This is a genomic window from Clavibacter nebraskensis NCPPB 2581 (assembly GCF_000355695.1).
Lineage (GTDB): Bacteria > Actinomycetota > Actinomycetes > Actinomycetales > Microbacteriaceae > Clavibacter > Clavibacter nebraskensis.
Window position 1 is genome coordinate 2,996,845 of record NC_020891.1, and the last position, 53,766, is coordinate 3,050,610.

The 53,766-nt window shown below is 73.0% G+C and carries 62 protein-coding genes and 1 pseudogene (1 of these 63 only partly in view); 25 read left to right on the top strand and 38 right to left on the bottom strand.

Translation table 11 applies throughout. The features are described 5' to 3' along the window. Positions 1-69: 69 nt before the first annotated feature. Positions 70-315: a hypothetical protein gene (locus tag CMN_RS14155; protein ID WP_015491462.1), complete on the bottom strand. Its 246-nt coding sequence runs from the start codon at positions 313-315 to the stop codon at positions 70-72. Between the two features lie 158 nt (positions 316-473). On the opposite strand from CMN_RS14155, the gene CMN_RS14160 reads away from it, so the two are divergent. Further along, a complete protein-coding gene (locus CMN_RS14160) occupies positions 474-851 on the top strand; it encodes a DUF6355 family natural product biosynthesis protein (protein ID WP_015491463.1) in 378 nt (125 codons plus the stop codon). 14 nt (positions 852-865) lie between these two features. Beyond that, on the top strand, positions 866-1,177 hold the full coding sequence (locus CMN_RS14165; RefSeq protein ID WP_131666520.1) for a DUF6355 family natural product biosynthesis protein: 312 nt from the start codon (positions 866-868) through the stop codon (positions 1,175-1,177). Between the two features lie 74 nt (positions 1,178-1,251). Here CMN_RS14165 and CMN_RS14170 read toward each other — a convergent pair whose 3' ends face one another. Next, a complete protein-coding gene (locus CMN_RS14170) occupies positions 1,252-2,082 on the bottom strand; it encodes an Fpg/Nei family DNA glycosylase (protein WP_015491465.1) in 831 nt (276 codons plus the stop codon). Positions 2,083-2,115: 33 nt separating this feature from the next. Further along, positions 2,116-3,234 (bottom strand): hypothetical protein, encoded by a 1,119-nt coding sequence (locus CMN_RS14175; RefSeq protein WP_041465329.1) that lies wholly within the window; start codon positions 3,232-3,234, stop codon positions 2,116-2,118. 198 nt (positions 3,235-3,432) lie between these two features. Here CMN_RS14175 and CMN_RS14180 point away from each other — a divergent pair, with 198 nt between their 5' ends. From CMN_RS14180 to CMN_RS14190, 3 genes are all read left to right on the top strand, one after another. Next, positions 3,433-4,179, top strand: a complete 747-nt coding sequence (locus CMN_RS14180) for an SDR family oxidoreductase (RefSeq protein WP_015491467.1) — start codon at positions 3,433-3,435, stop codon at positions 4,177-4,179. A 77-nt stretch (positions 4,180-4,256) separates the two neighbouring features. After that, positions 4,257-5,273: a Gfo/Idh/MocA family protein gene (locus tag CMN_RS14185; protein WP_015491468.1), complete on the top strand. Its 1,017-nt coding sequence runs from the start codon at positions 4,257-4,259 to the stop codon at positions 5,271-5,273. Positions 5,274-5,402: 129 nt separating this feature from the next. Then, on the top strand, positions 5,403-5,954 hold the full coding sequence (locus CMN_RS14190; RefSeq protein WP_015491469.1) for an NAD(P)H-dependent oxidoreductase: 552 nt from the start codon (positions 5,403-5,405) through the stop codon (positions 5,952-5,954). 87 nt (positions 5,955-6,041) lie between these two features. Here CMN_RS14190 and CMN_RS14195 read toward each other — a convergent pair whose 3' ends face one another. From CMN_RS14195 to CMN_RS14205, 3 genes are all read right to left on the bottom strand, one after another. Continuing rightward, positions 6,042-7,217 carry a zinc-dependent alcohol dehydrogenase gene (locus CMN_RS14195; RefSeq protein WP_015491470.1) on the bottom strand — a complete coding sequence of 392 codons (1,176 nt, stop codon included), beginning with the start codon at positions 7,215-7,217 and terminating at the stop codon, positions 6,042-6,044. Between the two features lie 378 nt (positions 7,218-7,595). Further along, on the bottom strand, positions 7,596-7,922 hold the full coding sequence (locus tag CMN_RS14200; protein WP_015491471.1) for a hypothetical protein: 327 nt from the start codon (positions 7,920-7,922) through the stop codon (positions 7,596-7,598). Positions 7,923-8,063: 141 nt separating this feature from the next. Further along, positions 8,064-8,387, bottom strand: coding sequence for a DUF7882 family protein (locus CMN_RS14205; protein WP_015491472.1), 324 nt, complete (start codon positions 8,385-8,387; stop codon positions 8,064-8,066). A gap of 326 nt (positions 8,388-8,713) precedes the next feature. On the opposite strand from CMN_RS14205, the gene CMN_RS14210 reads away from it, so the two are divergent. Both CMN_RS14210 and CMN_RS14215 read left to right on the top strand, forming a co-directional pair. Then, positions 8,714-9,598: a manganese catalase gene (locus tag CMN_RS14210; protein WP_015491473.1), complete on the top strand. Its 885-nt coding sequence runs from the start codon at positions 8,714-8,716 to the stop codon at positions 9,596-9,598. Between the two features lie 138 nt (positions 9,599-9,736). Next, positions 9,737-9,940: a hypothetical protein gene (locus CMN_RS14215; protein ID WP_015491474.1), complete on the top strand. Its 204-nt coding sequence runs from the start codon at positions 9,737-9,739 to the stop codon at positions 9,938-9,940. 22 nt (positions 9,941-9,962) lie between these two features. On the opposite strand, the gene CMN_RS14220 is transcribed toward CMN_RS14215, so the two are convergent. Further along, on the bottom strand, positions 9,963-10,181 hold the full coding sequence (locus CMN_RS14220; RefSeq protein WP_015491475.1) for a hypothetical protein: 219 nt from the start codon (positions 10,179-10,181) through the stop codon (positions 9,963-9,965). A 107-nt stretch (positions 10,182-10,288) separates the two neighbouring features. On the opposite strand from CMN_RS14220, the gene deoC reads away from it, so the two are divergent. Continuing rightward, positions 10,289-11,011, top strand: coding sequence for a deoxyribose-phosphate aldolase (deoC, locus tag CMN_RS14225; RefSeq protein WP_015491476.1), 723 nt, complete (start codon positions 10,289-10,291; stop codon positions 11,009-11,011). Then, positions 11,011-12,306 (top strand): M18 family aminopeptidase, encoded by a 1,296-nt coding sequence (locus tag CMN_RS14230; protein WP_015491477.1) that lies wholly within the window; start codon positions 11,011-11,013, stop codon positions 12,304-12,306. The genes deoC and CMN_RS14230 overlap by 1 nt, the downstream gene beginning before the upstream one ends. An 83-nt stretch (positions 12,307-12,389) precedes the next feature. Here the strand turns inward: CMN_RS14230 and CMN_RS14235 are convergent, their stop codons facing one another. Beyond that, a complete protein-coding gene (locus CMN_RS14235; RefSeq protein WP_015491478.1) occupies positions 12,390-13,103 on the bottom strand; it encodes a DUF305 domain-containing protein in 714 nt (237 codons plus the stop codon). 55 nt (positions 13,104-13,158) lie between these two features. On the opposite strand from CMN_RS14235, the gene CMN_RS14240 reads away from it, so the two are divergent. The 3 genes from CMN_RS14240 (at position 13,159) to CMN_RS14250 (ending at position 15,093) form a co-directional block, all read left to right on the top strand. Then, on the top strand, positions 13,159-13,809 hold the full coding sequence (locus CMN_RS14240; protein ID WP_015491479.1) for a dienelactone hydrolase family protein: 651 nt from the start codon (positions 13,159-13,161) through the stop codon (positions 13,807-13,809). A 100-nt stretch (positions 13,810-13,909) separates the two neighbouring features. Then, positions 13,910-14,329 carry a DUF4383 domain-containing protein gene (locus CMN_RS14245; RefSeq protein ID WP_015491480.1) on the top strand — a complete coding sequence of 140 codons (420 nt, stop codon included), beginning with the start codon at positions 13,910-13,912 and terminating at the stop codon, positions 14,327-14,329. 71 nt (positions 14,330-14,400) lie between these two features. Further along, complete coding sequence (locus tag CMN_RS14250) at positions 14,401-15,093, top strand: hypothetical protein (protein WP_015491481.1); 693 nt, start codon at positions 14,401-14,403, stop codon at positions 15,091-15,093. 29 nt (positions 15,094-15,122) lie between these two features. Here the strand turns inward: CMN_RS14250 and CMN_RS14255 are convergent, their stop codons facing one another. After that, entirely contained in the window at positions 15,123-16,424 is a 1,302-nt protein-coding gene (locus CMN_RS14255; protein WP_015491482.1) for an ATP-dependent DNA helicase, read from the bottom strand. 131 nt (positions 16,425-16,555) lie between these two features. On the opposite strand from CMN_RS14255, the gene CMN_RS14260 reads away from it, so the two are divergent. Beyond that, positions 16,556-17,575: a hypothetical protein gene (locus CMN_RS14260; protein ID WP_015491483.1), complete on the top strand. Its 1,020-nt coding sequence runs from the start codon at positions 16,556-16,558 to the stop codon at positions 17,573-17,575. A gap of 115 nt (positions 17,576-17,690) precedes the next feature. Continuing rightward, positions 17,691-18,113, top strand: coding sequence for a VOC family protein (locus CMN_RS14265; protein ID WP_015491484.1), 423 nt, complete (start codon positions 17,691-17,693; stop codon positions 18,111-18,113). A gap of 23 nt (positions 18,114-18,136) precedes the next feature. Here the strand turns inward: CMN_RS14265 and CMN_RS14270 are convergent, their stop codons facing one another. Genes CMN_RS14270 through CMN_RS14280 form a run of 3 tightly spaced genes read right to left on the bottom strand, consistent with a single transcriptional unit; the run spans position 18,137 to position 21,136 of the window. Continuing rightward, positions 18,137-18,973 (bottom strand): ABC transporter ATP-binding protein, encoded by an 837-nt coding sequence (locus CMN_RS14270; RefSeq protein WP_041465330.1) that lies wholly within the window; start codon positions 18,971-18,973, stop codon positions 18,137-18,139. Between the two features lie 16 nt (positions 18,974-18,989). Next, positions 18,990-20,081, bottom strand: a complete 1,092-nt coding sequence (locus CMN_RS14275) for a FecCD family ABC transporter permease (RefSeq protein WP_015491486.1) — start codon at positions 20,079-20,081, stop codon at positions 18,990-18,992. After that, complete coding sequence (locus tag CMN_RS14280) at positions 20,078-21,136, bottom strand: FecCD family ABC transporter permease (RefSeq protein ID WP_015491487.1); 1,059 nt, start codon at positions 21,134-21,136, stop codon at positions 20,078-20,080. Before CMN_RS14280 ends, CMN_RS14275 begins: the two co-directional genes overlap by 4 nt. 94 nt (positions 21,137-21,230) lie before the next feature. Between CMN_RS14280 and CMN_RS14285 the strand changes: the two genes are divergently transcribed. Then, entirely contained in the window at positions 21,231-22,235 is a 1,005-nt protein-coding gene (locus CMN_RS14285; RefSeq protein ID WP_015491488.1) for an iron-siderophore ABC transporter substrate-binding protein, read from the top strand. Between the two features lie 106 nt (positions 22,236-22,341). On the opposite strand, the gene CMN_RS14290 is transcribed toward CMN_RS14285, so the two are convergent. After that, entirely contained in the window at positions 22,342-22,632 is a 291-nt protein-coding gene (locus tag CMN_RS14290; protein ID WP_015491489.1) for a transcriptional regulator, read from the bottom strand. Beyond that, positions 22,625-23,314, bottom strand: a complete 690-nt coding sequence (locus CMN_RS14295; RefSeq protein WP_015491490.1) for a hypothetical protein — start codon at positions 23,312-23,314, stop codon at positions 22,625-22,627. The genes CMN_RS14290 and CMN_RS14295 overlap by 8 nt, the downstream gene beginning before the upstream one ends. 159 nt (positions 23,315-23,473) lie before the next feature. Here CMN_RS14295 and CMN_RS14300 point away from each other — a divergent pair, with 159 nt between their 5' ends. Beyond that, positions 23,474-24,151: a DUF998 domain-containing protein gene (locus CMN_RS14300; protein WP_015491491.1), complete on the top strand. Its 678-nt coding sequence runs from the start codon at positions 23,474-23,476 to the stop codon at positions 24,149-24,151. A 40-nt stretch (positions 24,152-24,191) separates the two neighbouring features. Here CMN_RS14300 and CMN_RS14305 read toward each other — a convergent pair whose 3' ends face one another. From CMN_RS14305 to CMN_RS14365, 13 genes are all read right to left on the bottom strand, one after another. Then, positions 24,192-26,171 (bottom strand): bifunctional copper resistance protein CopD/cytochrome c oxidase assembly protein, encoded by a 1,980-nt coding sequence (locus tag CMN_RS14305; RefSeq protein WP_015491492.1) that lies wholly within the window; start codon positions 26,169-26,171, stop codon positions 24,192-24,194. Between the two features lie 122 nt (positions 26,172-26,293). Beyond that, a complete protein-coding gene (locus CMN_RS14310) occupies positions 26,294-26,581 on the bottom strand; it encodes an HU family DNA-binding protein (RefSeq protein WP_012039622.1) in 288 nt (95 codons plus the stop codon). Positions 26,582-26,712: 131 nt separating this feature from the next. Continuing rightward, positions 26,713-27,018 (bottom strand): 30S ribosomal protein S14, encoded by a 306-nt coding sequence (rpsN, locus tag CMN_RS14315; protein ID WP_015491493.1) that lies wholly within the window; start codon positions 27,016-27,018, stop codon positions 26,713-26,715. Between the two features lie 2 nt (positions 27,019-27,020). After that, positions 27,021-27,188, bottom strand: coding sequence for a 50S ribosomal protein L33 (gene rpmG / locus CMN_RS14320; protein ID WP_011187086.1), 168 nt, complete (start codon positions 27,186-27,188; stop codon positions 27,021-27,023). After that, positions 27,188-27,424: a 50S ribosomal protein L28 gene (gene rpmB, locus CMN_RS14325; RefSeq protein ID WP_015491494.1), complete on the bottom strand. Its 237-nt coding sequence runs from the start codon at positions 27,422-27,424 to the stop codon at positions 27,188-27,190. The genes rpmG and rpmB overlap by 1 nt, the downstream gene beginning before the upstream one ends. A gap of 195 nt (positions 27,425-27,619) precedes the next feature. Continuing rightward, a complete protein-coding gene (locus tag CMN_RS14330; RefSeq protein ID WP_015491495.1) occupies positions 27,620-28,063 on the bottom strand; it encodes a Fur family transcriptional regulator in 444 nt (147 codons plus the stop codon). Further along, positions 28,060-28,986 (bottom strand): metal ABC transporter permease, encoded by a 927-nt coding sequence (locus tag CMN_RS14335; RefSeq protein ID WP_015491496.1) that lies wholly within the window; start codon positions 28,984-28,986, stop codon positions 28,060-28,062. The genes CMN_RS14330 and CMN_RS14335 overlap by 4 nt, the downstream gene beginning before the upstream one ends. Beyond that, positions 28,983-29,858, bottom strand: a complete 876-nt coding sequence (locus CMN_RS14340) for a metal ABC transporter ATP-binding protein (protein ID WP_015491497.1) — start codon at positions 29,856-29,858, stop codon at positions 28,983-28,985. Before CMN_RS14340 ends, CMN_RS14335 begins: the two co-directional genes overlap by 4 nt. Continuing rightward, positions 29,855-30,808, bottom strand: a complete 954-nt coding sequence (locus CMN_RS14345; protein ID WP_015491498.1) for a metal ABC transporter substrate-binding protein — start codon at positions 30,806-30,808, stop codon at positions 29,855-29,857. The genes CMN_RS14340 and CMN_RS14345 overlap by 4 nt, the downstream gene beginning before the upstream one ends. 69 nt (positions 30,809-30,877) lie before the next feature. Next, positions 30,878-32,278, bottom strand: a complete 1,401-nt coding sequence (locus tag CMN_RS14350) for a dihydrolipoamide acetyltransferase family protein (RefSeq protein ID WP_015491499.1) — start codon at positions 32,276-32,278, stop codon at positions 30,878-30,880. Positions 32,279-32,334: 56 nt separating this feature from the next. Further along, the gene (locus CMN_RS14355) at positions 32,335-33,300 is read right to left on the bottom strand and encodes an alpha-ketoacid dehydrogenase subunit beta (protein WP_041465595.1); all 966 of its coding nucleotides are present in this window, start codon (positions 33,298-33,300) and stop codon (positions 32,335-32,337) included. 86 nt (positions 33,301-33,386) lie between these two features. Then, entirely contained in the window at positions 33,387-34,499 is a 1,113-nt protein-coding gene (locus CMN_RS14360; protein ID WP_015491501.1) for a thiamine pyrophosphate-dependent dehydrogenase E1 component subunit alpha, read from the bottom strand. 9 nt (positions 34,500-34,508) lie between these two features. Further along, a complete protein-coding gene (locus CMN_RS14365) occupies positions 34,509-35,624 on the bottom strand; it encodes a pyridoxal phosphate-dependent aminotransferase (protein ID WP_015491502.1) in 1,116 nt (371 codons plus the stop codon). Between the two features lie 70 nt (positions 35,625-35,694). On the opposite strand from CMN_RS14365, the gene CMN_RS14370 reads away from it, so the two are divergent. After that, positions 35,695-36,090 carry a phage holin family protein gene (locus CMN_RS14370; protein WP_015491503.1) on the top strand — a complete coding sequence of 132 codons (396 nt, stop codon included), beginning with the start codon at positions 35,695-35,697 and terminating at the stop codon, positions 36,088-36,090. A gap of 8 nt (positions 36,091-36,098) precedes the next feature. Here CMN_RS14370 and CMN_RS14375 read toward each other — a convergent pair whose 3' ends face one another. Both CMN_RS14375 and CMN_RS14380 read right to left on the bottom strand, forming a co-directional pair. Next, the gene (locus tag CMN_RS14375; RefSeq protein ID WP_015491504.1) at positions 36,099-37,460 is read right to left on the bottom strand and encodes a hypothetical protein; all 1,362 of its coding nucleotides are present in this window, start codon (positions 37,458-37,460) and stop codon (positions 36,099-36,101) included. After that, on the bottom strand, positions 37,457-37,783 hold the full coding sequence (locus CMN_RS14380) for a hypothetical protein (protein WP_015491505.1): 327 nt from the start codon (positions 37,781-37,783) through the stop codon (positions 37,457-37,459). The genes CMN_RS14375 and CMN_RS14380 overlap by 4 nt, the downstream gene beginning before the upstream one ends. A gap of 132 nt (positions 37,784-37,915) precedes the next feature. Between CMN_RS14380 and CMN_RS14385 the strand changes: the two genes are divergently transcribed. Both CMN_RS14385 and purB read left to right on the top strand, forming a co-directional pair. Further along, positions 37,916-38,443, top strand: a complete 528-nt coding sequence (locus CMN_RS14385; RefSeq protein WP_015491506.1) for a low molecular weight protein-tyrosine-phosphatase — start codon at positions 37,916-37,918, stop codon at positions 38,441-38,443. 13 nt (positions 38,444-38,456) lie between these two features. Next, complete coding sequence (gene purB / locus CMN_RS14390) at positions 38,457-39,839, top strand: adenylosuccinate lyase (protein ID WP_015491507.1); 1,383 nt, start codon at positions 38,457-38,459, stop codon at positions 39,837-39,839. 82 nt (positions 39,840-39,921) lie between these two features. Here purB and CMN_RS14395 read toward each other — a convergent pair whose 3' ends face one another. Both CMN_RS14395 and CMN_RS14400 read right to left on the bottom strand, forming a co-directional pair. Further along, positions 39,922-40,191, bottom strand: a complete 270-nt coding sequence (locus tag CMN_RS14395; protein WP_015491508.1) for a hypothetical protein — start codon at positions 40,189-40,191, stop codon at positions 39,922-39,924. 2 nt (positions 40,192-40,193) lie between these two features. Continuing rightward, positions 40,194-40,868 carry an HdeD family acid-resistance protein gene (locus CMN_RS14400; protein ID WP_045929356.1) on the bottom strand — a complete coding sequence of 225 codons (675 nt, stop codon included), beginning with the start codon at positions 40,866-40,868 and terminating at the stop codon, positions 40,194-40,196. 325 nt (positions 40,869-41,193) lie between these two features. On the opposite strand from CMN_RS14400, the gene CMN_RS14410 reads away from it, so the two are divergent. After that, positions 41,194-42,078 carry an ROK family protein gene (locus CMN_RS14410; RefSeq protein ID WP_015491511.1) on the top strand — a complete coding sequence of 295 codons (885 nt, stop codon included), beginning with the start codon at positions 41,194-41,196 and terminating at the stop codon, positions 42,076-42,078. 71 nt (positions 42,079-42,149) lie between these two features. Then, positions 42,150-43,265 (top strand): glycerate kinase, encoded by a 1,116-nt coding sequence (locus tag CMN_RS14415; protein WP_041465597.1) that lies wholly within the window; start codon positions 42,150-42,152, stop codon positions 43,263-43,265. Between the two features lie 15 nt (positions 43,266-43,280). On the opposite strand, the gene CMN_RS14420 is transcribed toward CMN_RS14415, so the two are convergent. Then, the gene (locus CMN_RS14420; RefSeq protein WP_015491513.1) at positions 43,281-44,504 is read right to left on the bottom strand and encodes a glycosyltransferase; all 1,224 of its coding nucleotides are present in this window, start codon (positions 44,502-44,504) and stop codon (positions 43,281-43,283) included. A 181-nt stretch (positions 44,505-44,685) separates the two neighbouring features. Between CMN_RS14420 and CMN_RS14425 the strand changes: the two genes are divergently transcribed. From CMN_RS14425 to CMN_RS14435, 3 genes are all read left to right on the top strand, one after another. Next, positions 44,686-45,075, top strand: a complete 390-nt coding sequence (locus tag CMN_RS14425; protein WP_015491514.1) for a MerR family transcriptional regulator — start codon at positions 44,686-44,688, stop codon at positions 45,073-45,075. A 62-nt stretch (positions 45,076-45,137) separates the two neighbouring features. Continuing rightward, positions 45,138-46,763: a peptide chain release factor 3 gene (locus CMN_RS14430; protein WP_015491515.1), complete on the top strand. Its 1,626-nt coding sequence runs from the start codon at positions 45,138-45,140 to the stop codon at positions 46,761-46,763. Positions 46,764-46,833: 70 nt separating this feature from the next. Next, positions 46,834-47,253, top strand: coding sequence for a CHY zinc finger protein (locus CMN_RS14435; protein WP_015491516.1), 420 nt, complete (start codon positions 46,834-46,836; stop codon positions 47,251-47,253). Between the two features lie 104 nt (positions 47,254-47,357). Here the strand turns inward: CMN_RS14435 and dnaB are convergent, their stop codons facing one another. The 6 genes and pseudogenes from dnaB to CMN_RS14465 all read right to left on the bottom strand — a co-directional run bounded on the left by dnaB (position 47,358) and on the right by CMN_RS14465 (position 52,570). Then, positions 47,358-48,737 carry a replicative DNA helicase gene (gene dnaB / locus CMN_RS14440; RefSeq protein WP_015491517.1) on the bottom strand — a complete coding sequence of 460 codons (1,380 nt, stop codon included), beginning with the start codon at positions 48,735-48,737 and terminating at the stop codon, positions 47,358-47,360. 455 nt (positions 48,738-49,192) lie between these two features. Beyond that, positions 49,193-49,645 (bottom strand): 50S ribosomal protein L9, encoded by a 453-nt coding sequence (gene rplI, locus CMN_RS14445; RefSeq protein WP_012039647.1) that lies wholly within the window; start codon positions 49,643-49,645, stop codon positions 49,193-49,195. Positions 49,646-49,656: 11 nt separating this feature from the next. Then, a complete protein-coding gene (rpsR, locus tag CMN_RS14450; protein WP_012039648.1) occupies positions 49,657-49,920 on the bottom strand; it encodes a 30S ribosomal protein S18 in 264 nt (87 codons plus the stop codon). Between the two features lie 36 nt (positions 49,921-49,956). Beyond that, a complete protein-coding gene (locus CMN_RS14455) occupies positions 49,957-50,508 on the bottom strand; it encodes a single-stranded DNA-binding protein (RefSeq protein ID WP_015491518.1) in 552 nt (183 codons plus the stop codon). 102 nt (positions 50,509-50,610) lie between these two features. Continuing rightward, positions 50,611-50,955: pseudogene (rpsF, locus tag CMN_RS14460) on the bottom strand (30S ribosomal protein S6); the annotation flags it as partial. Between the two features lie 184 nt (positions 50,956-51,139). Beyond that, positions 51,140-52,570, bottom strand: a complete 1,431-nt coding sequence (locus CMN_RS14465) for a CCA tRNA nucleotidyltransferase (RefSeq protein WP_015491520.1) — start codon at positions 52,568-52,570, stop codon at positions 51,140-51,142. Between the two features lie 91 nt (positions 52,571-52,661). On the opposite strand from CMN_RS14465, the gene CMN_RS14470 reads away from it, so the two are divergent. Next, positions 52,662-53,766, top strand: partial view of a DUF6049 family protein gene (locus CMN_RS14470; RefSeq protein WP_015491521.1) — the beginning only. The gene runs 1,187 nt beyond the window's last position; only the first 1,105 of its 2,292 coding nucleotides appear in the window; it begins with the start codon at positions 52,662-52,664; its stop codon lies off the right edge, out of view.

Below are 53,766 nucleotides of genomic sequence, written 5' to 3' on the forward strand. Positions count from 1 at the left end.
TCGGAGGTCATGCATCCAGTCTCGCGGGCGGTCGCACGATGCTCCAGCTCGCGTCCTCGCGCTTCGGCGTCAGAGGAGGCGGTGGTCGTCCGCCGAGGCGGTCTCCGCGGCCGTCCGCTCCCGCGCCGCACGCGCGGCGCGCACGCCCGTGAGCGTCGTCGCGACGGCGAAGGCGAGCCCGAGGACGAGCGCCAGCACGACCGCGACCGAGTCCGTGAGCATCTCCTGCCGACGCAGGCCCAGGACCACGAGGAGGAGCACGATGCTCGCCACCGCCGTCACGGACGAGCGCTTGCTCGTGGTCATTCCGATCATCGGATCATCCCCTGTTCATCGACGGTCCGGGCCATCATAGCGGCCATTTCCGCGCCTTGACTCCACGTCGACGATCGTGGAATGCTGACGCCGATCCGAATAAACGGGAATGCGCAGGGGGCGTATTCGACACCGACATTCATGACGACGGGGGAAGCATGGAAGAGAATTCGACGAGCCGTGGCATGCGGTTCTTCACGGGCGCCGCAGCGGCCGCGCTCGCACTCACGGGACTGGCCGTCCTGCACACCGCGACCGCCGCTCCGGCGAGCGCCTACGTGTGCGGGTACAGCGTCGAGAACGAGGACTACAAGTCCCTGTGGTCCGTCGACCTGCCGTTCGTCGGCACGGTGGATCCGTTCGGCGGCACGCGCCAGGTCGCGCACTACGGCAACTGCACCAAGGGCAAGCAGCGCATCTCCGTGAGCACCGGATCCGGGAAGAAGTCGTACTGCGTGAAGCCCGGGGACACGCGTCTCGGCTTCACCCAGAACGGCAGCAAGGTGTCCGGCGCGGTCAAGACCGGGACCTGCTGAGACCCATGGGCACCATGAGGAAGCTCGCGGCCTCGACCCTGCTGGCCTGCATGCTGGTCGGCGGATCGCTGGTCGCCGCGGCTCCCGCGCAGGCGGCGACGCCGTGCGGGTTCTTCCCGATCACCACCGGCAGCCTCGGTGGCGGCGAGGACGGCCGATATGAGAAGGCCACGTACAACAACTGCAAGTCGAAGCCGGTGAAGATCACCGTCCGGTACTATTACGCGAATCGCACCATGTGCGTCTCGCCCGGCGAGACGACCCTCTACGCGAATCCTGACCTCGGGGCCCTCGTGGGTGCGTCGTGGACGAAGAAGTACTGCTGATCGGAGAATGAGGGACATCATTTCCCGACAGTGAGGAAATAGGGCCGTGGTGGGATTCCGATCCCATCGCGGCCCTATTCTCGTGGCCGCGAGGATGGCGCATCCGGGTCAGCCGGCTGGCACCGCGGGCACCACCACGCCCGCCGGCCGCGCTCGCTCGGGCTCCCGGGATCGTCGACGCCGAGCACCATCGTCCCGCAGCGCAGGCACGGCCGGCCCGCGCGGCCGACCACCCAGTGCGTGCGGCCGCGGCGGGGATCGCCCGTCGTGATCTGGTACGCCGCGGGCACCGTCGCCGAGTGCTGGAGCGAGCGGGCGGCGAGGTCGACGAGGGGCGGGAGATCCACGTCGCGGACGCGGGTCGCCGGGTGCACGCCGCGCAGGAAGCCGACCTCGTTGACCCAGAGGTTGCCGAGGCCCGCCATCGGGCGCTGGTCGAGGAGGGCAGCGCGGATCGCGTCGCCGGGACGGGCCGCGAGGCGGGAGACGGCGAGCGCCGGATCCCAGTCGTCGCGCAGCGGGTCGGGCCCGAGGTGGCCGATGGCCGCGCGCTCGTCGCGGGTGGGGATCAGCTCGACCACGGGCAGGTCGATGCCCCACAGGGTGCGGCCGTCGTCGAGGCGGAGGCGCACGCGCACCTGGTGCTGGATCCGCTCGGGTACCCGCTTGCCCGGCCCGGTGACCGTCCACGACCCCTGCATGCGCAGGTGCGTGTGGAGCGTGGTGCCGTCGTCGAGCCGCATGAGCAGGTGCTTGCCGTGCGTGTCGAACCCGGTGATCCGCCGGCCGCCGAGCCGCGCACCCGCCCGCGCGCCGGACCGGAGCTCCCCGTCGGCGATGAGCGCCCCGCCGACCTGCGTGCGGAGGCGCGCGGCGAGGACGAAGACGGAGTCACCCTCGGGCATGGGTCGACGGTAGCGGCGGCCGACGACAGGGGGTCAGGCGAGATGGGTCGAGGTGTCGGGTGAGGCGGGCACGGGCGCGTGCGAGCGCGGGAGGTCGCCGACGGTGGCCGCGTACCGAGACATGCGGCGGTGCTGCACGAACGCGAACGGCACGGTGCCGGCCAACGTGAGGAGCGCAGCGAGGAAGAGGACGAGGAGCCACCCGTCGATGTCTCCGCGGAGGACGGTGGGGACGAAGATCCCGACCAGCAGCATCGCCGACTGCCCCAGCTGGAACGGCTGCAGCGTGCAGCTGTAGACGGCGAGCCGGGCGGCGCGCCACTCGAGCTCCGGCTCCAGCTCTGGGCCCTTGCCCGCGGCGCGCTGCGCGACCGCCTTCCGGTCCTCCTTCGAAAGACCCGCTGTGATGGAGGATCCCGACAGCTGCGCCCCGACCGAGACGAACAGGCACGTGAGCGCCGGCGCGAGCAGCGAGAACTGGAGCACGAGCGCGAACGCCTGGACGGTGTCCTGCGGCTCGAACCGGTCGAGCAGCAGCGTCCCGCCGAGGGTGACGACGAGCGCGAGCACGAACACCAGGCCGATGAGACGCCACTTGCGTCGGGCCGTGTCCTCGGTCCAGTCGAGGTCGATGGAGAGGGTGGGGGCGTCGTCGGCGAGTCGCGCGCCCAGCCGCCGGACCGCGGCGGCCTGCGCGCGCTGCACGAGGATCCAGCTGGTCGCGGCCGTGGCGACCGCGGCCACCGCGAAGCCGAGCACGACGAGCGGGGAGACCCCGCCGACCAGCGACGCGACCGCGTGCACGACGACGGCGAGCGCGGTGATCCCCAGCCACACGAGCACCCGCGCCGGACGGCGGCGCGTGCCATCTGCGTCCACGGCGTCACGCGACCACTGCAGCTCCAGGAGGCCGAGCGACGGCGCGAAGGCGAGCGCCAGGAGGCCGGCGATGAGCTGCGGGAGGATCGCGACGGCATCCGCGTCGGACACGACCGCCGCCTCGTAGAGGCCGTAGCCGTAGAGCGTGCCGAGCCCGAGGAGCAGCACGACCAGGAGGGCGAGTAGGGCGAGTAGGGCGATGCGGGCACCGAGACCGCCCGTGTCCTGGCGATCGCCCGTCCGACGTGCCTGGTCCGTGCCGCGTCCGCTCATCCCTCGAACGTATCGGCCCGGCGTCACCCGACCGGCCGCCAGGTGCCCCCTTTCGAGCCGTAGGCCCCTCCCCACATGAACTCCCGCTGGATCCTCCGCGCTCCCCCGCGCGCCCGCCCCCGTCGCCCAGCCGACGGGCCACACTCGACCCACGCACCCGAACCCGACAGCCGCGCGCCACCGCGGCGAAGGAGCACCATGAAGATCACCGGCCGCACCGTCCTCATCACCGGCAGCACGTCCGGCATCGGCCGCGGGCTCGCCGAGCGGTTCCACGCCGCGGGCAACCGCGTCGTCATCGCGGGCCGGCGCAGCGAGCTGCTCGACGAGATCACCGCGCAGCACGACGGCATGTCCTCGGTCGTGCTCGACGTCGCCGACCCCGCGTCCATCACGGCCGCGCGCGACGAGCTCGCCGCCAGCCACCCCGACCTCGACGTCGTGATCACGATGGCCGGCATCATGCAGGCGGAGGACCTCCGCGATCCCGCGCACCAGGCCGCCGCCGAGGCCATCGTCACGACGAACCTCCTCGGCACGATCCGCACGGTGGACGCGTTCCTGCCCGGCCTCCTCGCGAGCGACGAGGCGACGCTCATGACCGTCTCGTCCGGCCTCGCGTTCGTGCCGCTGCCGGCCACGCCCACCTACTCCGCCACGAAGGCGGCCGTGCACTCGTACACGCAGAGCCTCCGCGCGCAGCTCGCCGGCACGTCCGTCGAGGTGGTCGAGCTGGTGCCGCCCAAGGTGCAGACCGCGCTCATGCCCGGCCAGCAGGACGCGGGCGACGCGATGCCGCTCGAGGACTTCCTCGACGAGGTGATGGGCATCCTGCAGGCGCGCCCGGAGGACGAGGAGATCCTCGTGCAGGACGTGCACGGCCTCCGCTTCGCCGAGCGCGACAGCCGCCACGACGAGATGCTCGCCCTGCTCAGCGGCCACTGACCCGCCGGGCAGCTGACCCTCCGGGCCGCCGGCTGATCCGCCGGGTCGCCGCCCACCCGCCCGCCTAGGCTCGATCCATGTCGACGACGATGCCGCCCGCCCCCGCCCGCACGCACGACGGGGACGACGCCCGCCCGATCCGCTTCGGCGTGGTCGGCGCCGCCGGCATCGCGACCTCGGTCGTGCCCGACATGCTCCTCGTGCCCGGCGTCGACGTCGTCGCCGTGCACTCCCGCTCGCGTGCCAGCTCCGCGGCGCTGGCCGAGGCGCACGGCATCGCGCGGATCCACGACACCCTCGACGCGCTCCTCGCCGACCCCGAGGTGGACGCCGTCTACGTCGCCGCCCCGCACACCCTCCACCGGTCGCAGGCCGAGGCCGCCCTCCGCGCTGGCAAGCACGTCGTCTGCGAGAAGCCCGCCACCACCACGGCCGCCGACACCCGCGCCCTCGTCGACCTCGCCCGCGCCGAGGGCCTGCTCTTCCTCGAGGCGCTCTGGATGGCGTTCTCCCCCGGCTACCTCGCCGTCCGCCGGGCCATCGCGGACGGCCGCATCGGGGATCCGCGCGCCATCTCCGTCGCCTTCGGCTTCGTCACGGAGGAGGGGACGGGCCGCCTGTGGGACCCGGCGGTCGGCGGCGGCACGCTGCTCGACATGGGCGTGTACCCGCTCGCCTTCGCGCACGGCCTGTTCGGCGCCCCGTCGTCCGTCTCCGCGGTCGGCACCGTGATCGACGGCGGCGTCGACACCGAGGTCGCGATCCTGCTCGGCTGGCCCGACGGCCGCCACGCAACCCTCGCCTGCTCGCTCGTCGCGGCGCTGCCCACGGGCGCGACCGTCAGCGGCGCGGCCGGCCGCATCGAGGTGGATCCGCTCTTCCTCGCCTCCCGCGCGCTCACGGTCGTGCCCGCCGACGGGGATCCCGAGCGGCAGGAGCACGAGATCGAGGGCCGCGGCTACGTGCCCATGTTCCGGGCGGCCCGCGACGCGATCCGCGCGGGCGCCGTCGAGTGCGCGGAGATGCCGCACGCGGAGTCGGTGGCCCTCGCGGAGCTGATGGACGGGATCCTCACGGACATCGGCGCGCGCTGACCGGCGACCGGAGGCGTCCGTCCGGGAGCCGTCAGAACACGGTCGTCAGGGTCGATGAGGAGGCACGCGCCTCCCCTGCGGCACGTCGACGGAGACGACCCGACCGGAACGACCCCGAAGGAGAACACCATGACGCACGTCCTCGTGCTCGTCGGCAGCCTGCGCTCCGCCTCCACCAACCAGCAGATCGCCGAGGCGGCGGTGCACCACGCCCCCGACGGCGTGACCCTCGACATCCATGCCGGCCTCGACCGGCTCCCCTTGTACAACGAGGACATCGACGTCCAGGGATCCGTGCCCGCCGAGGCCGTGGCCTTCCGCGACGCGATCGCCGCCGCGGACGCGCTCCTCGTGGTCACGCCCGAGTACAACGGCACGATGCCCGCGGTGCTGAAGAACGCCATCGACTGGGCCTCCCGCCCGTTCGGTGCCTCCGCGCTCGCGGGGAAGCCGACCGCCGTGATCGGCAGCGCCTTCGGCCAGTACGGCGGCGTGTGGGCGCAGGACGAGGCCCGCAAGTCGCTCGGCATCGCCGGCGCGCACGTGCTCGAGGACGTGAAGATGGCCGTCCCCGAGTCGGTCATCCGGTTCGCCGAGCGGCACCCGGCGGACGACGCCGAGGTCGTGGAGCAGCTCCGCGCGGTGCTCGACGCCGTGCGCACCTCGGCGACCGCCGCCTGACCCGACCCTCCGATACGGGCGACACGCCCCGCGCACGACGACGGCCGCGCCCCCTCGGGACGCGGCCGTCGTCGTTCGAGCCGGAGGCTACGGCTTGAGCACCACCTTGATGCAGCCGTCCTCCTTCTTCTGGAAGATCTCGTACATGTGCGCGGCCTCGCTGAGCGGCACGGAGTGCGTGACGAGGTCGAGGACGCCGAGCGGGTCGGACGGGTCCTCGACGAGGGGCAGCAGGTCCTGGATCCAGTGCTGGACGTTGCACTGGCCCATGCGGATCGCGATCTGCTTGTCGAAGAGCGACTTCATGGGCAGCGGGTCGGCCTCGCCGCCGTAGACGCCGGAGATGGAGACGGTGCCGCCGCGGCGGACCGCGTCGAACGCCGTGTGTAGGGCCGCGAGGCGGTCGACGCTCGCGACGTCCATGACCTTCTTCGCGATGCCGTCGGGCAGCAGGCCCGCGGCCTTCTGCGCGAACGAGGCGGCGGGGCTGCCGTGCGCCTCCATGCCGACGGCCTCGACCATGGCGTCCGGCCCGCGGCCGTCGACCATCTCGCGCAGCTTGTCGGCGACGTCGTCGGTGAGGTCGAGGGTCTCGATGCCGTGGCGCTCGGCCATCGCGCGGCGCTCGGGGACCGGGTCCACCGCGATCACGCGGTAGCCGAGGTGCTTGCCGATGCGCGAGGCGAACTGGCCGACCGGGCCGAGGCCCATGACGCCGAGCGTGCCGCCCTCGGGCACGTTCGCGTACTGCACGCCCTGCCAGGCGGTGGGGAGGATGTCGCTGAGGAAGAGGTAGCGCTCGTCGGGGAGCTCGCTGTTCACGACGATCGCGTTGACGTCGGCGAGCGGCATGCGGAGGCGCTCGGCCTGGCCGCCGGGGATGGACCCGTACATCTCGCTGAAGCCGTAGAGCGCGGCGCCGCTGCCCTGCGACTTCACCTGCGTGGTCTCGCACTGCGTGAAGAGGCCCTTGTCGCACATGAAGCAGTCGTGACAGGCGATGACGAACGGGACGACGACGCGGTCGCCGACCTTGAGCTTCGTGACGGCGCTGCCGACCTGCTCGACGACGCCCATGTTCTCGTGCCCGAGCACGTCGTCCTTCTCGAGGAACGGTCCGAAGACCTCGTAGAGGTGGAGGTCGGATCCGCAGATCGCGGTCGACGTGATCCGGATCACCGCGTCGGTGTCCTGCTCGATCACGGGGTCGGCGACCTCCTTGACCTCGACGTCGTGGATGCCCTGCCAGGTGAGTGCCTTCATGGTGCTCCTTCGTTCTCGGGCGCGGATCCTCGTGGGACGCGCGCTCGTCCAGCCAACGCCCTCGCGGGCTGTCCGCCAAGCGAAGGTCAGGCCGCGTCCAGGGAGCGGGGATATCCGGGCGCGGCGATCCGGAAGCTGCGAGCGCGGGGACGTGGGCCGCGCAGACGATCCGCCCCGGGGAGTCGGTCGTCCACGACACGACCGGACCGGGGCGGATCTGAAGGCCGGTGATGACGGTCCGGACTGCATAGGAGGACTCTCGACAACCCTCAAGCGCCCGAGCCCGCGTCGGCCTCGTGCGCACAGTGTGCTCCCCAGTCGGGGAAATGCACCAGTCCCCCGTCGTGACTCCCGGCGGACGCGCGGGAACGACGCGCCTCAGACCTCCCAGCCGTGGGCGCGTTGCACCTCGCGGAGCGCCTCGGCGGCCTCGTGCTCGCCGTAGGGGAGGAGGTCCCAGCGGATGCCGGTGGCGGAGATCCAGCCGAGCTCGGCGAGCGCGACCGCGAGGTCCTCGATGTAAGGGGCGACGGCCTCGTCGGCGCCGCGGATGGCGTCGCCCGTGATGGACCAGCCGAAGTAGCCGGCCACGAAGCGCGCCTGCTCGGTCGGGCTGCGCCCGGGACCCGTGCGGCGCTCGGGGAGGGACTCGCTCGCGGAGGACTGGACCAGGTCACCCATGTCGTCGGTGCCCGTGTCATGCATCGCGTCCCTCTCCTGGATCACGCCCCCGCGCGACCCGCCCCCACGATGCCAGCCGCGCGGACGCCGCCCCAATGGGACCGTGGGGGTTGACACACGCGATCGACCCCGCCTATGGGCAGGGTGATGCGGATGCGGTGAGGGTCAGCGCGTGTCGTCGCGCGGCTCGTCCTCCGTGGGCTCCCGCATGATGAGCAGGCCGCCGGGGCTGTTGGCCGTGGTCATGAGCGCATCCACCCACTTGCGGTTGATAGGCGGCACGCGGCTGCCGTGGTACTTGAACACCAGCGGCAGCGAGTTGTGCATCCAGATGGTCGTGCGCCCGTCGCCCACCTCCACGTCGTCGCGCCAGGAGAAGTAGAAGTTCTCCCCGCGGCGCAGCTTCGCGCCGATGACGAGCTGCAGGTGCGCGAGCAGGCGGTCGTCGAACTCCGCCGTCAGCGTCGAGTCGTACTTGAACGTGCCCATGATCGATCCCGTGTCCCCCTCCCCGCGTGAGCTCTCGGGCCCCGCGCCGACGGAGAGGGGGCCTGAGAGCGGCGCTGAGCTTCGGCCGTGCCCACCCACTATGCCAGCGTTGCCGCTCGGGATCGCGTCGTCCGGAAGGCAGGTCCGCATGTGGTAATGGGCCACGGCTGGGGAGGGGGCGGCGACGAGCGCGGATCCGGCGCCCCCGACGCGCCCGAGGCGACCCGCCGCCGTCTGTCAAGGGGGTAGGCGCTCCCCTGGGCCCGGCGAACGGTGGACGCAGATCCGCGATCGCTCCGGACCGCGACGACGACGAAAGGGCCTCGATGTTCTTCCACAAGCAGGAGCTCCAGCACAGCGCCACCCCCGACAAGCCCGATCCCATCTACGCCCGTCACCTCCAGGAGGTGCTCGGCGGCCAGTACGGCGAGATCTCCGTCGCCATGCAGTACGGCTTCCAGTCCTGGAACTCGAAGCTCCCCGGCAAGTACCGCGACATGCTTTACGGCATCGGCGCGGAGGAGTTCGGCCACGTCGAGATGCTCGCCATCATGATCGCGAAGCTGCTCGAGACCGCGCCCGTCGAGGCGACCGAGGACGCGATGAAGGACCCGACCCTCGCGGCCGTCATCGGCGGCGGCGACATCCAGCACGCCATCGTCGCGGGCGCCGGCGCGCGCCCCGTCGACAGCAACGGGAACCCGTGGCAGGGATCCTTCATCACGGCGAGCGGCAACCTCCTCGCCGACTTCCACGCCAACGCGAACGCCGAGATGCAGGGCCGTCTCCAGGTCGCCCGGCTCTACCACATGACCGACGACCACGGCGTGAAGGACCTCCTGTCCTTCCTACTCGCGCGCGACACCATGCACCAGAACCAGTGGGTCGCCGCGATCGCCGAGCTGCAGGCCGAGGGCACCGAGAACCTGCCCGTTCCGAGCGACTTCCCCGTCGAGCTCGAGGACCGGGACGTCTCGTACCAGTACCTCAACTTCTCGGACGGGCCCGCCGCGGCCGAGGGCTCGTGGGCGTCCGGCCCCGCGCCCGACGGCAAGGGCACGTTCACGTACCACGACGGCCCGACCTCCTCGGTGCCGATGCCGCCGCCGCCCGTCGGCAACCCGCTCCTCCACGGCACCATCCCGCCGAAGGAGCCGGGCATGCTGAAGAAGGCGGCGAGCGCCGTGAAGGACGCCGTCACGCCCGAGTGACCCGCCGCGCACAGCGCGGGCGGCACGCCACTCGGTGGGCCGCCCGCGCCGCGCGCTCGTCCCGTCGCCGGGCTGGGTACCGGCCGTGCGGATCCGGCCGGCCCGGTCGCCGCGCGCCGACGGTCGTAGGGTCGGGACATGACTGATTCCACGTACACCGCACAGCTGGTCGGCCCCGATGGCACGGAGGAGACCGAGGTCGAGCTCCTCAACGGCGAGCCCGTGAAGAGCTTCGTCCGCGCCACCTCGCTCAGCGAGGAGGAGGTCGTGTGGGAGCTCGACTCCGACGCGGACGGCTACGTCTACCGGCCGGCGGGCATCCCGGGCGCCGACTACTCCTGATCCGCGGAGCCGTCGCGCTCCGCTAGCTCCACACGATCGGCAGGCAGCAGAGGACGCTGACCGCGAGCGCACCGGAGGACGCGAGCGTCCACGGCAGGGCGGGCTGGGCGAAGAGCCTCGCCCGGCCCCAGCCGTGCTCGCGGGCTCCCTTGATCGCGCCGATCACCTGCAGCACCATCCCGACGGCGAGGGCCCCGAGGGCCACGGACACGAGCGCGGTGGTCGTGCCGTCGGAGATCACGCATAGACGCTACCGGCGTGGATCCTCAGCGGCTGCCCCTCGTCCGGCCGGGCCGATCCGGACCCCCGCCGTAGGATCGAGGTCCCGCACGACGTGAGGATCCCCGCATGAGCACCAGCCCGTCCACGCCCGCGACCGACACGGCCGCGATCGCCCGCATCATCGACCACACGCTCCTGAAGCCCGAGGCCACGCGCGACGAGGTCGCCGCGCTCGTCGCCGAGGCCGTGGAGCTCGGCACGTACTCGGTGTGCGTCTCGCCCTCGATGCTCCCGCTGGAGCTGCCCGCGGGATCCGACCTCAAGGTCGCCGTCGTCTGCGGCTTCCCGAGCGGCAAGCACCACAGCGAGGTCAAGGCCGCCGAGGCCGCGCTCTCGATCTGCCAGGGCGCCGACGAGGTCGACATGGTGATCGACGTGGGCGCCGCCCGCGAGGGCCGCTTCGCCGACGTCGAGGCCGACATCCGCGCCGTGCGCGAGGCCGTGCCCGCCCCGGCCGCGCTCAAGGTGATCATCGAGTCCGCCGCGCTCGACGACGATCAGATCGTCGCCGTCTGCCAGGCGGCCGTCGCCGCCGGCGCCGACTTCGTGAAGACCTCCACGGGCTTCCACCCGACCGGCGGGGCCACCGTCCACGCGGTCGAGCTGATGAGCCGCACGGTCGACGGGAAGGCCGGCGTCAAGGCGTCCGGCGGCATCCGCACGTACGAGACCGCCGTGCAGATGATCAAGGCGGGGGCCACACGCCTCGGCGTCTCGGGCAGCGCGGTCGTGCTCGCCGGCCCCGTGCAGACGCCGGAGAACGGCGCGCTCGGATCGAGCGGCTACTGATGCCCGCGGACCGCCGCGCGCACCTCGCCGACCTCGGCCGGTTCATCCAGGCCTCCCCCTCCTCGTTCCACGCCGCGGAGGAGGGCGCCCGCCAGCTCGAGGCCGCGGGCTTCGCGCGCCTCGACGAGCGCGACGCCTGGCCCACCGACGCCGGCCGCCGGTTCATCGTGCGCGACGGCGCGCTCCTCGCGTGGATCCAGTCCGCCGGCGCGCACGCGACCACGCCCTTCCGCGTGCTCGGTACCCACACCGACTCCCCCGGCTTCACGCTCAAGCCGAAGCCCACGATCGGATCCGACGGCTGGGTGCAGGCCGGCGTCGAGGTCTACGGCGGCCCGCTCCTCAACTCCTGGCTCGACCGCGACCTCGAGCTCGCCGGCCGCCTCGTCACGCGCGACGGCCGCCGCCACCTCGTCCGCACCGGCCCGCTGCTGCGCTTCCCGCAGCTGGCCGTGCACCTCGACCGCGGCGTCAACACCGACGGCCTGCGACTGGATCCGCAGCGCTACATGAGCCCGATCCTCGGCACGGGCTCCCCCGCCGACGCCGACGTGCTCGGCCACCTGGCCGGCCTCGCCGGAGTGGCGGCCGACGACGTGCTCGGCTACGACGTGGGCGTCGCGGACACGCAGGCGCCCGGATCCCTCGGCTTCGACGGGGAGCTCTTCGCCGCCGGCCGCATGGACAACCTCAGCTCCGTGCACGCGGGCCTCGCGGCGCTCCTCGAGCTCGCGGCCACCGCGGACGACGACCCGGAGGCGCCCATCGCGGTGCTCGCCGCCTTCGACCACGAGGAGGTCGGATCCGCGACCGCGTCGGGCGCCGCCGGCCCGATCCTCGAGGACGTCCTCGGCCGCATCTCCGCCGGGCTCGGCGCCTCCTCGGAGGAGCGCCGCCGCGCGTTCGCCTCCTCCTGGTGCCTCTCCGCGGACGCCGGCCACGCCGTGCACCCCAACTACCCGGACCGCCACGACCCGGCGAACCGGCCGGTGCCGAACGGCGGCCCGCTGCTGAAGATCAACGCGAACCAGCGCTACGCGACCGACGGCGTCGGCGCCCGCGAGTGGGCGCTGGCCTGCGAGCGCGCCGGCGTGCCGTTCCAGGAGTTCGTGTCCAGCAACGCGGTGCCGTGCGGGTCGACCATCGGCCCCATCACGGCCACGCGCCTCGGGATCCGCACGGTCGACGTCGGCATCCCGCTGCTCTCGATGCACTCGGCCCGCGAGCTGTGCGGCGCCGACGACCCGGGGCACCTCGCCGCCGCGGCCGCCGCGTTCCTGCGGCCGGCCGCCTGAGGCCGGACCGGCGCACCGCGCGACACGACACGACACGAGGGCCCGACGCGATCCGCGCCGGGCCCTCGCTCGTGCACCGGGGATCAGCTCCCGTACGACTCCAGCAGCGCGCGCATCTTCGTGAGCTGGTCGCCCTGCGATGCCGCCATGGCGCCCGCGAGGTCGAGCGCCTCGGTCGAGGTGCCGAGCTGCGCTTCGCCGTCGGCCAGCGCGATCGCGGCCTGGTGCCGGGCGATCATTCCCTGCAGGAACAGCCGGGCGGCATCCGCGCCGGTCGCCTGCTTGAGCACCTGCAGCTCGGAGTCGAACGCGGCGTCGCTCATGGCCTCGATGTCGGCCTCGGACGCGGCGTCGCTCGCGGTGCCGCCGGCGCTGCCGTCCTCGGATCCGCTGCTGGCCGACACGCCGCCGGCCTCGTCGCGGTCCTCGGTGCCGGTGGCGCCGGATCCGCCCTCCTCGCCCGACCACTCCTCGGCGAGCTCCGCGAGCGTGCGCGCCTGCGGGCCCTGCTCGTCGCGGATCTGCACGGCCAGCTCCTCCGCCCCCGGCGGCAGGTCGCGCACCTGGAGCGCGGCCACGGCGAGCTCGACGGATCCGGCGGCGTGGTCGCCCATCTCCTCGGCGAAGGAGAGGTCGGCCCGGTTCCACCCCTGCGACTCCGTCTCGGAGGGGGCGGCCGCGTCGGCGCTGGAGCTGGCGGCGTCCTCGGGGGTGCGCGGCGGGGTCGAGCAGCCGGCGAGCGCGGCGGCGAGGGCGATGGCGGTCGTGGCCGCGGCGAGGCGGTGGCGGTATCCCATGCGACGATCCTCCTCCACGGCGCGGCGCGCGCGGGCCCGACGATAGGTTCTCCCCATGCCCGAGATCGTCGACCTGCCGCACCCCGGCGTCACGCTCGAGTTCGGCGGACCCGGCCGCCCCGTGGTCGTGCTCGTCCACGACGACCACGGCCGCCTCCCCTGGCTCGACCAGTACGCGCTCGCGCTCGCCCGCGCGGGCTTCCACGTGCTCGTCCCCGACCTCTACGACGGCCGTGCCACCCTCGACGACGGCCTCGCGGCGGGGCTCGCCGCCGAGCTCGACGTGGGGTACGCCCTCGGCACGATCCGCGACGGCATCGACTCGGCGCGGGTCCGCGGATCCCGGCGCGTGGGCCTCGTCGGCTTCGCGCCCGGCGGCTGGCTCGCGCTCCTCGAGGCGCAGGACGGTGGGGCCGACGCGGTCGTCGCCCACTGCGCGAGCCTCGGCCCCCAGGAGCACGGCGTCATCCCGTGCCCGGTGCTCCTCCACCTCGCCGAGCACGACGAGTGGATCGACGACCAGCGGCCCGAGGCCTTCATCGGCCGGCTCCGCGAGCACGGCACCCCGGTCACCGCGCACACCTACCCGGGCACGACCCCCGTGTTCCCGAACGCGAGCCTCCGCGACCGCTTCGATCCCGACGCGGCGGCCCTCGCCTACCGCCGTACTGAGACGTTCCTCGTCGAACATCTCGGAGACCAGTGACCGATCAGTGCGGCTTAGGCACCAATCCGGTCGATTAGGCGGTACGAATGTAGGGAGCCTGGGAGATCCCCGGCTCTTCCCTACCAGTGGAGGCACCATCATGAGCTCGTCCCCGAACCGCCTGCTCGGCACCGTCTTCGGCGCCGTCTACGTCCTCGTCGGCCTTCTCGGCTTCCTGTTCCCGCCGCAGAGCGGGGGCTTCTTCTCCTCCGACGGCGGCCTGCTGCTCGGGATCTTCATGGTGAACCCGTTCCACAACGTGGCGCACCTCCTCATCGGCGCGGCCCTCCTCATCGGCGGCCTCTCCAGCGTCGCGTCGGCCAAGGCCGTGAACTCCACCATCGGATTCGCGTACCTCGCCCTCGGCATCGTCGGCTTCTTCCTCGTGAACACCGACTTCAACATCCTCGCGCTCAACACCGCGGACCACTTCCTGCACGTCGGCAGCGCCGTCGTGCTGCTGATCGTGGGCCTCGGCGCCGAGAAGGGCGTCCGCAACCGCGCCGCCCGCGCCGCCTAGGCAGCACGACAGCACGACAGCACGCAGCACCGCACCACCCGCGGCGCCCGGGACGACGAAGGGACCAGCACGTGTCACTGCTCATCCGCCACTGGCTGGCCCTCGCCGCCCTGGGCGCCGCGCTCATCCACCTCGCCGTCGGCGCGGGATCCCCGCCCGCGGCCATGGTGGCCCTGCTCCTCATCGGCCTCGCCGAGGGCGCGTGGGCCATCGCGGTCCTCCGCTCCGACCGCCTGCCGGTCCCTCGCTGGGCCGCCCTCGGCACGCTCGTCCCGGTCGCCGGCTGGGCGCTCCTCGTCACGGCCGCGGTCGTCATGTCCGCCCCCGGCATCACGAGCGACCTGCCCGCCATCCCCATGCTCGCCGCGACCCTGCTCGACCTCGTGGTCGCCGCGGTCGTCGGCCGCCACCTCCGCTCCCGCGCCGAGTCCGAGGCCCAGGCCGTGTGCACGGCGGTCGAGGCGACGTTCCCGGCCGACGCCACGCTCGTCGGATCCGGCGCCCCGCTCGCCTCCGCCCCCGCGTCGCCCGCCGCCGTGGCGACCACGCTGGCCGCCGCGACCACCGCCACCCCGTCCGCCGCCGCCGAGCCCGAGCGCACCGGCGGCCGCTACCTCGTGGGCGTGCTCGTCGGCGCCTTCGTCGTCGCGGGCCTCGTCACGCCGGCCCTCTCGCTCACGCGCGCCGGCGAGTTCGCCGTGCCGCACGGCCAGCACAGCACGATCGACCTCGACGGCATCCAGGGCGAGCACTCCGGCCACTGAGCCGGCGCGCACGCCGTCGGACAGGCGGGTCAGCTCGCGGGCGCGACCGCCGGCGTCACGCGGATCCGGGTGGCCTCGCTCATGAACCGCCGCACGTTCTCGTCGACGATGATGTCGCCGGGGCGCAGCGGACGCGTGAGGTACAGGCCGCCGATGTCGGTGATCCGGCTGAGCGCCACGTACGTCTGACCGGGGCTGAAGACGCGCGCGCCGAGGTCGACGATCGCCCGGTCGTACGTCTTGCCCTGCGACTTGTGGATGGTGACCGCCCACGCGAGACGCAGCGGGAACTGCGTGAAGTCGGCCACGACGTCGCGCCGCAGCTGCTTGGTGGTGGGCGAGTACGAGTACTTGTGCTTCTCCCACGTGACGGGCTCGACCTCGTGCACGACGCCGTCGAGCTCGACGTACACGTTCGTGTCGATGCGCGTCACGACGCCGACGGATCCGTTCACCCAGCGCTGGTCGACGTCGTTGCGGAGGAACATCACCTGCGCGCCGATCTTGAGGTCGAGCTTCTCGTCGGCCGGGTAGGTGCGGCCGCCGAAGTCGCCCGTGACGTCGGCGGTGGCGGTGAGAGAGCGGCCGGGCAGGCGCTTGAGGGCCTCGGCGTTGATCCGGTTGACGGTGTCGTTGCGGGTGGCGAGCGTGATGGCGCCGTCGGTGGGAGCCGGCCGGGCGCCCGCCGCGTTGAGCACGCCCGCGATCTCGGCCGTGACGCGACCATGGCGCACGGCGTTCAGCATCTCCTTGAACGCCTCCTCGTGCTGCCGGTGGATCTCGGTGAGCTCGTAGATCCGCAGCTGCGCCTCCTCCCACACCTTCGCGTCGAAGAACCACATGGAGCGGTAGCGGTCGGCGAAGTAGGCGCGCTCGTCGCCGTCGCCCGGCACGGGGGCCAGCTGGTACGGATCCCCGAAGAGCACCACCTGCACGCCGCCGAACGGCACGTCCTTCTTGTGGCGCGCCTGCCGGAGGCTGCGGTCGACGGCGTCCACCAGATCCGCGTTGACCATGGAGACCTCGTCGATGACGAGCGTGTCGATGGTGTTGAGGAGCTTCCGCAGCTCGCCCGTCTGCTCGATCTCCTCGTCGGCGATCACCCCGATGGGCAGCTTGAACAGCGAGTGGATGGTCTGCCCGCCCACGTTGAGGGCCGCGACGCCCGTGGGCGCGCAGATCACGATCTGCTTCTCGGTGTTCCACGACAGGTGCGTGAGGAGGGTCGACTTGCCGGTGCCGGCGCGGCCCGTGACGAAGATGTGGTCGCGCGTCCCCTCGATGGCCTGGAAGACCGCGGCCTGCTCCGGGGAGAGGGGGACCGTGCTCACGCGGGGCTCCTGGCGGGTCGGGGGTGGATGCAGCGCGGATCGACGGCGGCGGCGCGGCGCGGATGCGCACTCGAATCTACCCCGGCACCGCGGCGCGGAGGCGCGGATCCCCCGCCCGTAGGATGATCCGCATGCCGAGCCCCGCCGTCGACGCGCGCGGCGAGCTGCGTCGGGCCGTCGTCGTCTGGTCCCTCCTCGCGGCGCTCCTCGTCGGAGCGTTCCTCGGCACCGTCGCCGCGCTCAACCAGGGCACCTTCAGCGCCCACGGCTTCGTGCGCTCCTACCTCGACGCGCTCGCCCGCGAGGACAGCCGCGACGCGCTCTCCACCCCCGGCGTCGCCCTGCCGGACGACGGCAGCCGCGCCCTCCTGGACGCCCGCGCGCTGCCCGGCCTCGCCGACGTCGAGCTCGTGTCCGACGAGCCCGCGGGCGGCGGCGAACGCGCGGTCACGTACTCGTACACGCTGCCGTCGGGGCCCGGATCCACCGAGTTCCGTGTGCGCGAGACCCCCGCGGCCCTCGGCCTCTTCGCCCGGTGGGAGTTCGCGACGAGCCCGGTCGCGGCGATCGACCTCGAGCTCCGGCACGCGTCCACCTTCACGGCCAACGGGCTGCCCGTCTCCGCGACGCCCGGCGGCGAGACGGCCGCGGGCGCCGGATCCACCTACCTCGTGCTCGCGCCCGCGTCCCTCGCGCTCGACCACGCGTCCCAGTACCTCCAGGCGGAGGACGCCGAGGTGGCGGTCACCGAGCCGGGCAGCGTCGTGCCGGCGCGCGTCGACGCCGAGCCGACCGACGACCTCGTCGCGTCCGTGCGGTCCGAGGTCGAGGCGTACCTCACGGAGTGCACGACGCAGTCGGTGCTGTACCCGTCGGGCTGCCCGTTCGGGAAGACGATCCGCGACCGGATCACCGCGCCGCCCGTGTGGAGCATGACGGCCATGCCGCAGGTCACGCTGCAGCCCGCGAGCGACGACCCCGCCGACCTCGACTGGGTGGTGCCGTCGACCGTCGGCACCGCGCACATCGAGGTCCCCGTCCGCTCCCTCTACGACGGCAGCGTTAAGGACCTCGACGAGGACGTGCCGTTCAGCGTGAGCTGGCGCGTGAGAGTGGACGAGACGTCGGGCGTGCGGATCCAGGGGCTGTAGCCGCTCCCGCCACCCTCCCCCCGCGTCACGGTGCGGCGCGGGAGCGGCAGGGCCAGGATCAGGACGCAACAGGGTCCGTGCGACCGCGGGGATCCGTCACCCGAGGAGCGCCCGCATGTCCGCGATCATGACCCCGTACCTGTCCTTCCGCGACCAGGCGGCCGACGCGCTCCGCTTCTACCAGGGGGTGTTCGGCGGCGAGCTCGCGATGACGACCTTCGGCGAGCAGGGCATGAGCCCGGATCCCGCGGAGGCCGACAAGGTCATGCACGGCCGGTTGGACTCCGGCGCGGGCTTCGTGCTCATGGCGTCGGACACCCCGGCCTCGATGGGCGTACCGAGCGGATCCGCCATCACGCTCTCCCTCTCGGGCGACGACGCGGCCGTGCTCGACGGCTGGTGGGACGCGCTCACGGCTGACGGCACGGTCGTGCTGCCGCTCGAGCTGGCGCCGTGGGGCGAGCGCTTCGGGATGTGCACCGACCGGTACGGGATCGACTGGATGGTGTCGATCGCGCAGCCGGCAGCCGCCGCCTGATCCGGCCGGCCGGATCGCCGGCCTCAGGTCCAGCGGCCGCCGCGCGGCACGATCAGCGGGGTGTGCGAGACCGGGTCGTCGATCACGAGGCACGGCAGCCCGAAGACCTCCTCCACCAGCTCCGCCGTGACGATGTCGCGCGGGGCACCCGAGGAGACGACGCGGCCGTCCTTCATCACGATGAGGTGATCGGCGTAGCGCGCGGCGTGGTTGAGGTCGTGCAGCACCGCGACGATGGTGCTGCCGTCGCGGTGCAGGTCGGCGAGGAGGTCGAGCAGCTCGATCTGATGGGCGATGTCGAGGAACGTCGTCGGCTCGTCGAGCAGCAGCACGGGCGTCTGCTGCGCGAGCGCCATCGCGACCCACACGCGCTGGCGCTGGCCGCCGGAGAGCTCGTCGACGTGGCGCGCGGCGAGGTCGGCGACCCCCGTGGCGGCCATCGCCTGCTGCACGGCGTCCTCGTCGGTCGGCGTCCACTGGCGGATGAGGTTCTGGTGCGGGAACCGGCCGCGCGCCACGAGGTCGGCCACCGTGATCCCGTCGGGCGCGATGGCGCTCTGCGGCAGGAGGCCGACGATGCGCGCGACCTCCTTCGCGCGGTAGGAGCCGAGCGGTCGGTCGTCGAGGAGCACGCCGCCCGCGGTCGGCGCGAGCAGGCGCGAGAGCGCGCGGAGCAGCGTCGACTTCCCGCACGCGTTCGGGCCGACGATCACGGTGAACGAGCGGTCGGGCACGGCGACGTCGAGCTGCTCGGAGATCACCCGCCGGTCGTAGGAGAGCGTGACGCCCTCGGCGCGGAGGCGCGGGGCGGTGGTCGCGGGCGCGGTGGTGGCGGTGTCGTCCACGGATGGACCTCCCATCGGGTCGGGGGCGGCGTCAGGCACGGCGGGACGCCTCGCGGATGAGCAGGGCGATGAGGTAGGCGCCGCCCACGACGACCGTGACGATGCCCACGGGCACGGTCCCCGGCAGCGCGTGCTGGGCGGCAGGGTCGGCGGCGAGCAGCAGCAGGCCGCCCGTGAGCGCGGCCGGCACGAGCGGCAGGCCGGCGCTCCGCGTGAGGCGTCGGGCGATCTGCGGGGCGGCGAGCGCGACGAACGCGATGGGCCCGGCGGCGGCAGTCACCACCGCGGTGAGGGCGACCCCGAGGATCAGCAGCGCCAGGCGCGTCGGCTCGGCCCGCACGCCGTGGGCGCGCGCGGCGTCGTCGCCCAGCTCGAGCTGCCGGAGCGGCGCGGAGAGCAGCAGGATCGCGGGCGCGAGCACGAGGAGGGCGACGAGCGCGGGCAGGGCGCGGTCCCAGCCGACGAGGGCGAGGGATCCGGCGCCCCAGATCGATGCGGCCATCGCGACCTCGGTGCCCGCCTTCAGCAGCAGGAAGGTGTTGACCCCGTGCAGCACGGCCGTGACGGCGATGCCCGTGATGATCAGCCGGAAGCCCTGCACGCCGCCGCGGTACGCGAGCAGGTAGACGACGAGCGCCGTGCCGAGCCCGCCCGCGAGCGCGCCGACGGCCGTGGGCAGGAACGCCGCGCCGGCGAGCGTGGTGACGATGAGCGCGCCCGTGTAGGAGCCCGTCGAGAAGCCGATGATGTCGGGCGAGCCGAGCGGGTTGCGCGTGAGCGACTGGAACACGGCGCCCGCGACGCCGAGCGCGGCGCCGAACGCGAGCGCGGCCAGCACGCGCGGGAGGCGCCACTCGAGGACGATGGTCGAGGCGAACGAGCCGTCGGGGAGCGCCATCGCGCGGATCACCTCGGGCACGGTGAGCGGGAAGTCGCCGGTGCCGAGCGCCACGAGCGCGAGGACCACGATCGCGACGGCGAGCGCCGCGCCCACGAGCGCCTCGCGCCGCCGCAGCCGGATGCCCACGACGGGCAGGCGCACGGTGCCTGCCATCCGCGCAGTGCGGGCGGCGGCGGGGAGGCGGGGATCCGGGCGACGGGCGGCGCGGGCGGGCGCGCTCACAGCCCCGACGCCCTCTGCCGGCGGACGAGCAGGATCAGCACGGGTGCGCCGAGCACCGCGGTCACGATCCCGGCGGGCAGCTCGGCCGGCCGCAGCACGATGCGGCCCACGATGTCGGCCGCGAGCAGCAGCACGGGCGCGAGCACGATCGTGTACGCGAGGATCCAGCGCTGGTCGGGGCCCACGATCCAGCGGGCGATGTGCGGGATCATCAGCCCGACGAACGCGATCGGCCCGGCCATCGCCGTCGCCCCGCCCGCGAGCAGCGTCACGGCGACCACGGCCACGGCCCGCACCACGACCACGTTCGCGCCGAGGGAGCGCGCCAGGTCGTCGCCGAGCGCGACCGCGTCGAGGCTCCGGGCGATGAGCGCGGCGAGCAGCACGCCCGCCGCGAGGAAGGGCGCGACCGGCACGAGGGCGTCCCAGCCGCGGTCCTGCAGCGAGCCCGACTCCCACGCGCGCATCGCGCTGAAGCCCCGCGGGTCGGCCAGCAGCAGCGCCGACGTGATCCCCGCGAGCACGGCTCCGAGGGCGACGCCGGCGAGCGTGAGGCGCACCGGATCCCCGCCGCCGCGCCCCGCGGACCCCACGACGTAGACCACGACGGCGGCCACGAGCGCCCCCGCGAAGGCGAACCAGAGGTAACCGCTCACGGCGGTCACGCCGAGGACGCCCGTGGCGATGGCGACCGCGAAGGCCGAGCCCGCGGTGACGCCGAGGATGCCGGGATCCGCCAGCGAGTTCCGCGTGACGGCCTGGATGAGCGCGCCCGCGACCCCGAGCGCGAGGCCTGCGGCGAGGCCGACGAGGGTGCGCGGGACGCGGAGGTCGAGGATCACGACGAGCTCGGCCGGGTCGCGCGGGCGACCCGCGAGCGCGTCGACGACGGCGCCGACGGGGATGTCGCGGGAGCCGATCGCGATGCTCGCGAGCGCCGCCAGCACGAGCACGCCGAGCGCGAGCACGAGGCCCGCCGAGCGCGACAGCCCGCTCCGCGCCCGGCCCTCGGGGGCGTCGGGGGCGGAGGCGCGCGCGAGGACCCGGAGCGACATGGCCCGGTCAGCCTAGCGTGCCCTTAGGTTAGGCTGCCCTTGCCTGATGGGATCCACACCGGCCCGTCACCCCACACCCGAGAGGCCCTGCACCATGAGGTTCCCCACCACCGGCTCCGCCCTCGTCGCGCTCACCGTCGCGACGCTCGCCCTCACCGGATGCACCGCCTCGTCCGACCCGGGCGCCTCGGCCCCGCCCGCGTCCGGATCCGCGACCGGCGCCTTCCCCGTCACGGTCGACACCAAGTTCGGCGACGTCACCGTGCCGAGCGAGCCGAAGCGCGTCGTCGCCCTCGGCTGGGGCGACGCGGAGACCGCGCTCGCGCTCGGCGTCCAGCCCGTCGGCGCGTCCGACTGGCTCGGCTTCGGCGCCGACGCGGACGGCGTCGGCCCGTGGGCGCAGGGCCTCTACACGCAGAAGCCGCAGATCATCGAGACCCTCGAGCCCTCCTACGAGGCGATCGCGGCGCTCAAGCCCGACCTGATCCTCGACACCAAGGGCTCCGGCGACCAGACCCGCTACGACCGCCTGTCGCAGATCGCCCCCACCATCGGCGTGCCCGAGAGCGCCGACAGCTACCTCACCGACATGGACGACCAGGTCGACATGGTCGCCGAGGCCCTCGGCCGCGAGGACCAGGGCGACGCCCTCCTCGACGCGGTCGACCAGCGCTTCGAGCAGGTCGCGGCCGCGCACCCGGACTGGAAGGGCAAGACGGTCACGGCCGCGACCAAGACCAGCGAGGGCTGGGGAGCCTACGTCGAGGGCAGCGAGCGCGTCGCGTTCCTCGAGAAGCTCGGCTTCGAGCAGAGCCCGACCATCGCGGGGATCCCCGCGAACGCCGGCGGGTTCTCGGTCGACGTCTCCTCCGAGCAGCTCGACCTCCTGGACGCCGACGTGATCGTGGCGTTCCCGATCTTCATCGACAAGTCCGTCATCACCGACGACCCGCTGTGGCAGGCGATCCCCGCGGTCGCGGCCGGCCACTCCATCGTCCTCGACGGCGACGTCTCGTCGGCGTACTCGATCGGCACCACGCTCTCCACCGGCTACGCGCTCGACCAGCTCGTGCCGCTGCTGGAGACCGCCACGTCCTGATCCGCATCCACGTCCCGAGGGCCCGTCGCGCACCGAGCGCGGCGGGCCCTCGTCGTCCCGGCGGCGACGTCCCGGCGGCGACGTCCCGGCGGCGACGTGTCGGCGGCTACGTGTCGAGCATCGCCGTGAGGGCCCGCCTGTAGTCCTCGAACGCGCGCCGCCCGACGGTGGTCAGCGCCAGGTAGGTCACGGGCTGCCGGCCCTCGTGCGTCTTCCGCACCTCGACGTAGCCGGGATCCTCGAGCTTCCGCAGGTGCGTCGACAGGTTGCCGGCCGTCATGTCGAGGATCTCCTGCAGCCGGGGGAACGACAGCGCCTCCCCCGCGTCCAGCGTCGCGAGGGCCGCCACGATCCGCAGCCGGGCCTGCGCGTGGATCACCGGGTCGAGGTCAGCCAAGGCGGGCTCGCAGCGACCGGCGCGTGCGACCGGCGAGGAGGGCGGCCGCGATCCCCGTCACGAGGTACGCCCCTCCGCCGACGACCGCCATCACGATGTAGTTGCCGGGGTAGCCCGCGAAGGGCGCCACGAGCGCGGCGACCACGAGGATGGATCCGAGCAGCAGCGACGACCGCGAGCGGAAGAGCGCGGCCGTCGACAGCAGCATGAGGCCGGCGACGAACGAGAAGCCCGACGTGTAGAAGATCGACAGCAGGCGGGTGGGGGCGTCGTTGACTGCCAGGCCGATGCCGAGCACGTAGACCGAGACCATCGCCACCGACCAGCTGATCCCGTAGACGCGCCCCTGCCAGGCCGACTCGGGCGAGCTCTCCACCCCCGGGGCGTTGCGGATCCCGAGCACGATGCTCACGATGCTCGACAGCACGATCAGCCCCGCGAAGATGCCGACGGCGACCGGCAGCGGCAGGCTCACCGCGTCCGACCCGTCGATGAGCCAGAGGGCCGTGTATCCGAGGATCCACGCGACGCCCCAGCAGACCTCCATCACCCAGACGAACGACATCTGCGCGTCGACCGCGACCCGGCGCTGGTCCTCCATGAGCGCGTGCATCTCCCGCGGGTCGGGCGCGGGCCCGTCGTCGTCGACCTTCCTGTCGTGCGTGAGCGCCGCCTGGTCCATCCGTGCCTCTCCGCGGGCGACCTTCGCCCGCCGGGCTCGCGCCCTCGCTACTTTGTAACGCAAAGTGCTTTGCCGTGTCAATGGCATCTCGGTGCGGAGAGGATGGACGCGTCCGCCACGGACGAGACCCGGCGCCGCGTGCGTCCCCGAAGGAGCCCCATGAGCCCGCACCGCCCGCTGATCCCCACCGCCGCCGGCATCGCCTGGGTCGCCGCCGCCGCCGCCGCCGTCTACGTCGGCACGGAGGCGATCGCCGCGTCCGCCTTCCCCGGTTACAGCTACTCCGCCAACTACATCAGCGACCTCGGCGTGCCGGACGTCGCCGTGTTCCAGGGCCGCGCCATCGACTCGCCGCTGCACGCGGTGATGAACGCGGGCTTCATCCTCCAGGGCGTCCTCTACCTCGCGGCCGCCGTGATCGTGACCCGCGCCCTCCGCGCCGGCCCCCGCCGCGCCTTCCTCGTCCTCGCCGCCGTGCACGCGGCGGGGATCACGGTGGTCGGCCTCATCCACGGCAGCGCCTCGAGCGCGGCCAGCGGCATCGGCTGGATGCACGTGGTCGGGGCCGGCATGGCGATCATCGCGGGCAACGCCGCCTCGATCGTGGCGGGCCTCGGCTCCGGCCGCATCGGCGTCGCGCGCGCCGTCCGCGTCGCGAGCGTCGCGCTGGGCGTGGTCGGCCTCATCGCGCTCGCCCTGCTCGAGGCGCTCGGCGGATCCACGATCGACGGCGTCTGGGAGCGCGGATCCGTCTACACGGTCACCGCGTGGGAGCTGATGGCGGGCGTCGCGGTGCTCGTGGCCGCCCGCCGCCACCGGCTGCGCCCGCACGACTGACCCGCGCCGCCCGGAGGACGACGCGGGCGGACGACGCCGGCTAGCGCCGCCCGGACGCCTGCAGCGCCTCGAGGTTGCGGTTGTACGCCTGGAGCTCCGCGTCGCCGTCGCGGTCGGCCTTGCGGTCATACCGGACGGAGTCCCGCTTGTCGCTCTTGCTCCACATGATGGCCGTGACGATCGCGAGGATCACCGTGGGGATCTCGCCGATGCTCCACGCGATGCCGCCCCCGGCCTGCTGGTCGGCCAGCGCCGACTCGCCCCACGGCCGGCCCATCGCGCCGAACCAGTCCGCGAGCAGCAGCCCGGTGCCGGTCATGAGCGAGAGGCCGAAGAACGCGTGGAACGCCATGGTCGCGAGCAGCAGCAGCAGGCGCATCGGGTACGCGATGCGCACCTTCATCGGGTCGACGCCGATGAGGTTCTGCGTGAAGAGGTACCCGACGATGAGGAAGTGCACGATCATCCACTGGTGCCCGATGTGGTCGGTCGTGGCCCAGCTGAACAGCGGCGAGTAGTAGAAGACGAGCAGCGAGCCGGCGAACAGCACGGCCGCCACGATCGGGTGGCCCACGAACGACGCGAAGCGGGAGTGCACGGCCATGAGGATCCACTCGCGGCCGCCGCGGCTGCCGTCCTGCCGCTTGCGGATGGCCCGCATCGCGAGCGTCACTGGCGCGCCCGGCACGAGCAACAGCGGGATGACCATGGCGAGCACCATGTGCGCCAGCATGTGCGAGCTGAAGAGGTACTTCTGGTAGACGTTCACGCCGCCGTTGGTGATGTAGAAGAGGCCGATCATGCCGGCGACCCAGAGGATCGAGCGATGGATGGGCCACGCGTCGCCGCGCGTGCGGAGGCGGTGCACGCCGGCCAGGTAGAAGAAGATCCCGAAGGCGCAGAGCAGGATCCAGAGCAGGTCGAAGTTCCACTCCGTCAGGTAGCGCATGGGCGTGAGCTCGGGCGGCAGGGGCTCGCCGGTGAGGATCTGCGCGGGCGTCGGATCCGGCAGCTGCGTCGCGACGACCTGGCTCACGGGCGGCGCCGTGCGGGCGAGCGCGGCGGCCACGCCGGACGCCACGCCCATGAACGCGAGCTCCGCGGTCACGAGCCACCAGAACGGGCCGCGCGCCGCGGATCCGCGCTCCTCGAGCCGCCCGATGAGCACGCGCCGGTACGCGGCGCCGAAGAGTCCGAGCGCGAGCAGCGCCGCCACCTTGATCAGCACGAGCAGCCCGTACGCGGTCAGCAGCCGGTCGAGCGTGCCGACGCGGATCTCCGCGCTCACGTACCCGGAGGCCGCGACGACCACGAAGCACACGAGCGCGACCGCCGAGTAGCGGCGCAGCACCGGAACGAGCCGGTCGCCGTCGAGCTTCGACCGCAGCAGCACCATCGTGAGGAGCCCGCCGAGCCAGACGGCGGCGAACACGAGGTGCAGGCCGAGCGCGTTGACCGCGGCGTCGTGGCCCTCGGTGCCGCCCGCGTGGCCCTGCTGCGCCATGGGCACCAGGCCGCCGACCGCGATGACGAGCACGAACGCGATGGCGGTGTGGTTGCGGACCGCGAAGCACAGCACCGTGACGGTCGCGGCGATCAGCGTGGTCGCGAGCCACGCCTGGCCCACGGAGATCTGTGTGAGCACCAGGCCGAGGCTGGTCCCGAACTCGGAGCTGAAGGAGAAGGGCGTGCCCGAGACGCTGAGGAAGGTGAAGAACGCGGTGATCGCCGAGGCGACCGTCCAGAGCGCGGCGCCCGCGGCGGCGATGTCGAGCGCGCGGCCGTACTCGGGGCGCTGCCGCGACAGGGCGAACGCGGCGAGCAGCAGCGCGCCGATGGCCGTGGCCGCCGAGAGGTTGACCATCATCTTCGCGGCGGGCAAGCCGTAGCGGACCACGGGACCCGCGTCCTCGAGCAGCTGCGGGGCGGCGCCTCCGCCGATGGCGAGCGCGGCCAGCAGCGAGAGGAACGCGACGATGACGAGGGCGGCGGGCCCCGCGACGCGGAGGAGTCTGGGCATGAGGGGATCAGCCTAACTCGGGCCCGCTGACGGCCGGCTGGCCGTCGGAGCGCCGCCCGGGAACGCGACAGCGGGGGCGCCGACCGGAGTCGGCGCCCCCGCTGGGCGTGTGGTGAGGAGGACTACTTGACGGCGGCCTTGAGCTTGCTGCCGGCGGAGACCTTGACGCCCTTGGACGCCTTGATCTCGAGGGGCTCGCCCGTCTGCGGGTTGCGGCCCGTGCGCGCGGCGCGAGCCGTCTGCTCGAACGCGACCCAGCCCGGGATCGTGACCTTCACGCCGTCGGCGACGTTGGTCGCGACGGTGGAGAAGAGCGCGTCCAGGACGCCGTTGACGGCGGCCTGGCTCTGACCCGACTCCGCGGCGACGGCGGCAACGAGCTCGGTGCGGTTGAGTGACTTGTCAGCCATGGGTGTCCTCCTCGGACCTGGTGCCGTTCTTCGCGAGCGGCCGTGTGATGGATGGTGTCTGTCTACGTCAGCGGACCGTGCGAGCCGAAGAGGCCATCAGCGGTCCGATCGGCCGTACGGCCGCTTGGAACCTACCAGCTGGACTTGGTGATGCCCGGAAGCTCGCCGCGGTGGGCCATGTCCCGGAAGCGCACGCGGGAGATGCCGAACTTCGACAGGTTGCCGCGGGGGCGCCCGTCGATGCCGTCGCGCTGGCGGACGCGGACGGGCGAGGCGTCGCGCGGGAGGCGCTGGATGCCGGCGCGGGCCGCCTCGCGGCTCTCGTCGGTGCCGTTCGGGTCCACGAGGGCCTTCTTCAGCTCGAGGCGCTTCGCGGCGTACCGCTCGACGATGACCTTGCGCTGCTCGTTGCGGGCGATCTTGCTCTTCTTGGCCATGGTTAGCGCTCCTCGCGGAAGTCGACGTGCTTGCGGACGACCGGGTCGTACTTCTTCAGCACGAGGCGGTCGGGGTTGTTGCGGCGGTTCTTGCGGGTCACGTACGTGTACCCGGTGCCAGCCGTCGAACGGAGCTTGATGATCGGACGGACGTCCTGCTGCTTGGCCATTAGATCTTCACCCCACGACCGAGGAGGTCCTTGACGACGGACTCGATGCCGCGGGCGTCGATGACCTTGATGCCCTTCGCGGACAGCGTGAGCTTGACGTTGCGACGCAGCGAGGGGACGTAATACGTCTTCTTCTGCACGTTCGGGTCGAAGCGGCGCTTGGTGCGCCGGTGCGAGTGCGAGATGTTGTGTCCGAAGCCGGGAACGGCGCCGGTCACCTGGCAGGTTGCTGCCATGGTTTCCTCCGTAGGTACCGTAGGGCGAGACCGCCCTACCCAAGATTTCTTGTCGGCACGCCCGTCCCCTGTTCTCGAGAGAGGGGGCTCTGTCCCTCAGGAGGGGCAGCGGGCGCACATGCGAGCGGATGAGCCGCTCGGCCAAGGATCGAGGCTACGCGACGACACGCCCGGGCGCAAGCCGAGGGCCCGGGATCATGCGGATGCGGGGGCCTCGGAGGTGCTGGCGACCGGCCCGCCCGCCGCCTCGGCCGCGCGGCGCGTGCACTCGGCGCAGAGTCCGAACACGTCGACCACGTGGCTCGGCGCGGTGAAGCCGTTGCCCGCGGCGACGTCGTGCGCCCACGACTCGACCTCGTCGGCCGCGATCTCGACGGTCTTCCCACAGACACGGCAGATGAGGTGGTGGTGGTGGCCGCCTGTGGCGCACGTGCGGTAGAGCGCCTCGCCGTCGGGCGACTGCAGCGAGTCCGCGTCGCCCTCGGCGGCGAGGTCGCCGAGCGCGCGGTAGACGGTGGCGAGGCCGATGGGGGATCCGGCCTCGTGCAGCCGCGCGTGCAGCCGCTGCGCGCTCACGAACTCGGTCGATGCGTCCAGCGCCTGCCGGACGGCCTCGCGCTGCCAGGTGTTCCGCTTCATGCCCGTGCCCTCCCGGCGGGCGATCCTCCCCGCTCCGCCAGGGTACGCGTCCCGCCCGACGTGCCGCTGCGCGCCCGGAGGGCGTCGACGCCGCGGCAGACGAGGTAGATGGCGAACGAGATGGTCGTGACGTACGGGCTGATGGGGATGCTGCTGCCGAGCGCGAGCATGATGCCGCCGACGATGCTGGCGAGCGCGAACAGCACGCTGAGCGACACGACCACCCGCGGCGTCGACGAGACGCGCATCGCGGCGGCCGCAGGCGTGACGAGCAGCGAGAGCACGAGCAGCGCGCCGACGATCTGGATGGAGACCGCCGTGCCCAGCCCGAGCAGGATCATGAACACGATGGAGAGCAGCCGCACGGGCACGCCCCGGGCGGCGGCCACGTCGGGATCGACGCTCGCGAACATCAGCGGCCGCCAGACGACCGCGAGGCCGAGGATGACGACGGCGCTGATCGCGACGAGGTAGCCGAGCTGCGGGTTGTCGACCGAGACGATCTGGCCCGTGAGCAGGCCGAACTTGTTGCTCGCGCGGCCGTCGTAGAGGGCGAGGAAGAGGATCCCGAGGCCGAGGCCGAACGGCATGATGACGGCGATGATCGAGTTGCGGTCCTTCGCGCGCGTGCCGAGCACGCCGATGGCGATGGCGGCGACGAGCGAGCCGACGAGGGACCCGCCGACGACGTTGAGGCCGAGCAGCAGCGCCGCCGCGGCGCCCGCGAACGAGAGCTCGCTCACGCCGTGCACCGCGAAGGCGAGGTCCCGCGTCATGACGAAGACGCCGATGAGGCCGCCGACGACGCCGAGCACGGCGCCCGCGATGATGCTGTTCCGCAGCAGCGCGACGAGCGCGCCGTAGTCGGAGAAGTCGAACAGGCGCGACCAGACGTCGCCCGCGTCCGCGAGCAGGTGGATCACGCGGCCCTCCCGTCGGCGGGACCGGCCTCGTGCAGGCCGTGCGTCCCGTGGTCGCCGTGCTCGTCGTGCTCGTCGTCGTCGTGCGAGTGGTGCCCCTGCGGGTCGTCGGTGGCGCCCACCACGACGACGCGGCCGCGCACGCGCACCACGTCGACGGGCGTGCCGTAGAGCGAGCTCAGCACTTCGGAGTCGAGGACCTCGTCGGGCGTGCCGATGCGGAACCGACCGCCCACGAGGTAGAGGACGCGGTCGACCATGTCCAGCACGGGGTTGACGTCGTGGGTGACGAACACGACCGCCGCGTCGGTCTCCCTGCGGTGCCGGTCGATGAGCTCGCTGACGACGCGCTGGTGCCCCAGGTCGAGGCTGAGGAGCGGCTCGTCGCAGAGGAGGAGCCGCGGATCCGACGCCAGGGCCTGGGCCACGCGCAGCCGCTGCTGCTCGCCGCCCGAGAGCGTCGCGACCGGGGCGTCCGCGTAGGACGTGGCGCCGACCGCGTCGAGCAGCTCGTCGACCCGGGCGCGCTCGGCGCGCCGGCTGATCGGCAACCCCCAGCGGTGGCCGGTGACGCCGAAGCCGACGAGGTCGCGCGCGCGCACGGGCGTCGCCGCGGTGATGAGCTTCTGCTGCGGGATGTAGCCGATGCGCCGCGCGCCGCGGCGCACCGGCTCGTCGAGGAAGCGCATCTCCCCCGACGTGAGGCGCTGGGCGCCGAGGACGGACTTGAGGAAGCTGGTCTTGCCGGATCCGTTCGGGCCCAGCACCGCGACGAACTCGCCGGGCACCACGTCGAGGTCGAGCCCGCTCCAGAGGGTGCGCGCACCGAACGCGAGCGTCGCGTCCCGCAGGCTCAGGACGGGTGCGCCGGTCACGATCCCCGGATCGCGGAGGCCACGGCGTCGACGTTCTCGGTCATCCACTCAACGTACCCGCTGCCCGCGGGCAGGTCGGCGGGCAGGGTCTCCGTGACCGGCACGACGGGGACGCCGGCGGCCTTCGCGGCGGCGACGACCTGGTCGGTCGTCGCGCCCGTGGTCTGCGAGTTGTAGACGAGCGCCGCGACCTTCTTCTCGGAGAAGAGCGCGAGCGTCTCCTTCAGCACGTCGGCCGGCACATCGGTGCCCTCCTCGACGGCCTCGCTGAACTCGTCCGGCGTGCGGTTCTCGAGGCCCATGGCGCTCGTCATGTACAGCGGCACGGGCTCGGTGATCGCGACGCCCTTGCCGGTGCCGGCCGGCTTCGCGGCGGCCTCGGCGTCGGCGATCGCGTCGAGCTTCGCCGTGAAGGCCTGCTCGTTGGCCTCGAACGTCGCGGCGCCGGCGCTGTCCGCCTTCGAGAACGCCTGCTCGATCTCCTCGGCCAGCTTCTTCATCGTGGGCATGTCGTACCAGACGTGCTCGTTGAACTCGCCCTCGGCCGGCTTCTGGTCGTAGCCCGAGATGTCGGCCGCGTTGAGGAGGACCGGGCTCTTCCCGCCGGGCAACGCCTTGATCATGGTGTCGACGAAGTCGTCGTATCCGCCGCCGTTCTGGATCACGACGTCGGCCGTGGAGAGCGCCAGCTGGTCGCGCGAGGTGGCCTGGTACTCGTGCGGGTCCTTGTCCGGGCTGTCGATGATCGACGTCACCTTGACGTCGTCGCCGCCGATCTGCTGCGCGATGTCGCCGTAGACGTCGGTCGAGGCGACGACCTCGAGCGTGCCTCCGCCGGATGAGGACGCCGACGCGTCGTCGGAGGGCGCCCCGGATCCGGAGGCGCAGCCCGCGAGGGGGACGGCGAGGAGCGAGACGGCGAGCAGGGCGGTGAGGGGGCGACGGTTCATGGATCCGACCATACGGTATTGATAACCGGTATCAGTACCACCACGCCCTCGCTGTGGAGGACGGTTCCGTCACTCCAGGAGCAGCGCCGGCTCCTCGATGATGCTCGCGACGTCGGCCAGGAAGCGGCTCGCGACGTCGCCGTCGACCACCCGGTGGTCGAAGCTCGCGCCGATGGTCGTGACGAAGCGGGGGCGCACCTCGCCGTCGACGACCCACGGCTTCTGCTTGATGGTGCCGAGCGCGACGATCGCGACCTCGCCCGGGTTGAGGATCGGCGTGCCGGTGTCCATGCCGAAGACGCCGATGTTGGTGATCGTGATGGTCCCCTGGCCCATGTCCGCCGGGGTCGTCTTGCCGTCGCGTGCCGTGAGCGTGAGCTGCTCGAGCGCGCGGGCGAGCTCCAGCAGCGACATGGCCTGCGCCTCCTTGACGTTCGGCACCACGAGCCCGCGCGGGGTCGCGGCGGCCACGCCGAGGTTCACGTAGTGGCGGACGATGATCTCCTGGTCGGTCCACGAGGAGTTCACCGTGGGGTTCCGGCGCACGGCCCAGATCATCGCCTTCGCCATGATCAGCAGCGGCGAGACCTTGACGCCCGCGAAGTCGGTGGACGCCTTGAGGCGCTTGACGAACTCCATCGTGCGGGTCGCGTCGACGTCGACGAACAGGCTCACGTGCGGCGCCTGGAACGCGCTCTGCACCATGGCGGAGGCGATGACCTTGCGGACGCCCTTCACGGGGATCCGCTCCTCGCGCGCGTCCGGCCACTCGGGCGTCTCGATGTTCTTGAAGACGCTCGCCTGCTGCGCCGTGCGGATGACGTCCTCGCGCGTGATCTCGCCGACGAGACCGGTGGCCTCGACCTCGGCCAGGTCGACCTCGAGGTCCTTCGCGAGCTTGCGGATGGGGGGCTTGGCGATGATCGGCACGGCCGAGGCGGCGGGGACCGAGGCGGGACGCGGGGCGCGGGCGGCGGGCGCTCCGGCCGGGGCGCCCGGACGCGCGGCATGGCGGGCGGCGGGAGCGGCGTCGCCCGGCTCGGTGCGACGGCGCCGGCTCGCGACCTTGCCGACCGTGCCGTAGCCCACGAGCACGGCGCCCGAGGTCTCCTCCGCGGCGGGCGCGGGCGCCGGCTCGCGGTTCTCGATGGCGGTGTCGTCCTCGATCACCGTCTCGCCCGGCAGCGCCATCTGGGCCGGCGTCTCGGCCGGCGCGGACACGCTCGGCGAGCCCTGCGCGATCGCGATGATGGGCGTGCCGACCTCGACCGTCTGCCCCTCCTGCACGAGCAGCCCGGAGACCGTGCCCTCGAACGGGCTCGGCAGCTCCACGAGCGACTTCGCCGTCTCGATCTCGACGATCACCTGGTTGAGCGCCACCTGGTCGCCCGGCTGCACGCGCCACGAGACGATCTCGGCGTCGATGAGGCCCTCGCCCACGTCGGGCAGGGTGAACTCGGAATCAGCCATCGTGCGGTCCTCTTCTTCTGCCGCGCGGGCGGCGGGCGTCGTGACGGGTGCGGCGTCTAGTAGGCGAGCGAGCGGTCGACGGCCTCGAGGATGCGGTCGGCATCCGGGAGGTACAGCGTCTCGAGCTTCGCGGGTGGGAACGGGGCGTCGAAGCCGGAGACGCGGATCACCGGCGCCTCGAGCGAGTAGAACGCGCGCTCGGTGACGGTGGCCGCGATCTCGGAGCCGACGGACACATGGCCGGGCGCCTCCTGCGCGACGACCAGGCGGCCGGTGCGCTGCACCGACTCGAGGATGGGGCCGTAGTCGACGGGCGACAGCGAGCGCAGGTCGACGACCTCGACGCTCGTGCCCTCCTCCGCCGCGAGCTCGGCGGCCTGCAGCAGCATCGCGACCATGGCGCCGTGGCCGACGAGCGTGACGTCGGTGCCGGAGCGGACCACGCGGCTCTCGTGCAGGCCGATTCCGGGAGCCGAGAAGTCGACCTCGCCCTTCGGCCGGTAGCGGGCCTTGGGCTCGAAGAACATGACCGGGTCGTCGCTCTTGATGGCCTCCTGGATCATCCAGTAGGCGTCGTGCGGGGTGCTCGGGCTGACGACGCGGAGGCCGGGGGTGTGCGCGAAGTACGCCTCGGGGCTCTCCTGGTGGTGCTCGATGGCGCCGATGTGGCCGCCGTACGGCACGCGGATCACCACGGGCATGCGCATGGCGCCCTCGTGCCGGTTGGTGATCTTGGCGAGCTGGCTCGTGATCTGGTCGAAGGCCGGGTAGATGAACCCGTCGAACTGGATCTCGCACACGGGCCGGTAGCCGCGCATCGCCAGGCCGATGGCCGTGCCGACGATGCCGGACTCGGCGAGCGGGGTGTCGATGACGCGGCGGGCGCCGAAGTCGCGCTGCAGGTGCTCGGTGATGCGGAAGACGCCGCCGAGCGGGCCGATGTCCTCGCCCATGAGCAGGACCTTCTCGTCCTCCTCGAGCGCGCGGCGGAGGCCGGCGTTGAGCGCCTTCGCCATGGGCATGCTCTCGATGCCGGCGGGGGCGCCCGTGCCGCTCGTCGCGGCGTCGTCGGATCCCGCGGGGGTCGCGGCGCGGTCGATGGTGTCGGTCATCGGTTCCCCTCCAGGGAAGCCTCGTAGCGCTCGAGCCACTCGCGCTGCTCCGTCGTGACGGGGTGCGGCTCCGAGTAGACGTGATCGAAGATGCCGGGCAGCGCGGGGCTCGTGAGCTCGATGGTGCGGCGGCGGACGTCGGCGGCGAGGTCCTTGGCCTCCTCGTCGATGCCGTCGAAGAGCGACTGCGGCGCGCCCTGGTTGCGGAGGTACGCCTCGAGCCGGGCGATGGGGTCCTTCGCGACCCAGCCCTGCAGCTCGTCGTCGGTGCGGTACTTCGTGGGGTCGTCGCTCGAGGTGTGCGCGCCGACGCGGTAGGTGAGCGCCTCGATGAAGGAGGGCCCGTCGCCGTTGCGCGCGTCATCGAGGTGCTTGGCCGTGACGGCGTAGCTCGCGAAGACGTCGTTGCCGTCGACCTGCGTGCTCGGCACGCCGAAGCCGCGCGAGCGGAGGTAGAGAGGGGTGCGCGACTGCGTGGAGACCGGCACCGAGATCGCCCAGTGGTTGTTCTGGAGGAAGAAGACCTGCGGGGTCTGGAAGCTCGCCGCGAAGACGAACGCCTCGCTCACGTCGCCCTGGCTGGTGGCGCCGTCGCCGTAGTAGGCGATGACGGCGGTGTCGCGGTCGGGATCCCCGGTGGCGACGTCGCCGTCGAACGCGACGCCCATCGCGTAGCCCGTGGCGTGCAGCGCCTGCGAGCCGATGACCAGCGTGTAGAGGTGGAAGTTGCCCGCCGCCGGATCCCAGCCGCCGTGGGTGACGCCGCGCATGAGCCGCACGATGTCGACGGGGTCGATGCCGCGGATGAGGGCGACGCCGTGCTCGCGGTAGGCGGGGAACACGTGGTCCTGCGGGCGCGTGGCCCGGCCGGATCCGACCTGCGCCGCCTCCTGCCCCGTGCTCGGAGCCCAGAGGCCGAGATGGCCCTGGCGCTGGAGGTTCGTGGCCTCGAGGTCGAACGCCCGCGTGAGGCGCATGTCGCGGAGGAAGCCGCTGTGGTCGTCCTCCGTGAGTCGCTCGAAGTACGGGAGGAACTCCTCGGCGGAGTCGCTCGGTGCGAGCTCGCCCGCGGGGGTCAGGAGCTGGACCGTCACATCGCTTTCCGGCATCGTCCCAACCTACCGGCGCGCCGGGTGGCCCTCCGGCAGCCCCCGGACAATTCCCGCCGAGGCGTTCAGTAGCTTCCGGACAGAGGCGGGTTCGCCGATGGTGACGCGGATCCCCTCCGACGCGAAGGCCCGGACGACAAGCCCCGCCGCGGCGAGCTGCGCCTCGACCTCCGCGGTCTCGGCGCCCGTGGCCAGCCAGACGAAGTTGCCGTGCGGTCGCGGCACTGCCCAGCCCTGTTCGGTGAGCGCGCGCCAGGCCTCGTCGCGGTCGCGGGCGAGCACGGCCACGCGCTCCAGGAGCTCGTCCTCGTGCTCGAGCGACGCGAGCGCCGCATGCTGCGCGTGGCCGGTGACGGAGAGCGGGATGGCGGCGGAGCGGGCGGCGTCGAGGATGCGCGGGTGGCCCACGGCGTAGCCGATGCGGAGGCCGGCCAGCCCGTACGCCTTCGAGAATGTGCGGAGGACGACGAGGTTCGGGTGGTCGGCGAGGAGGCGCATGCCGTCGAGGGCATGCTCCGGTCCGACGAACTCGCCGTACGCCTCGTCGAGGAGCACGAGCACGTCGCGCGGGACGGCGGCGAGCAGGCGCTCGAGGTCGGCCTCGCTGACCAGCGTGCCCGTGGGGTTGTTCGGGGTGCAGACGATGACGACGCGCGTGCGGTCGGTGAGCGCGGAGATCATGCCGTCGATGTCGTGCGCGTGGTCGGGCAGGTTCGGCACCGGCACGCCCGTGGCCCCCGCGACGGTGATGAGGGTGGGGTACGCCTCGAAGGAGCGCCAGGCGTGGACGACCTCGTCGCCGGGGCCCGCGGCCGCGGTGATGAGCTGCGAGAGGATCGCCACGGATCCGGCGCCGGCGTGGACGTGGTCGACCGTGACGCCGAAGCGGTCGGCGAGCGCGGTGCGCAGCAGGGTCGCGCCCGCGTCGGGATAGCGGTTCACATCGCGCACCTGGTCGATACGGGCGAGCACCGAGGGCAGCGGATCGAACGGATTCTCGTTGCTGGAGAGCTTGAAGTCGTCCTCGCCGGCCGGCTTGCCCTGGCGGTACGCGACCATGGCGGCGATGGCGGGACGGAGCCGGACGGGTGCGGCATCGTCGAGGGGCGCGGGTTCGGGGATCACCGGGCGATTCTACGGGCGGGCCGCCGCGCGGCCCATGGTCCGCGAGGGCGGCGTCTGCGAGGATCGGCGCATGCCCCGATTCCTCGTCCGCGTGGTCGTCAACGCCGTCGCGCTCTGGCTCACCACGCTCATCGTCTCCGGCACCGTCGTGACCGCCTACGAACCGGGCGACACCACGGCCACCGTGCTCACGTACCTGCTGCTCGGCGCGATCTTCGGCGTCGTGAACGGCGTGATCGGCACCGCCGTCCGCATCGTGGCCTTCCCCCTCTACATCCTCACGCTCGGCCTCATCGCGCTCATCGTCAACGGGCTGCTCTTCCTCCTGGTGGCCGCCATCTCCGACGCGCTGGGCTTCGGCCTCACGGTCGAGGGCTTCTGGTGGGGCGTGCTCGGCGCCCTCCTCATGGCGTTCTTCAGCTGGCTGGTGGGTCTCGTGCTCCGCCCGGTGACCGCGAGGGCCTGACCCGCGCGTCACATCCCACCGCCCGATCCGCCGGGCGGTGGGAGCGGGGCCCGCTCCGCCCGGTAGAGGTGGGACGCGACCGGCGTCGCCCCGTGGAGGAACCCGTGGAGCTCGTCCCGCGCCCGCTCCAGGAGCGGGGAACGTGAGGCGTCCATCTCGGTCGCCGTCGTCCGATACGTGCCCAGCTGGTGCGCGTCGAGTAGACCCGCCGATGCGGTCGGCCCGAACGCCGGGGCGCGCACCACGACGTCGTCGCCCGCGTCGCCGTCGGACGGGCGCCCGCCCCCGAGCGCGGGGACGGGATCGTCCGTGTGCTCCACCGCGACGCCGTCGATCCCCTGGCGGATCGGCAGCTGCCCGACCGGGGAGCCGAACGTGAGCTCGTGGGTCACGTGGAAGCCGGGGGCGTCGCCCACGGATCGCGCGAGGATCCCGCCCATCGAGTAGCCGACGACGTAGACCTCGTCCTCCGCGGTCGCGCCGGCCTCGCGGAGCGCCGTCTCGGCCGCATGGACGGCGGATCCGCCCTCGGTGGCGAGCGCGGCGGCCGCCGAGGCCGGATCGAAGTCCTCGCGGCCGGTGCGCGGATCCAGGGTCACCATGCCGCCGAGGTAGGCGACGAAGCGGCGGCGTCCGTCCGGCGCCCGGTACTCCTCGACGCGCATCTGCGGGGCGCCGGGGACCGGGTCGGGGATCCGGTCGGCGAGGTCCGCCAGGGTCGACGGCGCCGGGCGGAGGGCGTCGCGGCGGGCGCGGACGGTCGCGGGCGCGTCACGCAGGATGCCGACGGCGCCCAGCGCGGCGAGGAGGCCCGCGGCGGCCTCCCGCACGCCGTCGTCCCCCGCGGGGCGCGGCGGAAGGAGGCGCGTGGCCGACGCCGCGACGTCCGAGACGGCGTCCCGCAGGACGCCGGGGAGCATGATCCGGCCGAGCCCGTCGGGATGGAGGGCGAGCATGACGCCCACGCCCAGCAGCCGGAACCCGTCCGTCCCCACGCGGACGAGCTGGTCGCCGAGGCCACCCGGGGACGGGCGGGCGGCAGCCGTCGCACCGTCGCCCGCCACGGAGCGGACGCAGCGGTCGACGTCCCGCTCGCCGTCCGCGTACTCGGCGGCGACCCGACGCAGGTCGGCGGCGAGCGCCCGCGCGTCGTGGGCGGCGGACGACAGGAGACCGCGCGGGGCGTCGAGGCTCGCATCGTGGTCTCCCGCGATCGTGGCGACCAGCGGCGGCAGGGCGAGCGCACGGGCATGGTCGTCGAGCCGCCCGGCCTCGTCGTCGAGCCGCGCGGCGATGCGCGTGAGGGCGTCCGTCTCGACCGCGGTGCCGCCTCCCTCGGTGACGGTGAGCCCCGCGACCGCCGCGGTCACGCGTGCGCTCCGGCGCAGCCGGGCACCGAGCCGGCGGGGGGATGCGCGTCGTGGAGGAGGGTGCCGGCGAGCGCCACCCGGCCGGCGAGGTCGTCGAGGGCGCGGATGAAGGCGTCGTGCGCGCGTCCGGACCAGGACGGGTCGTCCCGGCAGGAGACGATGCCGCGGTGCGTCTCCGCCACCGCGTCGGCGACGACGGCGAGCGCATGAGCGCGCGTCAGCGCCTCGGCGCGGAGCTGGCCGGGCGTGCTGCCGCCCTCCCTCCCCGTGCCTCCGAGCGGATCGCCCCCGCCCGCACCCCATCCGCCCGGCTCTTCCCGCATCGCGTCCCGTCCTCTCCCGTCGGCCCGCATCGTGCGCTGCGGCGGGGACTGCGGGCCGCCGGACGCCGCATCCGGGGGACGGAGGAGGGATCCGAGAGTGTGGGGAGGGACCGCAGCCGACAGAATGAGCGCATGGGAGCCCCCGACACTCCGGACCCGACGGCCCCACCCGTCTTCCGGATCGCCTTCGTCTGCACCGGCAACATCTGCCGCTCCCCGATGGCGGAGGTCGTCTTCCGCGACCTCGTGCAGCGCGCCGGGCACGCGGATCGCGTTTCCGTGACGAGCGCCGGCACGGGCGACTGGCACGTGGGCGAGCAGGCGGACGCGCGCACGCTCGCGGCGCTCGAGCGCCACGGCCTGTCGGGATCCGCGCACCGCGCCAAGCAGTTCGACCCGGACACGCTCCCCGACCTCGACCTGGTGGTCGTCTTCGACCGCGGCCAGGAGCGGACGCTGCGCCAGTGGGCCCGGACGGAGGCGGACCGGGCGAAGATCCACCTGCTGCTGTCGTTCGATCCTCCACAGGCCCACCTGCGGGACGTGCCCGACCCCTACTACACGGATGCGGCGATGTTCGATCGGGTTCTTGGGATGATAGACCGAGCCGCCCGGGCCCTCCTCGCGCAGGTGGAGCCCGGCATCCGTCCCCCCAGCTAGGAGATCCCCCCGCATGAGCCCGTTGCCCCCGCAGGTGCTGAGCCCCCTCGACGGCCGCTACGCCCCCGTCGTCACCGAGCTCGGCGAGCACCTCTCGGAGGCAGGCCTCAACCGGGCGCGCATCCACGTCGAGATCGAGTGGCTCATCCACCTCACCGACCGGTCGCTCCTCTCCTCCTCGCCGTTCACGGACGCGCAGAAGGCGGCGCTGCGCGAGGTCGTCGCGGGCTTCGGGCAGGAGCAGATCGACGCGCTCGCCCGCGTCGAGGCCGTCACCCGGCACGACGTGAAGGCCGTCGAGTACTTCGTGCGCGACCGCCTGGAGGAGCTCGGCCTCGGTCACGTCGCCGAGCTCACCCACTTCGCGTGCACCAGCGAGGACATCAACAACCTCTCCTACGCGCTCGTCATCGACCGGGCCGTGCGCGAGGTGTGGCTGCCGAAGCTCGTCTCCGTCATCGGCGCGCTGCGCGAGCGGGCCCTCCTCTTCCGCGACGACGCCATGCTGTCGCGCACGCACGGTCAGCCGGCCACGCCCAGCACGCTCGGCAAGGAGCTCGCGGTGTTCGTGCACCGGCTCGAGCGCCTGCGGGCCGACGTGGAGGACGTCGAGGTGCTCGGCAAGTTCAGCGGCGCCACGGGCACGTTCGCGGCGCACCTCGCGGCCGACGCCGACGTCGACTGGCCGGCCGAGTCCCGCGCGTTCGTCACGTCGCTCGGCCTCATGTGGAACCCGCTCACCACGCAGATCGAGTCGCACGACTGGCAGGCCGAGCTCTACACGCGCATCGCGCACGTCAACCGGGTGCTGCACAACCTCTGCACCGACGTGTGGACCTACATCTCCATGGGGTACTTCCGTCAGATCCCGCAGGCGGGCGCCACCGGGTCGTCGACCATGCCGCACAAGATCAACCCCATCCGGTTCGAGAACGCCGAGGCGAACCTCGAGCTGTCGGACGCGCTGCTCGACTCGCTCGCGTCGACGCTCGTCACCTCGCGGCTGCAGCGCGACCTCACCGACTCGACGACGCAGCGCAACGTCGGCGTCGCGCTCGGCCACTCGCTGCTGGCGCTCGACAACATCGGGCGCGGACTCCTCGAGATCGACGTCGACCGGGCGCTGCTCGCGGCCGACCTCGACGCGAACTGGGAGATCCTCGGCGAGGCGATCCAGACGGTCATCCGGGCGGAGATCGTCGCCGGGCGCAGCTCCATCAGCGACCCGTACGCGGTGCTCAAGGAGCTCACGCGCGGCAAGCGCGTCGGACGCGACGAGATGCGGTCGTTCGTCTCCGGGCTCGACATCGGCGATGCCGCCAAGGCACGGCTCCTCGAGCTGACCCCCGCCGGGTACGCGGGGCTCGCGTCGGAGCTGGTCGACCACATCCTCTGAGGCCGGGCATCGGGATCCCCGTCGGGGCGGGGATCCCGGCGGGGCTCAGCGGGGAGATCGAGCCGGGGCGGATCCCGGCGTCTCAGTGGCGGGTGGGCCGGTCCGGGTGGTCCTGCTCGTCCATGTCCAGCAGCTCGTCGCGGTTCGGCTTGAACGACAGGGCGAGCATGGCGAGCATCACGAGGGCGCCGATGAAGGCGACTCCCGTGAACACGATCACGACCGTCCACGACTGCGCGTCGCCCGGCCGCGTGCTGAGCGCCACGATGAGGCCGACGAACGCGGCGAGCGCCGCCGCGATGCCGAGCAGCTCGGCGGGGCGCATGCGGTCCTTGCGGATGTCAGAAGTCACGGTCAGCTCGCGCTCTCGGTGGTCGTGGGGGCTGCCGCCGCGGAGGTCGCGGTGGGCGTGGAGGTGCCCCATTTCATGCTCAGGGCGGCGATGACCAGGAAGACCCCGACGATCGCCGCGTAGGCGCCCAGGAGGCCGACGGCCACGACGGGCGCGGTGAGCTGGCCCTCGCGCTGCTCGACCCCGCCGTACTGGACGACGAGGTCCGGCGGCACCAGGAGGAAGGCGACGGCGAGCACCACGGTGAGCGCGCCGGCGGTGATCGCGTCGGTGGCGCCCGGCACACGGCCGCGGGAGCGCAGGCCGGCGACGAGCTCCAGGAACCCGGTGACGACGGCCCAGATGCTCACGACGTAGAGGAGGACGAGCACGCCGCCGCCGCGGGCGAGCAGCGCGGCGACGCCGGCCACGACCGTGATCGCGCCCTGGGCGACGGCGCTCATGCGGAGCCGGGCGGCGGGACCGCGGAGGGCGCGCGCGCCGAGGACCGTGGTGATCAGGCCGGAGAGGATCGCGAAGACGCCGAACGCCACGAGGCCGAGGGCCGGCGAGTGGTCGCTCGAGAAGGTGATGAACGCGCCGAGCGCGAGGGCGGGCAGTGCGCGCAGGAGGAGCACGGGCCAGTACGCCGCCCGGAACGTCAGCTCGTCCTCGGACACGGCAGCCTCTCTCTCCATCCGGGCCAGCCTACTCGGTGGGTTCCTGGGCGGATGCTCGGCCGGACGCCGCGGTGACGGTCCCGCCGGGCTGGCCTAGGCTCGACGCGTGACGAGTCCCCTCCCCCGTCTGGCCGCCGCGGCGACCGGTGCGGTCGTCGGGCTCGCGGTCGTCTGCGCCGTGGGCGTGGCCTGCGGGATCGTCTACGCGAACCGGGCGTTCTGAGGCGCGACGGCCCCGCGGCCGCCGGCCCGGGATCCGCGCGTCGGGCCCGCCCGATCCGCCGCTCCGCGCGACGCGCACCCGCGCCCCGCAACCCGCAACCCGCAACCGAGAGGCCCCGCCGTGCCCCAGCCCGAGACCGCGCCGCGGCCCGCCCCCGAGAGCGGCCGGACGGCAGGCGGGTTCATCCCCGTCGACCGCGCCGTCGTCGCCGCCCCCGAGGGCGCCGCGGAGGCCCTCGCCCGTCGCGACCGGCTCGCGCTCGGCATCGACATCGGCGGCACGACGCTCAAGGCGGGCATCGTCGACACCACCACGGGGATCCGGCTCACCGAGCGCATGACCGTGGCGAAGCCCGTCGGCGGCGAGCCCGAGGACATCGCGGACGTGATCGCCGAGATCGTGCTGGCGCTGACGCCCGAGGAGGACCTGCCCGTGGGCGTCGGCGTCCCTGGCATCGTGCGGGACGGGATCGTGCGCTCCTCCGCCCACATCTCCGACCGCTGGCTCGGCATGGACGCGCGCACCGCCATCCGCGAGCGCAGCGGGATCGACGTGCTCACCGTCAACGACGCCGACGCCGCCGGGGTGGCGGAGCTCGAGTACGGCGTGCTGCAGGGCCGCGGCGGCCTCGTGATCCTCACGACGCTCGGCACCGGCATCGGCACGGCGCTGCTGCACGACGGCACGCTGATCCCGAACAGCGAGCTCGGCCACGTCCACATCGACGGCGGCGACTACGAGATGCAGGCCGCGTTCTCCGCGGTGCGACGCGAGGGGCTGACCTTCGAGGAGTGGGCGGCGCGGCTGGAGCTGTACTACCGGCACCTCGAGTCGATCATGTCGCCCGACCTCATCGTGGTAGGCGGCGCGGCGGCGCACGAGTTCGGGCGCTTCTCCGGCTTCCTGCACCTCGACACCGAGATCATCGCGGCGAGCCGGGGCAACGACGCCGGGCTGGTGGGCGCGGCGCTGCTCGCGCACCGGGCAGGTGTCGCGCCCGACTGATCCGGCTCCGCGCGGTCCCGGCGGGCCCCGCCCCCATGACCGTGCGCGACCCCGTCCGGCAGACTGGCGCCATGAGCACCGCCGCTCCCCGCCCGCTGCGCGTCGTCGTGTCGCCCGACTCGCTCACCGGATCCGCGACCGCCGTCCAGGCCGCCCGGGCCCTCCGTCGCGGCTGGCTCCGCGCCCGACCCGACGACGAGGTGGTGATCGCGCCCATGGCCGACGGCGGTCAGGGCACGCTCGACGTGCTCGACGCGGCCGTCCCGGGGGCGCGGCGCATGCCCGTCCGCGTCACCGGACCCGACGACCGGCCGGTCGACGCGCACTGGCTCCACCTGCCCGACGGCACGGGCGTCGTGGAGGTCGCGTCGACGAGCGGGATCACGCTGCTAGATCCGCTCCGCCCGCTCACCGCCCACACCCGCGGCTTCGGCCAGGCGATCCGCGCGGCGCTGGATGCCGGCGTCCCGCGCCTGCTGCTCGCGCTCGGCGGCAGCTCCTCGACGGACGGCGGCGTCGGCGCGCTGCGGGAGCTGGGCGCGCGGGCGATCCACGCCGACGGCTCCCCGGCCGGCGACGGCGGCGGCGCGCTCGCGGGCATCGCGTCGCTGGACCTCTCCGGGCTCCGGGCGCTCCCGGCGGGCGGCGCCTGGATCCTCGGCGACGTCCGCGCTCCCCTCACCGGGCCCGCGGGCGCCGCCGCCGTCTACGGTCCGCAGAAGGGCGCGACGCCGGCGGACGTCCGCGCGCTCGACGCCGGCCTCGCGCACCTCGCCGGCCTGCTCGGCGTGGATCCGGCCACCGCGGGTGCGGGTGCGGCGGGCGGCACGGCGGCGGGCCTCGTCGCGTGGGGTGCCGTGGTGGGATCCGGATCCGCCGGCGTGGCCGACGCGATCGGACTGGCCGGCCTCGTCTCGGGCGCCGACGTCGTGATCACCGGCGAGGGACGCTTCGACGCGCAGTCCCGGACGGGCAAGGTCGCCTCGCACGTGCTCGACCTCGCCCGGGCGCACGCGACCGCGGCGATCCTCGTCGCGGGCTCCGTGGCCGCCCCCACCGACGGGTTCGCGGCCGCGCGCTCCCTCACCGACCTCGCCGGATCCGGGGACGCCGCGCGCGCGGACGCCGTCACCTGGCTCGAGCGCGCCGCGGAGGACGTGGCCCGTGGACGCGCGTGGACGGGCTGAGGCGGCCGCCCCGGCTCAGTCCCGCGAGCCCGCCACCGGCTCAGCGCGTCCACCGGCACCCGCCGCCCGCTCCCGCAGCGCCCGGTACTCCTCCGCCACGTCCGCCGCCGCGACGTCCCAGGTGCGCCCGGCCGCGTGGGCCCGCGCCGAGGCCGAGAGCCGCGCGAGCGCGGGCCGGTCGGCGAGCAGGTCGCGGATGGCCCGGGCCCAGTCGGCGGGATCCCGCGAGGCCACGAACACACCGCTCACGCCCTCCCGCACCGAGTCGACGAGCCCCTCCGTCCGCGACGCGACGACGGGCGTGCCGCACGCCGCGGCCTCGACCGCCACGAGCCCGTAGGTCTCCGCGGCCGACGGCATGAGCGCGAGGTGTGCACCAGCGAGCGTCCGCGCGGTCGCCGCCCGGTCGAGCGCGCCCGCGAAGACCACGTCGTCCTCGAGGCCGAGCGAGCGCACGAGCGCGTGCAGGCTCGCCACGTACGCGTTCCGGCCGGGCGAGACCCCGCCGGCGATCACGAGCAGGGGCCGGGTCGCGGGATCCATGAGGGCGAGGGCCCGCAGAGCCACGTCCTGCCCCTTGAGCGGCTGGATCCGCCCGAGCAGCACGATCCGCACCCGCCCGCCGCCGTCGCGGCCCGACGGCTCCCGCAGGAACGACTCCTCCACACCCGGCGCCACGACGTGCACGTCCGCGGGATCCGCGTCGTACGCCTCCACGAGCAGCCGCTTCTCCGACTCCGCCGACGCGACCACGAGGTCCGACGCGCGCACCAGCCGCCCCTCGTCCGCGAGCCGCGACGCCGGTTCCGGGGTGTCCCCCGCCACGAGCCGGCGGTTCTTGCCCGCGGAGACCGAGTGCAGCGTCAGCACGTGCGGCACGCCCCACGCGCGGGCGACCGGCAGCGCCGCGACGGCCGACAGCCAGTAGTGCGCGTGCACGACGTCCGCCGGCGGCAACGCGGCGAGCGCGTCCGCGAACGCGTCCGTGATCCCGGGCAGCTCCTCCTTCGCGAGCGGCCCCGCCGGTCCCGCCCGCAGCGCGAGCAGCTCGACGCCCGGCGCGACGGGCAGCACCGCCGGGTCGGCCGGATCCGTCGCGCGCGTGATCAGCCGCACCTCGTGCCCCTGCCGCCCGAGGCTCCGCGCGAGCTCCAGCAGGTAGACATTGAGCCCGCCGGCGTCGCCGGTGCTGGGCTTCTGGATCGGCGACGTGTGCAGCGAGACGAACGCGATCCTCATGCGCCGATCCTACGAGCGGGTGCCGCGCCGAGCCCCTGGCGCGACGCCCGTCCGGATCGCGACGCCGCCCGGACGGGGGCGGTGCGACGGGCCCCCGATCCGGGAGAATGGGGGGATGCGGTCGCCCGTCCGCAACCCGACCACCTCCCCCTGCCCGGGGAGAGCCCCTCTGGAGGCCCGCATGATGCGACCCGCCGGCCCCGCGACCATGCAGATCGGCGAGCTCGCCGAGCGCACCGGCCTGTCGCACCGCACGCTCCGCCACTACGACGAGACCGGCCTCCTGCGCCCGTCCGGCCGCTCCGACGGCGGCTTCCGCCTCTACACCGACGAGGACCTGGAGCGCCTCCTCCTCATCCGCCGGATGAAGCCGCTCGGCTTTTCGCTCGAGGAGATGATGCGCCTGCTCGAGGTCTCCGACGCCCTCGACGCCGCCGGCCCCGACGACGACACCGCCTCCCTGCGGGCGGATCTCGCCGCCTTCGTCGCCGACGCCGAGGAGCGCCGCCGCCGCCTCGCCGAGCACCTCGCGATGGCCGACGAGTTCCTCGACCGCCTCCGCGCGCGCTGACCCGGAGGCCGCGCACGCGCCCCGGCGCGGACCCTCACGCGACGGCCTCGTACCATGGGGAGGTGTCGACCATCACCCCTCCCCGCGCGCCCGCCTCGGCCTCCGCCTCCACCGTGCTGCGCGAGGCGTCCCGCCGTCGCACCTTCGCCGTCATCTCCCACCCCGACGCGGGCAAGTCCACGCTCACCGAGGCGCTGCTGCTGCACGCGCACGCCATCGGGTCCGCCGGTGCGGTGCACGGCAAGCAGGGCCGCAAGTCCACGGTCTCCGACTGGATGGACATGGAGAAGGAGCGCGGCATCTCGGTGAGCTCGGCGGCGATCCAGTTCACCCACCGCGACACCGTCATGAACGTCGTCGACACCCCCGGCCACGCCGACTTCTCCGAGGACACCTACCGCGTGCTCTCCGCGGTGGACGCCGCGATCATGCTCGTCGACGCCTCCCGCGGCCTCGAGACCCAGACCATGAAGCTGTTCGAGGTGTGTCGCCAGCGCCGCATCCCGATCATCACCGTCATCAACAAGTGGGACCGTCCGGGCCGCGAGCCGCTCGACCTCATGGACGAGATCAAGGAGCGCACGGGCCTCCTGCCCACCCCCCTCACGTGGCCCGTCGGCGAGTCCGGCGCGTTCTTCGGCGTGGTCGACCGTTCGAGCGGCGAGTGCGTGCACTTCACGCGCACCGCGGGCGGCGCGAGCATCGCCCCGGAGACGCGCATGTCGCCCGACGAGGCGCTGGCCGCGGCCGGATCCGCCTGGACGAACGCGGTCGAGGAGAGCGATCTCCTGCACGAGGAGGGCCAGGACCACGACGAGGAGTCGTTCCTCGCCCGCCGGACCACGCCCGTCCTCTTCGCGGCCGCGGTCCTCAACTTCGGCGTGACCCACATCCTCGACGCGCTCGACGCCATCGCCCCGGCCGCGCAGCCGCGTCCCGACGAGCAGGACCGCACGCGCCCCGTCGAGGAGGACTTCTCCGGCTTCGTCTTCAAGGTGCAGTCGGGCATGAACACCGCGCACCGCGACCGCCTCGCGTTCATGCGGATCTGCTCGGGCGTCTTCCACCGCGGCATGACGGTCACGCACGCCCAGACCGGCCGCCCCTTCGTCACGAAGTACGCGCAGCAGCTCTTCGGGCGCGAGCGCTCCACCGTCGACGACGCCTACCCGGGCGACGTCGTCGGCCTCGTGAACGCGTCCAACATCCGCGTGGGCGACACGCTCTTCGACGGCTCCCCCGTCACCTTCCCGCGCCTCCCGCAGTTCGCGCCGGAGCTCTTCCGCGTCGTGCGCTCCAAGGACACGAGCACCCACAAGCAGTTCCGCAAGGGCATCGAGCAGCTCGACCACGAGGGCGTCATCCAGGTGATGCGCTCCGACCTCCGCGGCGACCAGGCGCCCGTCCTCGGCGCGGTCGGCCCCATGCAGTTCGAGGTCGTCGTCGAGCGCATGACGAACGAGTTCCGCGCGCCGCTGCGCATGGAGCCGCTCGAGTACCAGGTCGCGCGGATCACCGACGCGGCCTCCGCTCCGGCCCTCGCCAAGACCACCGGCGTCGAGGTGCTCGTGCGGTCCGACGGCACGCACATCACCCTGATCACCACCCCGTGGCGACTCAAGGCGATCCAGCGTGACAGCCCCGAGCTCACCCTCGTCGACGCCGCGACGGCCCTCCCCGACGCCTGATGCCGCGGACGCGCGCGTGACCCCCTCACCCGGTCACGGGTCGGTGCCCCTGGATCCGGGAGAACTGGTCGTGACCCCCTCGGCCGGTCACAGCCTGGCCCGCAATGCCGCTCCCGTCCACGTATCGGCCGTCGAGTCCGCTGCGATCCTCCGGGAGACGACCACGGACGCCGATGCGGGGGTCGTCCGCGGCCCGGCGATCGACGCCGAGACCCGCTGCGTGCACTACGGATCCGCGCTCGACGTCGTCGCCCTCCGTGCTCCCTGCTGCGACGCCTGGTACCCGTGCCACCTCTGCCACGCGGCCGTCGCCGACCACCCGCTCGCGGTGATCCCCCGCGCCGAACACCACCTGCCGGCCGCGCTCTGCGGCGTATGCCGCACCACCATGTCCGTGCCCGAGTACCTGGCGGCGGACTCCTGCCCGAGCTGCGGCGCCGCCTTCAACCCCGGTTGCGCTGCCCACGCCCACCTCTACTTCGCACCCTGAAGCGCACGCCATCGGGTGCGTCCGGATTTCGTCCTCGCCCGTCGGCGGCCCGTGACTCGTGACCGGTGACGGACGCCCGTCCCCCTCGACGGGTCCGAGGTCGGCTACCCGCCCGCGGGCATGTCCGCGAAGCGCGAGAAGTGCCCGTGGAAGCCGACCGTGATGGTGCCCGTCGGCCCGTTGCGGTGCTTGGCGACGATGAAGTCGGCCTCGCCCGCCCGCGGGTTGTCCTTCTCGTACGCGCTCTCGCGGTGCAGCAGGATGACCATGTCGGCGTCCTGCTCGAGCGACCCGGACTCGCGGAGGTCGGAGATGGCCGGCATCTTGTCGGCACGCTGCTCGGGGCCTCGGTTGAGCTGCGACAGCGCGATGACCGGCACCTGCAGCTCCTTCGCCATGAGCTTGAGCGCCCGCGAGAACTCCGACACCTCCTGCTGGCGCGACTCGACCTTCTTGCCGCTCGTCATGAGCTGCAGGTAGTCGATGACGACGAGCTTCAGCCCGACCTTCTGCTTGAGCCGGCGGCACTTGGCGCGGATCTCGACGAGCGTCATGTTCGGGCTGTCGTCGATGTAGAGGGGCGCGTCGTTGATGCGGCCGCGGGTCTGCGCGATGGTCGTCCAGTCCCGCGCGTCCACCGTGCCCTTGCGCATGCTCTGCAGCGGCACGGAGGCCTCCGCGGAGAGGAGGCGCATCGCGATCTCGCTGCGCCCCATCTCGAGGCTGAAGAAGATCGACGGCATGTCGTACTTGATGCTCGCGGCGCGCGCGAAGTCGAGCGCCAGCGTCGACTTGCCGAGCGCAGGACGCGCGGCGACGATGATGAGCTGGCCCGGGTGCAGGCCGTTGGTGAGCGCGTCGAGGTCGGCGAAGCCCGTGGGCACGCCGGTCATCTGGCCGTCCTTGCCCTTCGCGGCCTCGATCTCGTCGATGGCGACCGTGACCGCGTCCGTCAGCGGCACGTAGTCCTCGGCCTCCACGCCGCCCGTGACGCCGTAGATCTCGGCCTGCGCGTTGTTGACGAGGTCGACGACCTCGCCCTCGCTGGCGTAGCCCATCTGCACGATGCGGGTGCCGGCCTCGACCAGGCGCCGCAGGACGGCCTTCTCGGCGACGATGGACGCGTAGAAGCCCGCGTTGGCGGCCGTGGGCACGACGCTCGTGAGCGTGTGGAGGTAGTCCGCCCCGCCCGCCCGGCTCAGCTCGCCGAGCTTCGTGAGCTCGTCCGTGACCGCGATGACGTCCGTCGGCTCGCCGTGCGAGTAGAGCGACAGGATCGCGTCGAAGATGATCTCGTGCTTCGGGATGTAGAAGTCGATCGCCCGCACCTGCTCGACCGCGTCCGCGACTGCGTCCTTGCTGAGGAGCATGCCGCCGATGGCGCTCTGCTCGGCGAGGAGGTCGTGCGGCGGCGTGCGCTCGTGACCGGCGCGCTTGTCGCGCTCGTCCCGTTCGCTGGCGAGACCCAGATGGGCGATGGACACGTGCGGCTCCCCTCGGTCGGCTGGGCGGATGCGCCCGCACGACCGTTCTAGCTCGGACCTCCGACACCGCTCGGATGACGTCGGCCGGACCGCTCACGGGTCCTCCGCGACCCGTTCGACGGGCGCTGCCCCACGATATGGATCCGGTCACACCAGCACCAAATGCCCCTGTGGACGAGACTGTGGACAAAGTGGGCGAAACGCCGGGGATCGTGTGGACTAGCTGGGGACAAGCCTGTGCACTACTGACTTTTTTCGGACCGGAATACGCACCTGACCTGGGATGGAGTTCTCACCCACCAGTGTGGGAAAACTAGTCTGCACCAGGGCTTGAGGGTTCGTCTGCTAGGGGTCCGCCTGTGGATGGGACTGGGGATCCAGGGCCCTCTGACCGGCTGGTTAACCGCCGATGGCGGTGGGCTCCATGAGCCCACCGCCATCGATCTCGTGTTGCGTTACTTCGCGGCGACGACCTGCAGGCTGATCGTGGCGACGATGTCGTCACGGAGCCGGATCGTGGCCTCGTGGTTCCCCGTGGCCTTGATGGCGTTGGGGATCTCGATCTTGCGCTTGTCGACCTGGCCGATGCCGGACTCCTCGACCGCCTTGGCGATGTCGGACGTCTTGACGGAGCCGAAGAGGCGTCCGCCCTGGCCGGCCTTGACGGTCAGCTTGACGATCTTGGCCTCGAGGCGGCTCTTGAGGTCCTGCGCCTCCTCGATGGTCGCGTGCTCGCGAGCGGCACGCGCGGCCTTGATCTGCTCGATCTGCTTCTCGCCGCCACGGCTCCAGATGACCGCGAAGCCCTGGGGGACGAGGTAGTTGCGGGAGAACCCGTTCTTGACCTCGACGACGTCGCCGGGGGAACCGAGGCCGGAGACCTCGGTCGTGAGGATCACTTTCGACATTCCATTACCCCTTAACGGCCGGAGCCGGCGTAGGGGAGAAGTGCCATCTCACGCGCGTTCTTGACTGCGCGCGCGATGAGGCGCTGCTCCTGCACCGAGACACCGGTGATGCGACGAGCGCGGATCTTTCCCCGCTCGGAGATGAACTTGCGGAGGGTGGCGACATCCTTGTAGTCGATGACGCCGACGCGGATGGACTTCGCCGGGGCGGCGTTCTTGCCGCCCTTGGCTCCGCGGAGAGGCTTGCGGCGGTCGCCGCTGCTCTTTCCAGCCATGATTCTTCCTGTCTTTCGTACGTAGTGCGACGAGCCCTAGAAGGGCGTCTCGTCGTTGAAGTTGCCGGGGTTGGACCAGCCGCCGTCGCCGCCGCCGGAGTTGCCGCCGGAGCTCGCGGGGGTGCCCCACGGCTCCTCGGCCACCTGCTGCTGGGGCTGTCCGCCACCGAACTGGCCACGGCCACCGCCGCCGGAGTTGCCTCCGCCGCCGTTGCCGCCGCCGCCGGCCGCGCGCGTGACCTGAGCGGTCGCGTAGCGGAGCGAGGGGCCGATCTCGTCGACCTCGAGCTCGATGGAGGTGCGCTTCTCGCCCTCCTTCGTCTCATAGGACCGCTGCTTGAGGCGGCCGGTCGCGACGACACGCGAGCCCTTGGTGAGCGAGGACGCCACGTGCTCGGCGAACTCGCGCCACACGCTCGCACGGAGGAAGAGGGCGTCGCCGTCCTTCCAGTCGTTGCTCGCGCGGTCGAAGGACCTCGGCGTGGAGGCGATGGTGAAGTTGGCTACCGCCAGCCCGTTCTGCGTGTATCGCAGCTCCGGATCACTGGTGAGGTTGCCCACGACCGTGATGATGGTTTCGCCGGCCATCGACTACTCCCCGGTCTTCTCGCTGGAAGCGGCCTGCGCCGCCGGCTTGCCGGGCGTCGCCGGAGCGGCGTCCGTGGCGGGCGCCTGAGGCGCGGCGTCTGCGGCCTTGGACGTGGCGGCTGCCTTGCGGGCGGCCTTCTCGTCGGCGAGCTTGCGAGCGGACGCGACCATGGCCATGGCCTCCTCGGCACGCAGCACCTTGGTGCGCATGACGGCCTCGCTCAGACCCAGCTGGCGGTCGAGCTCCTGCGTGGCCTCGCTCGTGGCGGTGAGCTGGACGACGGCGTAGATGCCCTCGTTCTTCTTGTTGATCTCGTACGCCAGTCGACGACGGCCCCAGACGTCGACGGAGTCGACGGTGCCACCGCTGGTGCGGATGACGTTGAGGAACTTGTCGAGACTGGGAGCGACGGTGCGCTCATCGATCTCGGGATCGAGGATCACCATGAGTTCGTACTGATGCGTCACTAACCCACCTCCTTCGGACTTGAACGGTCGCAGACGATCTGCGACAGGAGGGTATGTGCATCTGTCCGCGCGGGGCCGGGGAATCCCGTTGCCGGGCGGACAACCTCGCAAGACTACCGGATGGGGAGGAGTCGCACCAGGCCGAGGGCCGCGCTGACGCGGATCAGGCCTGCTCGGCGGCCCACCACGCGACGAGGCGACGCTCGGCCTCGTCCTCCGGGAGGGGGCCTTCGTCGAGTCGCAGCTCGAGGAGGAATCGGTAGGCGCGGCCCACGACCGGGCCCGGCGGCACGTCGAGGATGCGCATGATCGCCTCGCCGTCGAGGTCGGGGCGCACGGCCGCCATCTCCTCCTGCTCGGCGAGCTCGGCGATCCGGGTCTCGAGGTCGTCGTAGGCGAATCCGAGGCGGTCGGCCTTGCGGCGGTTCTGCGTGGTGACGTCGGCGCGCGTGAGCATGTGCAGGCGCTCGAGCTCGGGGCCGGCGTCGCGCACGTAGCGGCGGACGGCCGAGTCGGTCCAGCCGCCCTCGGTGTAGCCGAAGAAGCGGAGGTGCAGCTCGATGAGGCGCGCGACGGACGCGATGGTGTCGTTGTCGAAGCGGAGGGCGCGGAGTCGGCGCTTGGCCATCTTGGATCCGACGACGTCATGGTGATGGAAGGTCACGACCCCGCCGGGCTCGAGGCGACGCGTGGACGGCTTGCCGATGTCGTGGAGGAGCGCGGCCAGCCGGAGCACGAGGTCCGGCGCCTTGCCGGGGTGGCGGGAGCGCTCGTGGTCGATCGCCTGGTCGAGCACCTGGAGGGAGTGCTGGTAGACGTCCTTGTGGCGGTGGTGCTCGTCGGCCTCGAGCTTCATCGCGGGGAGCTCGGGCAGCACGTGCTCGGCGAGGCCGCCCTCCACGAGCAGGTCGAGGCCCGCGCGCGGCTCGGGCGTGCGCAGCAGCTTGGAGAGCTCGTCGCTCACGCGCTCGACGGAGATGTCGAGGATCCGCGGTGCCATGTCGCGGATGGCGGCGAGCGCACCGTCGTCGAGGCGGAAGCCGAGCTGCGAGGCGAAGCGGACGGCGCGCATCATGCGGAGCGGGTCGTCGCCGAACGAGACCTCCGGGGCGACGGGCGTGCGGAGCAGCTGGGCGAGGAGGTCGTCGATGCCGCCGGACGGATCCACCAGGACCACCTGGGGCAGGCGCACGGCAAGCGCGTTGACCGTGAAGTCGCGGCGCACGAGGTCCTCCTCGAGCGAGGAGCCGAACTCGACCTCGGGCTTGCGGGAGACGCCGTCGTACTGGTCGGTGCGGTAGGTCGTGATCTCGACCTGCTCCCCCTTCACGCGCGCGCCGATGGTGCCGAACGCGCGGCCGATGTCCCAGTGGGCGTCGGCGACGGGCTTCACGATCTCGAGGATGCGATCCGGGCGGGCGTCTGTGGTGAGGTCGAGGTCGGTCGCGGCTCGGCCAAGGAAGGAGTCGCGGACCGGTCCGCCGACGAGGGCGAGCTCGTGGCCCGCCTCGTGGAAGGCGCGGGCGAGCACGGCGACCGGGGGCGATGCGGCCAGCTCGCGGAGACGCTCGAGGGCCTGTGCGACGCTGTGCATGGTCGGACAGTCTACGGCGGGCGGCGACCGGCGTCGGCGTCCACGGCGAGGGCACACAGGCCGTGCGGGGCCAGCCATTTAGAATCGCCAGATGCACGCCGCGCCTCGACACGACGCCGGCCCCACCCGCACGGACAGAGCACTCCGGTCGATCCGGCGATCCGCCCGACGCACGATCTCCACCCTCGTATGCGTCACGGTCGCCGCCGGGACGCTCGCCGCCGGGACGGTCGCGGGTCCGTCGACCCCGGCGCACGCGGCCACCGACGGCGTGACGCTCACCGTCACGCCCGCGGCCGAGGGGATCCTCACCCCCGGCGAGGACCTCGCCGTCACCGTCTCCGTGGTCAACGCCACGGACGCCGCGGTCCCGGCCGGGCGCATCGACCTCGACCTCAACCGCACCGTCCTCGACACCCGCGCCAAGATCGACGGCTGGCTCAACACGGCGTCCACCGACCAGAACACGCGGACGGGCCCGCGCATCGGCCGCACCGACACCCCCGTGGTGCCCGCAGGGGGAACGGTCGACGTGGGCATCACGGTGCCGTCGGCGACCGTGGCGCTGCAGGGCAGCCGCGGCGGCTTCGGCCCGCGCGGGCTGACGGCCGAGCTCGAGGCGGGCGGCGAGGACGTCGCGACCGGGCGCGGGGCCGTCGTCTGGAGTCCGGGAGCGGATCCGGCCCCCACGCCCGTCGTGGCCGTCATGCCGCTCACCGTGCCGCCGAGCGCCTCCGACTTCATCGACGCCGAGGCCCTCGCGACCTACACCTCGGCGAGCGGCACGCTGACGCGCCAGCTGGACGCGATCTCCGGGCGGCCCGTCGCGGTGGGCATCGACCCCCGGATCATCGCGTCCATCCGGATCCTCGGCGCCGACGCTCCCACGTCCGCCGTCGAGTGGCTGCAGCGCCTCCGCGAGCTGCCGAACGAGACCTTCGCGCTGGCCTGGGCGGACGCCGACGTCGCCGTGCAGGCGCAGGCCGGTGCCGCGACGCTCCTCGCGCCCACGGACACCACCTACGCCGTGCGGGCGAGCCGGTTCGCCGCGCCGGGCTCGACTCCCGCGCCGAGCTCGACGCCCAGCGCGACCCCCACGGCCACGGAGTCCCCCGCCGCGAGCGGCACGGCCGGCGGATCCGCCGTCGCGGGAGCCGCGACCTCCGCACCGGCCGAGACGCCCGCCCCCTCGTCCA

Excerpts from the sequence above, each read along its gene's own strand:
- CMN_RS14155 (WP_015491462.1), bottom strand. The coding sequence starts at position 315 with ATGATCGGAATGACCACGAGCAAGCGCTCGTCCGTGACGGCGGTGGCG.
- CMN_RS14160 (WP_015491463.1), top strand. The coding sequence starts at position 474 with ATGGAAGAGAATTCGACGAGCCGTGGCATGCGGTTCTTCACGGGCGCC.
- CMN_RS14165 (WP_131666520.1), top strand. The coding sequence starts at position 866 with ATGAGGAAGCTCGCGGCCTCGACCCTGCTGGCCTGCATGCTGGTCGGC.
- CMN_RS14170 (WP_015491465.1), bottom strand. The coding sequence starts at position 2,082 with ATGCCCGAGGGTGACTCCGTCTTCGTCCTCGCCGCGCGCCTCCGCACG.
- CMN_RS14175 (WP_041465329.1), bottom strand. The coding sequence starts at position 3,234 with ATGAGCGGACGCGGCACGGACCAGGCACGTCGGACGGGCGATCGCCAG.
- CMN_RS14180 (WP_015491467.1), top strand. The coding sequence starts at position 3,433 with ATGAAGATCACCGGCCGCACCGTCCTCATCACCGGCAGCACGTCCGGC.
- CMN_RS14185 (WP_015491468.1), top strand. The coding sequence starts at position 4,257 with ATGTCGACGACGATGCCGCCCGCCCCCGCCCGCACGCACGACGGGGAC.
- CMN_RS14190 (WP_015491469.1), top strand. The coding sequence starts at position 5,403 with ATGACGCACGTCCTCGTGCTCGTCGGCAGCCTGCGCTCCGCCTCCACC.
- CMN_RS14195 (WP_015491470.1), bottom strand. The coding sequence starts at position 7,217 with ATGAAGGCACTCACCTGGCAGGGCATCCACGACGTCGAGGTCAAGGAG.
- CMN_RS14200 (WP_015491471.1), bottom strand. The coding sequence starts at position 7,922 with ATGCATGACACGGGCACCGACGACATGGGTGACCTGGTCCAGTCCTCC.
- CMN_RS14205 (WP_015491472.1), bottom strand. The coding sequence starts at position 8,387 with ATGGGCACGTTCAAGTACGACTCGACGCTGACGGCGGAGTTCGACGAC.
- CMN_RS14210 (WP_015491473.1), top strand. The coding sequence starts at position 8,714 with ATGTTCTTCCACAAGCAGGAGCTCCAGCACAGCGCCACCCCCGACAAG.
- CMN_RS14215 (WP_015491474.1), top strand. The coding sequence starts at position 9,737 with ATGACTGATTCCACGTACACCGCACAGCTGGTCGGCCCCGATGGCACG.
- deoC (WP_015491476.1), top strand. The coding sequence starts at position 10,289 with ATGAGCACCAGCCCGTCCACGCCCGCGACCGACACGGCCGCGATCGCC.
- CMN_RS14230 (WP_015491477.1), top strand. The coding sequence starts at position 11,011 with ATGCCCGCGGACCGCCGCGCGCACCTCGCCGACCTCGGCCGGTTCATC.
- CMN_RS14235 (WP_015491478.1), bottom strand. The coding sequence starts at position 13,103 with ATGGGATACCGCCACCGCCTCGCCGCGGCCACGACCGCCATCGCCCTC.
- CMN_RS14240 (WP_015491479.1), top strand. The coding sequence starts at position 13,159 with ATGCCCGAGATCGTCGACCTGCCGCACCCCGGCGTCACGCTCGAGTTC.
- CMN_RS14245 (WP_015491480.1), top strand. The coding sequence starts at position 13,910 with ATGAGCTCGTCCCCGAACCGCCTGCTCGGCACCGTCTTCGGCGCCGTC.
- CMN_RS14260 (WP_015491483.1), top strand. The coding sequence starts at position 16,556 with ATGCCGAGCCCCGCCGTCGACGCGCGCGGCGAGCTGCGTCGGGCCGTC.
- CMN_RS14265 (WP_015491484.1), top strand. The coding sequence starts at position 17,691 with ATGTCCGCGATCATGACCCCGTACCTGTCCTTCCGCGACCAGGCGGCC.
- CMN_RS14270 (WP_041465330.1), bottom strand. The coding sequence starts at position 18,973 with ATGGGAGGTCCATCCGTGGACGACACCGCCACCACCGCGCCCGCGACC.
- CMN_RS14280 (WP_015491487.1), bottom strand. The coding sequence starts at position 21,136 with ATGTCGCTCCGGGTCCTCGCGCGCGCCTCCGCCCCCGACGCCCCCGAG.
- CMN_RS14285 (WP_015491488.1), top strand. The coding sequence starts at position 21,231 with ATGAGGTTCCCCACCACCGGCTCCGCCCTCGTCGCGCTCACCGTCGCG.
- CMN_RS14295 (WP_015491490.1), bottom strand. The coding sequence starts at position 23,314 with ATGGACCAGGCGGCGCTCACGCACGACAGGAAGGTCGACGACGACGGG.
- CMN_RS14300 (WP_015491491.1), top strand. The coding sequence starts at position 23,474 with ATGAGCCCGCACCGCCCGCTGATCCCCACCGCCGCCGGCATCGCCTGG.
- CMN_RS14305 (WP_015491492.1), bottom strand. The coding sequence starts at position 26,171 with ATGCCCAGACTCCTCCGCGTCGCGGGGCCCGCCGCCCTCGTCATCGTC.
- CMN_RS14310 (WP_012039622.1), bottom strand. The coding sequence starts at position 26,581 with ATGGCTGACAAGTCACTCAACCGCACCGAGCTCGTTGCCGCCGTCGCC.
- rpsN (WP_015491493.1), bottom strand. The coding sequence starts at position 27,018 with ATGGCCAAGAAGAGCAAGATCGCCCGCAACGAGCAGCGCAAGGTCATC.
- rpmG (WP_011187086.1), bottom strand. The coding sequence starts at position 27,188 with ATGGCCAAGCAGCAGGACGTCCGTCCGATCATCAAGCTCCGTTCGACG.
- rpmB (WP_015491494.1), bottom strand. The coding sequence starts at position 27,424 with ATGGCAGCAACCTGCCAGGTGACCGGCGCCGTTCCCGGCTTCGGACAC.
- CMN_RS14330 (WP_015491495.1), bottom strand. The coding sequence starts at position 28,063 with ATGAAGCGGAACACCTGGCAGCGCGAGGCCGTCCGGCAGGCGCTGGAC.
- CMN_RS14345 (WP_015491498.1), bottom strand. The coding sequence starts at position 30,808 with ATGAACCGTCGCCCCCTCACCGCCCTGCTCGCCGTCTCGCTCCTCGCC.
- CMN_RS14350 (WP_015491499.1), bottom strand. The coding sequence starts at position 32,278 with ATGGCTGATTCCGAGTTCACCCTGCCCGACGTGGGCGAGGGCCTCATC.
- CMN_RS14355 (WP_041465595.1), bottom strand. The coding sequence starts at position 33,300 with ATGCCCATGGCGAAGGCGCTCAACGCCGGCCTCCGCCGCGCGCTCGAG.
- CMN_RS14360 (WP_015491501.1), bottom strand. The coding sequence starts at position 34,499 with ATGCCGGAAAGCGATGTGACGGTCCAGCTCCTGACCCCCGCGGGCGAG.
- CMN_RS14370 (WP_015491503.1), top strand. The coding sequence starts at position 35,695 with ATGCCCCGATTCCTCGTCCGCGTGGTCGTCAACGCCGTCGCGCTCTGG.
- CMN_RS14380 (WP_015491505.1), bottom strand. The coding sequence starts at position 37,783 with ATGCGGGAAGAGCCGGGCGGATGGGGTGCGGGCGGGGGCGATCCGCTC.
- CMN_RS14385 (WP_015491506.1), top strand. The coding sequence starts at position 37,916 with ATGGGAGCCCCCGACACTCCGGACCCGACGGCCCCACCCGTCTTCCGG.
- purB (WP_015491507.1), top strand. The coding sequence starts at position 38,457 with ATGAGCCCGTTGCCCCCGCAGGTGCTGAGCCCCCTCGACGGCCGCTAC.
- CMN_RS14400 (WP_045929356.1), bottom strand. The coding sequence starts at position 40,868 with ATGGAGAGAGAGGCTGCCGTGTCCGAGGACGAGCTGACGTTCCGGGCG.
- CMN_RS14415 (WP_041465597.1), top strand. The coding sequence starts at position 42,150 with ATGAGCACCGCCGCTCCCCGCCCGCTGCGCGTCGTCGTGTCGCCCGAC.
- CMN_RS14420 (WP_015491513.1), bottom strand. The coding sequence starts at position 44,504 with ATGAGGATCGCGTTCGTCTCGCTGCACACGTCGCCGATCCAGAAGCCC.
- CMN_RS14425 (WP_015491514.1), top strand. The coding sequence starts at position 44,686 with ATGATGCGACCCGCCGGCCCCGCGACCATGCAGATCGGCGAGCTCGCC.
- rplI (WP_012039647.1), bottom strand. The coding sequence starts at position 49,645 with ATGTCGAAAGTGATCCTCACGACCGAGGTCTCCGGCCTCGGTTCCCCC.
- rpsR (WP_012039648.1), bottom strand. The coding sequence starts at position 49,920 with ATGGCTGGAAAGAGCAGCGGCGACCGCCGCAAGCCTCTCCGCGGAGCC.
- CMN_RS14455 (WP_015491518.1), bottom strand. The coding sequence starts at position 50,508 with ATGGCCGGCGAAACCATCATCACGGTCGTGGGCAACCTCACCAGTGAT.
- CMN_RS14465 (WP_015491520.1), bottom strand. The coding sequence starts at position 52,570 with ATGCACAGCGTCGCACAGGCCCTCGAGCGTCTCCGCGAGCTGGCCGCA.